At 69.6% G+C, this 47,005-nt stretch carries 47 protein-coding genes, 2 tRNA genes and 2 pseudogenes (1 of these 51 cut by a window edge); 27 read left to right on the top strand and 24 right to left on the bottom strand.

What is annotated here, in order from left to right:
• Positions 1–43 precede the first annotated feature (43 nt).
• Positions 44–604 (top strand): GAD-like domain-containing protein, encoded by a 561-nt coding sequence (locus J1M46_RS11965; RefSeq protein WP_206448004.1) that lies wholly within the window; start codon positions 44–46, stop codon positions 602–604.
• A gap of 30 nt (positions 605–634) precedes the next feature.
• Positions 635–1,651 carry a zinc-binding dehydrogenase gene (locus tag J1M46_RS11960; protein WP_206448003.1) on the top strand — a complete coding sequence of 339 codons (1,017 nt, stop codon included), beginning with the start codon at positions 635–637 and terminating at the stop codon, positions 1,649–1,651.
• A 376-nt stretch (positions 1,652–2,027) separates the two neighbouring features.
• Here J1M46_RS11960 and J1M46_RS11955 read toward each other — a convergent pair whose 3' ends face one another.
• The 6 genes from J1M46_RS11955 to J1M46_RS11930 all read right to left on the bottom strand — a co-directional run bounded on the left by J1M46_RS11955 (position 2,028) and on the right by J1M46_RS11930 (position 6,553).
• Positions 2,028–3,533, bottom strand: a complete 1,506-nt coding sequence (locus J1M46_RS11955) for a catalase (protein ID WP_206448002.1) — start codon at positions 3,531–3,533, stop codon at positions 2,028–2,030.
• A gap of 152 nt (positions 3,534–3,685) precedes the next feature.
• Positions 3,686–4,138, bottom strand: a complete 453-nt coding sequence (locus J1M46_RS11950; protein ID WP_206448001.1) for a Fur family transcriptional regulator — start codon at positions 4,136–4,138, stop codon at positions 3,686–3,688.
• Positions 4,139–4,198: 60 nt separating this feature from the next.
• Positions 4,199–5,038: a sulfurtransferase gene (locus J1M46_RS11945; protein WP_241249108.1), complete on the bottom strand. Its 840-nt coding sequence runs from the start codon at positions 5,036–5,038 to the stop codon at positions 4,199–4,201.
• Positions 5,039–5,073: 35 nt separating this feature from the next.
• Positions 5,074–5,715: a hypothetical protein gene (locus J1M46_RS11940; protein ID WP_206447999.1), complete on the bottom strand. Its 642-nt coding sequence runs from the start codon at positions 5,713–5,715 to the stop codon at positions 5,074–5,076.
• Positions 5,712–5,972, bottom strand: a complete 261-nt coding sequence (locus J1M46_RS11935; protein WP_206447998.1) for an ABC transporter ATP-binding protein — start codon at positions 5,970–5,972, stop codon at positions 5,712–5,714. Before J1M46_RS11935 ends, J1M46_RS11940 begins: the two co-directional genes overlap by 4 nt.
• Positions 5,969–6,553, bottom strand: a complete 585-nt coding sequence (locus J1M46_RS11930) for a hypothetical protein (protein ID WP_206447997.1) — start codon at positions 6,551–6,553, stop codon at positions 5,969–5,971. The genes J1M46_RS11935 and J1M46_RS11930 overlap by 4 nt, the downstream gene beginning before the upstream one ends.
• A 55-nt stretch (positions 6,554–6,608) precedes the next feature.
• On the opposite strand from J1M46_RS11930, the gene J1M46_RS11925 reads away from it, so the two are divergent.
• The 4 genes from J1M46_RS11925 to J1M46_RS11910 all read left to right on the top strand — a co-directional run bounded on the left by J1M46_RS11925 (position 6,609) and on the right by J1M46_RS11910 (position 10,299).
• Positions 6,609–7,829: an amidohydrolase gene (locus tag J1M46_RS11925; protein WP_206447996.1), complete on the top strand. Its 1,221-nt coding sequence runs from the start codon at positions 6,609–6,611 to the stop codon at positions 7,827–7,829.
• Positions 7,830–7,953: 124 nt separating this feature from the next.
• Positions 7,954–8,529 (top strand): NADPH-dependent FMN reductase, encoded by a 576-nt coding sequence (locus tag J1M46_RS11920; RefSeq protein ID WP_206447995.1) that lies wholly within the window; start codon positions 7,954–7,956, stop codon positions 8,527–8,529.
• Between the two features lie 130 nt (positions 8,530–8,659).
• Complete coding sequence (locus J1M46_RS11915) at positions 8,660–8,938, top strand: YciI family protein (RefSeq protein WP_206447994.1); 279 nt, start codon at positions 8,660–8,662, stop codon at positions 8,936–8,938.
• Positions 8,938–10,299 carry a dihydrolipoyl dehydrogenase family protein gene (locus tag J1M46_RS11910; RefSeq protein WP_206447993.1) on the top strand — a complete coding sequence of 454 codons (1,362 nt, stop codon included), beginning with the start codon at positions 8,938–8,940 and terminating at the stop codon, positions 10,297–10,299. The genes J1M46_RS11915 and J1M46_RS11910 overlap by 1 nt, the downstream gene beginning before the upstream one ends.
• On the opposite strand, the gene J1M46_RS11905 is transcribed toward J1M46_RS11910, so the two are convergent.
• Positions 10,300–11,220 (bottom strand): Fpg/Nei family DNA glycosylase, encoded by a 921-nt coding sequence (locus tag J1M46_RS11905; protein ID WP_206447992.1) that lies wholly within the window; start codon positions 11,218–11,220, stop codon positions 10,300–10,302.
• A 159-nt stretch (positions 11,221–11,379) separates the two neighbouring features.
• Here J1M46_RS11905 and J1M46_RS11900 point away from each other — a divergent pair, with 159 nt between their 5' ends.
• The gene (locus tag J1M46_RS11900; protein WP_206447991.1) at positions 11,380–11,754 is read left to right on the top strand and encodes a hypothetical protein; all 375 of its coding nucleotides are present in this window, start codon (positions 11,380–11,382) and stop codon (positions 11,752–11,754) included.
• 72 nt (positions 11,755–11,826) lie between these two features.
• Here the strand turns inward: J1M46_RS11900 and J1M46_RS11895 are convergent, their stop codons facing one another.
• On the bottom strand, positions 11,827–12,900 hold the full coding sequence (locus J1M46_RS11895; RefSeq protein ID WP_206447990.1) for an NYN domain-containing protein: 1,074 nt from the start codon (positions 12,898–12,900) through the stop codon (positions 11,827–11,829).
• A gap of 142 nt (positions 12,901–13,042) precedes the next feature.
• On the opposite strand from J1M46_RS11895, the gene J1M46_RS11890 reads away from it, so the two are divergent.
• A complete protein-coding gene (locus J1M46_RS11890) occupies positions 13,043–13,324 on the top strand; it encodes a Fe-S cluster assembly protein HesB (protein ID WP_206447989.1) in 282 nt (93 codons plus the stop codon).
• A gap of 74 nt (positions 13,325–13,398) precedes the next feature.
• Positions 13,399–13,812, top strand: a complete 414-nt coding sequence (locus J1M46_RS11885) for a DUF2255 family protein (protein ID WP_206447988.1) — start codon at positions 13,399–13,401, stop codon at positions 13,810–13,812.
• A gap of 42 nt (positions 13,813–13,854) precedes the next feature.
• Here the strand turns inward: J1M46_RS11885 and J1M46_RS11880 are convergent, their stop codons facing one another.
• From J1M46_RS11880 to J1M46_RS11845, 8 genes and pseudogenes are all read right to left on the bottom strand, one after another.
• Positions 13,855–14,274, bottom strand: a complete 420-nt coding sequence (locus J1M46_RS11880) for a PIN domain-containing protein (RefSeq protein ID WP_206447987.1) — start codon at positions 14,272–14,274, stop codon at positions 13,855–13,857.
• Positions 14,271–14,498, bottom strand: a complete 228-nt coding sequence (locus J1M46_RS11875) for a FitA-like ribbon-helix-helix domain-containing protein (RefSeq protein ID WP_206447986.1) — start codon at positions 14,496–14,498, stop codon at positions 14,271–14,273. Before J1M46_RS11875 ends, J1M46_RS11880 begins: the two co-directional genes overlap by 4 nt.
• 148 nt (positions 14,499–14,646) lie before the next feature.
• Positions 14,647–15,996 (bottom strand): annotated as a pseudogene (gene dnaB / locus J1M46_RS11870) (replicative DNA helicase); the annotation flags it as partial.
• A 397-nt stretch (positions 15,997–16,393) separates the two neighbouring features.
• Positions 16,394–16,846 carry a 50S ribosomal protein L9 gene (rplI, locus tag J1M46_RS11865; protein WP_206447984.1) on the bottom strand — a complete coding sequence of 151 codons (453 nt, stop codon included), beginning with the start codon at positions 16,844–16,846 and terminating at the stop codon, positions 16,394–16,396.
• A 13-nt stretch (positions 16,847–16,859) separates the two neighbouring features.
• Positions 16,860–17,114, bottom strand: a complete 255-nt coding sequence (rpsR, locus tag J1M46_RS11860) for a 30S ribosomal protein S18 (RefSeq protein ID WP_206447983.1) — start codon at positions 17,112–17,114, stop codon at positions 16,860–16,862.
• A 60-nt stretch (positions 17,115–17,174) separates the two neighbouring features.
• Positions 17,175–17,717, bottom strand: a complete 543-nt coding sequence (locus tag J1M46_RS11855) for a single-stranded DNA-binding protein (protein ID WP_206447982.1) — start codon at positions 17,715–17,717, stop codon at positions 17,175–17,177.
• Between the two features lie 134 nt (positions 17,718–17,851).
• Positions 17,852–18,202: pseudogene (rpsF, locus tag J1M46_RS11850) on the bottom strand (30S ribosomal protein S6); the annotation flags it as partial.
• Positions 18,203–18,337: 135 nt separating this feature from the next.
• Complete coding sequence (locus J1M46_RS11845; RefSeq protein ID WP_446698584.1) at positions 18,338–19,807, bottom strand: CCA tRNA nucleotidyltransferase; 1,470 nt, start codon at positions 19,805–19,807, stop codon at positions 18,338–18,340.
• A 142-nt stretch (positions 19,808–19,949) separates the two neighbouring features.
• On the opposite strand from J1M46_RS11845, the gene J1M46_RS11840 reads away from it, so the two are divergent.
• The 5 genes from J1M46_RS11840 (at position 19,950) to trxA (ending at position 25,534) form a co-directional block, all read left to right on the top strand.
• Complete coding sequence (locus J1M46_RS11840; RefSeq protein ID WP_206447980.1) at positions 19,950–21,977, top strand: DUF6049 family protein; 2,028 nt, start codon at positions 19,950–19,952, stop codon at positions 21,975–21,977.
• Positions 21,974–23,680, top strand: a complete 1,707-nt coding sequence (gene murJ, locus J1M46_RS11835) for a lipid II flippase MurJ (protein ID WP_206447979.1) — start codon at positions 21,974–21,976, stop codon at positions 23,678–23,680. The genes J1M46_RS11840 and murJ overlap by 4 nt, the downstream gene beginning before the upstream one ends.
• Positions 23,681–23,789: 109 nt before the next feature.
• Positions 23,790–24,209: a hypothetical protein gene (locus J1M46_RS11830; RefSeq protein ID WP_206447978.1), complete on the top strand. Its 420-nt coding sequence runs from the start codon at positions 23,790–23,792 to the stop codon at positions 24,207–24,209.
• Between the two features lie 42 nt (positions 24,210–24,251).
• The gene (gene trxB, locus J1M46_RS11825; RefSeq protein WP_206447977.1) at positions 24,252–25,226 is read left to right on the top strand and encodes a thioredoxin-disulfide reductase; all 975 of its coding nucleotides are present in this window, start codon (positions 24,252–24,254) and stop codon (positions 25,224–25,226) included.
• The gene (gene trxA / locus J1M46_RS11820) at positions 25,223–25,534 is read left to right on the top strand and encodes a thioredoxin (protein WP_206447976.1); all 312 of its coding nucleotides are present in this window, start codon (positions 25,223–25,225) and stop codon (positions 25,532–25,534) included. Before trxB ends, trxA begins: the two co-directional genes overlap by 4 nt.
• A 102-nt stretch (positions 25,535–25,636) precedes the next feature.
• On the opposite strand, the gene J1M46_RS11815 is transcribed toward trxA, so the two are convergent.
• The 8 genes from J1M46_RS11815 to rpmH form a co-directional block, all read right to left on the bottom strand.
• Positions 25,637–26,680 carry a ParB/RepB/Spo0J family partition protein gene (locus J1M46_RS11815; protein WP_206447975.1) on the bottom strand — a complete coding sequence of 348 codons (1,044 nt, stop codon included), beginning with the start codon at positions 26,678–26,680 and terminating at the stop codon, positions 25,637–25,639.
• Positions 26,677–27,510, bottom strand: coding sequence for a ParA family protein (locus J1M46_RS11810; protein WP_206448714.1), 834 nt, complete (start codon positions 27,508–27,510; stop codon positions 26,677–26,679). Before J1M46_RS11810 ends, J1M46_RS11815 begins: the two co-directional genes overlap by 4 nt.
• A 1,433-nt stretch (positions 27,511–28,943) precedes the next feature.
• Positions 28,944–29,594: a 16S rRNA (guanine(527)-N(7))-methyltransferase RsmG gene (rsmG, locus tag J1M46_RS11805; protein WP_206447974.1), complete on the bottom strand. Its 651-nt coding sequence runs from the start codon at positions 29,592–29,594 to the stop codon at positions 28,944–28,946.
• A gap of 4 nt (positions 29,595–29,598) precedes the next feature.
• A complete protein-coding gene (locus J1M46_RS11800; protein WP_206447973.1) occupies positions 29,599–30,084 on the bottom strand; it encodes a Jag family protein in 486 nt (161 codons plus the stop codon).
• Positions 30,085–30,089: 5 nt separating this feature from the next.
• Entirely contained in the window at positions 30,090–31,052 is a 963-nt protein-coding gene (gene yidC, locus J1M46_RS11795) for a membrane protein insertase YidC (protein WP_206447972.1), read from the bottom strand.
• A gap of 4 nt (positions 31,053–31,056) precedes the next feature.
• Entirely contained in the window at positions 31,057–31,344 is a 288-nt protein-coding gene (gene yidD / locus J1M46_RS11790) for a membrane protein insertion efficiency factor YidD (protein ID WP_206447971.1), read from the bottom strand.
• Positions 31,341–31,667 (bottom strand): ribonuclease P protein component, encoded by a 327-nt coding sequence (rnpA, locus tag J1M46_RS11785; RefSeq protein WP_206447970.1) that lies wholly within the window; start codon positions 31,665–31,667, stop codon positions 31,341–31,343. The genes yidD and rnpA overlap by 4 nt, the downstream gene beginning before the upstream one ends.
• A gap of 20 nt (positions 31,668–31,687) precedes the next feature.
• Positions 31,688–31,825, bottom strand: a complete 138-nt coding sequence (rpmH, locus tag J1M46_RS11780) for a 50S ribosomal protein L34 (RefSeq protein WP_092917217.1) — start codon at positions 31,823–31,825, stop codon at positions 31,688–31,690.
• Positions 31,826–32,160: 335 nt separating this feature from the next.
• On the opposite strand from rpmH, the gene dnaA reads away from it, so the two are divergent.
• The 13 genes from dnaA to J1M46_RS11715 form a co-directional block, all read left to right on the top strand.
• Entirely contained in the window at positions 32,161–33,564 is a 1,404-nt protein-coding gene (dnaA, locus tag J1M46_RS11775; RefSeq protein WP_206447969.1) for a chromosomal replication initiator protein DnaA, read from the top strand.
• A gap of 473 nt (positions 33,565–34,037) precedes the next feature.
• Positions 34,038–35,180, top strand: a complete 1,143-nt coding sequence (dnaN, locus tag J1M46_RS11770; protein ID WP_206447968.1) for a DNA polymerase III subunit beta — start codon at positions 34,038–34,040, stop codon at positions 35,178–35,180.
• 35 nt (positions 35,181–35,215) lie between these two features.
• Complete coding sequence (gene gnd / locus J1M46_RS11765) at positions 35,216–36,097, top strand: phosphogluconate dehydrogenase (NAD(+)-dependent, decarboxylating) (protein ID WP_206448713.1); 882 nt, start codon at positions 35,216–35,218, stop codon at positions 36,095–36,097.
• Positions 36,098–37,228, top strand: coding sequence for a DNA replication/repair protein RecF (recF, locus tag J1M46_RS11760; protein ID WP_206447967.1), 1,131 nt, complete (start codon positions 36,098–36,100; stop codon positions 37,226–37,228).
• Complete coding sequence (locus J1M46_RS11755) at positions 37,221–37,715, top strand: DUF721 domain-containing protein (protein ID WP_206447966.1); 495 nt, start codon at positions 37,221–37,223, stop codon at positions 37,713–37,715. Before recF ends, J1M46_RS11755 begins: the two co-directional genes overlap by 8 nt.
• Positions 37,716–37,797: 82 nt before the next feature.
• Positions 37,798–38,496, top strand: a complete 699-nt coding sequence (locus J1M46_RS11750; protein WP_206447965.1) for a FadR/GntR family transcriptional regulator — start codon at positions 37,798–37,800, stop codon at positions 38,494–38,496.
• Between the two features lie 271 nt (positions 38,497–38,767).
• On the top strand, positions 38,768–40,828 hold the full coding sequence (gene gyrB / locus J1M46_RS11745; RefSeq protein WP_206448712.1) for a DNA topoisomerase (ATP-hydrolyzing) subunit B: 2,061 nt from the start codon (positions 38,768–38,770) through the stop codon (positions 40,826–40,828).
• Between the two features lie 15 nt (positions 40,829–40,843).
• Positions 40,844–43,486 carry a DNA gyrase subunit A gene (gene gyrA / locus J1M46_RS11740; protein ID WP_206447964.1) on the top strand — a complete coding sequence of 881 codons (2,643 nt, stop codon included), beginning with the start codon at positions 40,844–40,846 and terminating at the stop codon, positions 43,484–43,486.
• On the top strand, positions 43,483–43,890 hold the full coding sequence (locus J1M46_RS11735; RefSeq protein WP_206447963.1) for a DUF3566 domain-containing protein: 408 nt from the start codon (positions 43,483–43,485) through the stop codon (positions 43,888–43,890). Before gyrA ends, J1M46_RS11735 begins: the two co-directional genes overlap by 4 nt.
• Before the next feature lie 60 nt (positions 43,891–43,950).
• Positions 43,951–44,027 (top strand) — tRNA-Ile (locus tag J1M46_RS11730).
• A gap of 30 nt (positions 44,028–44,057) precedes the next feature.
• A tRNA-Ala gene (locus J1M46_RS11725) sits at positions 44,058–44,130 on the top strand.
• On the top strand, positions 44,101–46,683 hold the full coding sequence (gene hsdR / locus J1M46_RS11720; RefSeq protein WP_342384370.1) for an EcoAI/FtnUII family type I restriction enzme subunit R: 2,583 nt from the start codon (positions 44,101–44,103) through the stop codon (positions 46,681–46,683). Before J1M46_RS11725 ends, hsdR begins: the two co-directional genes overlap by 30 nt.
• 67 nt (positions 46,684–46,750) lie before the next feature.
• Positions 46,751–47,005, top strand: the beginning of a protein-coding gene (locus tag J1M46_RS11715; RefSeq protein WP_206447961.1) for a type IV toxin-antitoxin system AbiEi family antitoxin domain-containing protein. 333 nt of this gene lie beyond the right edge of the window; only the first 255 of its 588 coding nucleotides appear in the window; its start codon is at positions 46,751–46,753; the stop codon falls past the right edge of the window.

Genomic DNA, 47,005 nt, shown 5'->3' with positions numbered 1-47,005 from the left:
GGGCGCCTGGCCGTGGGCGGGGGCCGGCGCGTAGGGTCGAGAGGTGCTCGAGATCCTCGACTTCGTGCCGCACGCGCCGGTCGGCGCGGCGACCATCGACGCCTACGAGGGGCTCGTGCCCGAGGAGATCGTCGAGCTCTGGCAGCGCTACGGCTACGGCTCGTTCGGCGAGGGCTTCGTGCGGCTGATCGACCCGCACGCGTACGAGGGGCGCATCGGCAACCTGCTCGGCAAGATGATCGGCGAGGGCTCCGCGGTGCCGATCATGGTCACGGCGCTCGCCGACGTGGTGCTGTGGGAGCCCGACCGCGGGGTCGCCGGGCTGCTGCTGCGGCAGCGGCGCGCCGTGGGCCTCGGCTCGCGGCCGCGCACCCTCGTGCAGCTGACGGCCAAGCACGGGGCGGCGCACCTCGCGCGCGCCTTCGACTGGGCGCCCTACCCGGAGGCGGTGGCGCGCCACGGGGTGCCCGCCTACGATCAGGTGCTCGCGCACCTGCCGCGGCAATCGGACGAGCCGGCGCCGACGCTCGACGCGCTCGAACTGCACCCGGCGCTGACCGCGGTGGAGGCGCTGCTCGACCGCCAGGGACCGATCCTGCACTGACGCACGGCCGAGCAGTGCCAGGCTGGAGCCATGCGAGCCACCATCCTGCACGGGCCCGGCGACATCCGCGTCGAGACCTGGGCCGACCCATCCGTTGAGCGCCCCACCGACGCGATCGTGCGCGTCGTCGCGGGCTGCGTCTGCGGCTCCGACCTGTGGCCCTACCGCGGCGCGAACCCCGCCAGCCCGCCGAAGACCATCGGTCACGAGGCGATCGGCGTCGTGGAGGCCGTCGGCGCCGGCGTCGAGCGCGTGCGCGAGGGCGACTTCGTCATCGTGCCGTTCAACCACTGCTGCGGCCGCTGCGTGCACTGCCTCGCCGGGCAGACGCAGGGCTGCGTCGAGCTGGCGATGACCGCGAGCGGGCAGGCCGAGCTGACGCGCGTCACGAACGCCGACGCCACCTGCTTCGTGCTCGACGAGGCGCCCGACGCCGCGCGGCACGCGGCCGTGCTCGCGCTCAGCGACGTGCTGCCCACCGGCTACCACGCGGCCGTCTCTGCGGGCGTCGCCCCCGGATCGACCGCGGTCGTCGTGGGCGACGGCGCCGTGGGCCTGTGCGGCGTGCTGTCGGCGCAGCGGCTGGGCGCCGAGCGCATCATCGCCCTCAGCCGCAACCCCGAGCGGCAGCGCATCGCGACCGTCTTCGGAGCCACCGACCTGGTACCAGAGCGCGGCGACGACGCCGTCGAGGCCGTGCTCGCGCTCACGAACGGTGTGGGGGCGGATGCGGTGCTCGAGTGCGTGGGCACGGGCGAGTCGATGCAGACGGCGTTCCGCGTCGCCCGCCCGGGCGCGACCGTCGGCTTCGTGGGGGTGCCGCACGGCACGGAGATCCCGTGGCCCGCCGCGTTCCGCAACAACATCGGGCTGCGCGGCGGCATGGCGCCGGTCGTGCGCTACCTGCCCGAGCTGGTGCCGGCGGTGCTCGCGGGCGAGCTCGACGCATCCGCCGTCTTCGATCTCGAGCTGCCGCTCGAGCAGGCGCCGGAGGCCTATGCGGCGATGGACGAGCGGCGCGCGATCAAGGTGCTGCTGCGCCCCTGAGTGCTGCGGCGCCCTGAGTGCTGCCGCGCCCCTGAGTGCTGCCGCGCCCTGAGTGCTGCCGCGCCCCTGAGTGCTGCGGCGCCGAGCGGGCCAATCCGGGAGCGACAGCTCGCACCGGAAACGCCAAGCGGCCCGCATTGCGAGATGCGGGCCGCTCCTGCTGCCGTGGACCGGTTGCGCGCGGTCCCGTTCCGGCACCGAGGACCCGTTAGGGATCTCGGGACCCGTTGCGGATCTCGGGACCCGTTGGAACCAGCCCGCGGTCGGCGATGGACCGCTTGCGGATCGGGGGTCCCGTTCGAACGGGTCCCCCGATCTCGAAGCGGTCCAGCTGCCCCACGAACGCGATGCAGTCTCGGGCGCGAGACCGGCTCCATCACTTCGCGCCGACGGGCTCCGGGGCCGGGTCGCCCGCGAGCGCCGTGCGGGGCTCGTCGATCGGTGCGAGGCCGGCCTCGACGCGCGCGCCCAGGTCGGCGTCGACGCTCTTCCAGTACTGGATCGCCCGCGCGCGGATCTCGGGGATGCGCGTGGCGCCCACGTGGCCGGTCACGTTCGCGATCATGCGCTCGCGCTCGGCGTCGGTGAACACCTCGCGGTAGAGCGTGCCCGGCTGGCCGAAGTCATCGTCCTCCGGGTGCAGGGTGTGGGCGACGCGCACGAGCTCGCCATCGTTCTGCCACCCTGCCTCGTCACCGGCCGCAGCCGCATCCGCCGCCGGTCCGCCGAACGAGTTCGGCGCGTAGACCGGAGCCGAAGCGGAGCGGAAGCCGTACCGCATGCCGCCGTCCTTGTGGTAGCTGTTGACCTCGGCCTGCGAGCGGTTGACGGGCAGCTCGGTGTGGTTGACGCCGATGCGGTAGCGGTGCGCGTCGGCGTAGCTGAAGATGCGGGCCTGCAGCATCTTGTCGGGGCTGGCCGCGATGCCGGGCACGAAGTTGGCCGGCGAGAACGCCGCCTGCTCGATCTCGGCGAAGTAGTTCTCGGGGTTGCGGTTCAGCGTCATCGTGCCCACCGGGATGAGCGGGTAGTCGGCGTGCGGCCACACCTTGGTGAGGTCGAAGGGGTTGAAGCGGTAGGTCTTCGCATCTTCGTAGGGCATGACCTGCACGTGCAGGCTCCACGACGGGTGCTCCTCGCGCTCGATCGCCTCGTAGAGGTCGCGGATGTGGTGGTCGGCGTCCGAGCCCGCGAGCTGGTCGGCCTCCGCCTGCGGCAGGTAGTCGTTGCCCTGGTCGGTCTTGAAGTGGTACTTCACCCAGAAGCGCTCGCCCGCGGCGCTGATCCACTGGTAGGTGTGCGAGCCGAAGCCGTCCATGAAGCGCCACGACTTGGGCAGGCCGCGGTCGCCCATCAGCCACGTCACCTGGTGGGCCGACTCGGGCGAGTTCGTCCAGAAGTCCCACTGCATGTCGTTGTCGCGCAGGTTCGAGCCCGGCAGGCGCTTCTGCGAGTGGATGAAGTCGGGGAACTTGATGCCGTCGCGGATGAAGAAGACGGGCGTGTTGTTGCCGACCAGGTCGTAGTTGCCCTCGCTGGTGTAGAACTTCAGCGCGAAGCCGCGCGGGTCGCGCCAGGTGTCGGGGCTGCCCTGCTCGCCCGCGACGGTCGAGAAGCGCGCGAGCATGTCGGTCTCGGCGCCCTGCTGGAAGAGTGCCGCCTTCGTGTACTGCGACACGTCGTGGGTGGTCACGAAGGTGCCGAAGGCGCCGCCGCCCTTGGCGTGCACCACGCGCTCGGGCACGCGCTCGCGGTTGAAGTGGGCGAGCTTCTCGACCAGGTAGTGGTCGGTCAGCGCGATGGCGCCGTCCGGGCCGACGGTCTGCGAGTGGGCGTCGCTCGCGATCGGTGCGCCGACGGCGTTGGTGGTGGGAGTCGTCATGAACCTCGTCCTCTTCGTCTCATGTGCTTGCTCGTGTGGTCAGTGGCTCTGGGCGCGGCGGGGCCGCGCGTGCCCCGGTGGCGGGGCGGATGGGCTTCGTCGCCCTGGGTCTGCTGGGTGCGGTCGTGCGGGTTGCCCGCACGCGCCGCGGGTCAGGCGGTCGCGGTGGTGGCGGCGGCGGTGGTCGCGTCCGCTGCGACGCAGTCGCCGCAGAGCCCGACGAACGTGACGTTCGCCGCCTGGATGGTGAAGCCGGCCGGCGCCTGCGCGTGCAGGCACGGCGCCTCGCCCACGACGCAGTCGACGTCCTCGACGCGGCCGCAGCTGCTGCAGACCGCGTGGTGGTGGTTGTCGTCGATGCGCCGCTCGTAGCGGGCTGCGGAGCGCTCGGGCTCGAAGCGGCGCACGATGCCCGCGCTGGTCAGGTCGGCCAGCACGTTGTGCACGGACTGCACGCTGGTGTCATGGCCGCGCTCGACGAGCGCCGCGTGCACGTGCTCGGCATCGGCGTGCGGCAACTGCTCGAGCAGCTCGAGCACCGCGAGGCGGCCCTGCGTCACACGCAGGCTCCGTTCGCGCAGCAGCTCGACATCGGCCTCGGTCATGCTTCGACCGTAGCAGTTATCGTGAACAAGTCAAAACAATCGCACGAGTCGTCGGCGCACTCAGCCCTCCGCGACGACCGGCCGCCCGGAGCCCTCGTGCCCCCACTCCGACCACGAGCCGTCGTAGACAGTCGCCTCGCGGCCGGCGATCGTCGCGGCGAGCGCGACCACCGCGGCGGTCACGCCCGAGCCGCAGCTGGCGATGATCGGCCGCTCCCCCGCCGCCTCTCGCAGCCGCTGCGCCAGCGCGTTCGTCGGCAGCATGCGGCCCTCGGGTGCGAGCGCTCCGTAGTGCAGCGAGATCGCGCCGGGCATGTGGCCGGCGCGCACGCCCTCGCGCGGATCAGCCTCCTCGCCGCTGAAGCGGCTCGGCGAGCGGGCGTCGAGCACGTCGGCCTCGCCCGAGGCGAGCGCCGCGGCCGTGACGTGCGCGTCGACGAACGCCGACGCATCCCACCGCACGGTCACATCGCCGGGCGCACCGGTTGAGGCTGCCACTGGCGCGAGCGGATGCCCTGCCTCGGCCCAGGCGGGCAGGCCGCCGTCGAGCACGGCGGCGTCGATGCCCGCGGCGCGCAGCATCCACCAGGCGCGGGCGCTCGAGTAGATGCCGGCCGCGTCGTAGGCCACCACCCGGTCGCCGGCGCGGATGCCGATCTCGCGCAGCCGCTGCTCGAACCGCGCCGGCGGGAGCATCTCGTGCACGCCCACCGGACCGAGCCCATCCGCCGCATCCTGCCGCGAGAAGTCGCCGTCGATGTCGAAGCGCACGGCGCCGGGGATGCCCGCCTCCGGCAGCGGGTCGTCCGTGCCGGGCGGTGCCATGGACGCATCGATGACCACCAGGCCGTCCTCCCCGAGGTGCTCGGCCAGCCAGTCGACGGTGACGAGATCGCGCATGCCACCCATCGTGCCAGCCCGCCCGGGCGGTGCCGTCAGCGCTGCTCGTCGGGGAACGAGGTGATGATCTGCCCGCTGCCGAGCCCGACGCCGACCGTCACCATCCACGAGCGCTGTGCCTCGCCGCCGTCGACGTACTCGACCAGCACGTCGTAGTTGACGATGTCGTCGCGGTACGACTCCACGCGCGTGGGCTGCTCGAGCGCGCGGTCGATGGCGAAGACCGCCACGTCCTCCCACTCGGCGTCGACGAGCTGCGCGAGCTCGCCGAAGTCGCCCGTGTGGCCGTCGGCGATGTGGCGCCAGCCGGCGCCGGATGCGTTGCCGCAGGTCAGGGTGGCGTCGCCGGCGGTGACGTCGAGGGCCGGCCAGGCGGCCCGGTCGAAGACCTCGTAGGCGGTGCGGCCGGCCTCGCCTTCGCAGTCGGCGCCCGGGTCGACGTCGTCGGCGGCCGGATCGAACACGCGGCCCTCGGCGGTCAGGTGCGGGCCGCTCGGTGCAGGCTGCCCGGGCGCCTGCTGCCCGGTCGCCTGCCCGTCGTCGCCGGGCTCGCTCTGCGACGTGCCGGCAGCGGTCGCGCCAGGCTGCGTCGTCGCGGCCGGCGTCAGCGAGCCGCAGCCGGTCAGCAGCGCGACCGGCATCAGCAGCGCAGCCGCCAGCAGCGGCGCGCGCCTCACGGCTCGAAGCCCTCGCGCTTGTGGAGGTCGGCCGATGAGCGGCCCTTGGGCTTGATGGTGAGCATGAGGGTGGCGATCAGCAGCAGCGCGGCGATGAACCCGATGCCGCCGAAGATGAGCGCGAGCACCACCTCGCGCACCGTCATCAGCACGATGAGGCCGATGAAGATGCCGACGCCCGCGGCGAAGACGATGTACTCGAAGGGCTTCAGCTTCTGGCGCCGGGTCGGGTCGCCGGATGGGTTCTGGTTGCTCATGCATCGCTCCGCTCGATCGTGGGGGTGCGTGCCGGGCGAGCAGAGAGGGCCGCGACCGCATGGAAGACGCCGACGATGACGGCGTAGGCGCCGAGGAATCCGACCAGGCTGACGGGATCGCGCAGGAACGCGAAGACCAGGCCCAGCAGGATCGTGAAGCCGCCGACCGCGAGCCAGTCGCGCGCCAGCTGGCGCGTGCGCGGCTCGGTAACCGACCGCATCCGCACCCATCCCTGCAGCTCGACGATGCCGGTGGGGATCGCCCAGAGCGCGACCGTGAGGCCGAGCACGGCAGCGGTGGGGGCAATGATCGCGAGCGCGGCGGCGACCACGGCCACGACGCCGCTCCAGATCGCGACCACCAGCGGCCAGCGGCCCGCGCCATCCGGCACCCGTCGGCGGCTGATCCACAGCGCGGCGGCGGTGCCTGCCAGCAGCACCGCGAGCGCGATCAGGCCGACGACCGGGGTGTGCAGCTGGATGAACGGCAGCGGCAGCCCCACCGCGAGCGCGGGGACGGCTCGCATCGCAGGGAGGCGCCAGTGCAGCTGCCCCTGCGAGGTGCTCGGCGTGGCGGTCACGGGTCTCCTCACGGTTGCCTCCATCGTACCGGCGCGCGCGGCGTAGCCTGGCGGCATGACGCTCGAGACGCACCGCCCGTTCATCGAAGACCTCTACCGCGAGCTGCACGCGAACCCCGAGCTCTCCAACCGAGAGCACCGCACGGCCGCGCGCATGGCCGAGCTGCTGCGCGAGCGCGGCTTCGAGACCCACGAGCAGGTCGGCGAGGCCACCGGCGTGGTCGGCGTCCTGCGCCGCGGCGAGGGGCCGACGGTGCTGCTGCGCGCCGACATGGATGCGCTGCCGGTCACCGAGGCAGCGCGCGTGCCCTACCGATCGACCGCCACCGACGACTTCGAGGGGCAGGCGACCGGCGTCATGCACGCCTGCGGCCACGACACCCACATGGCCGGCCTGCAGGGGGCGCTGGCGATCCTGGCCGAGCAGGACGACTGGTCGGGCACCATCGTCGCCGTCTTCCAGCCCGCCGAGGAGGTCATGCAGGGCGCGGCCGGCATGCAGCGGGCGCTGCGCGAGCTGCTGCCCGGCGGCATCGACGTCGCCCTCGGGCAGCACGTCATGCCCGGCGCCGCGGGCGAGGTGCAGACCACCGCGGGACCGATCATGGCCGCGAGCGACCACTTCATCGTCACCGTGCGCGGCCGCGGCGGCCACGGCTCGCAGCCCGAGAAGACCATCGACCCGATCGTGCTCGCCGCCAGCATGGTCGTGCGGTTGCAGACGATCGTCTCCCGCGAGGTGGCGCCGGCCGACCGCGCCGTGCTCACCATCGGCACCTTCCACGCCGGCATCAAGCAGAACATCATCCCCGACTCTGCGCGCTTCGAGATCAACATCCGCACCTTCGAGCCGCGCGTGCGCGAGCGGATGATCGCCGCGATCGAGCGCATCGTGCAGGGCGAGTGCCAGGTGGCGGGCGCGCCGCCGGCGACCATCGAGACCGGCGACGTCGCGCCGCTGACGGTCAACGACGCGGATGCGGCTGCGACCGTGGGCGCGGCGTTCGACGCCGCGTTCGGCGCGGCCCACGTGCCCTCGCCGCAGTACCTGGGCTCTGAGGACTTCAGCTACCTGCCGGCGGTCTGGGGCGCGCCGTACGTGTTCTGGATGTACGGCGGCTTCGACCCAGAGCTGGTCGCGCAGGCCCGCGAGCGCGGCACCTTCGACGTCGAGATCCCCTCGAACCACGCCCCCGACTTCATCCCGGTCATCCAGCCAACGCTCGACACGGCGACCACCGCGATGGTGGCGGCCGCGCGCGCCTTCCTCGCCTGACCCGGCAGCGGCATCCGTCGCGTTCGTTCGAATCCGGAATGCCCGGGCGCCCAGACTCGTTGTCTGATCTCTGGTGCCCGATGACGCGTGCCGTGACCCACCCATCGACACGTCAGGAGACCTCATGTCCGCACGCCCCCAGATCGGCATCATCGTCGGCAGCACCCGCCCCGTGCGCGTCGGCCGCACCGTTGCCGACGAGGTCGTCACCCTCGTCGAGGCCGCCGGGGCCGACGCCGTCATGCTCGACCTGCGCGAGATCGGCCTGCCGCTGCTCGACGAGGCGATGACGCCGGCCACCGGCGTGCGCTCGAACCCGCACACCATCGCCTGGGCCGAGCAGATCGTCGCCCTCGACGGCGTCGTGTTCGTCACCCCCGACTACAACGCCGGCTACCCCGCGGCGCTGAAGAACGCCATCGACTACCTGAAGGCCGAGTGGGTCGGCAAGCAGGCCGTCGTCGTCTCCTACGGCTGGGCCGGCGGCCGCTCCGCCGCCGCGCAGCTGCACGCGGTGCTCGACCACATCGGCCTCGTGCGCTCGGGCGACGGCGTGCGCATGCCGTTCGAGGGCGCCGACTTCGACGAGTCGCAGCGCCTGCTCGACGGCCGGGCATTCGTCGGCCGCTCGATCGACGAGTTGCGCGAGAGCGTCGCCGGGCTGGTCGCCGCATCGGCGAGGGAGCTCGTCGCGGCCTGAGCCGCGCCATACAAGATGTGCACGCCGCGGCGTCGCCTCGCGCACCACCCCCCCGGGAACACGGGCTGCCGCGATCGCTCGCGTGCACATCTCAGCAGCGGCCCACCGCACGCATGCATAGGCTGAGGCCATGATCGCTGTCATCCTCGCCTTCTCCGACGACCCCGCCCGCCTCGAGCTGCGCCCCGGCCACCGCGAGCGCGCGGCCAGCCTGCACGAGCAGGGGGTGCTGCTGGCCGGAGGGCCGTTCGAGGACCAGACCGGCGCGCTGCTGCTGTTCTCCACCGACGACATGGCGGTCGTCGAGGCCGCACTCGAGGACGACCCGTACTACTCGGCCCCGGGCGTCGAGGTGCGCACGGTGCAGCCGTGGACGATCGCCACCGGCGGGATCCCGGGACGGGACTGATGACCGAGCGCCTCACGACCGACCTGCTGGTCGTCGGCTGGGGCAAGGGCGGCAAGACGCTCGCCCGCGCGCTCGGCAGCGCCGGCCGCCGCGTCGTGCTGGTCGAGCGCGATGACGCCATGGTCGGCGGCACCTGCATCAACATCGCCTGCGTGCCGACCAAGGCGCTCGTGCACCAGGCCGAGCAGCGCCGGCCCGAGGACGACCCCGAGACCTACCTGGCGCAGGCGATCGCGGTGCGCGACGGTGTCGTCGGCCGGCTGCGGGAGGCCAACCGGCAGCTGCTCGCGACCGTCGATGCCGTGACTCTCGTGCGCGGCGAGGCCGCGTTCACGGGCGAGCGCACCGTGCGCGTGACCGGCGGCGACGAGGAGCTCGAGATCGTCGCCGAGCACGTCGTGATCAACACCGGCACCGAGCCGCGCCTGCCCGGCATCCCGGGCGAGGACGGCCCGCGCGTGCACGACTCCACGTCGATCCAGCATCTGGGCTCCGTGCCCGAGCGGCTCGCGATCGTCGGCGCCGGCACGATCGCGCTCGAGTTCGCGAGCATGTTCGCGCGCTTCGGCAGCGCCGTGACGATCATCGCCCGCGGCGCCGGCATCCTGCCCGAGGAGGACGACGACGTGCGCGGCTCCATGGAGGAGGCACTGACGGATGCGGGCGTCACGGTGATGACGGATGCCGAGACCCGCCGCATCGACGACGACGGCAGCGTCGCGACGGTGGTCACGAGCGCCGGTGAGGTGCAGGCGGAGGCGGTGCTGCTCGCCACCGGGCGCACGCCGGCGACGACCGAGCTCGACCTCACCGCCGGGGGCATCGAGACCGACGAGCGCGGCTTCGTCACGGTCGACGACCGGCTGCGCACCAGCGCCGACCGCGTCTGGGCGGTGGGCGACGTGAACGGCGGGCAGCAGCTCACGCCCATCTCGCTCGACGACTTCCGCATCGTCAAGTCGCAGCTGACCGGCGACGCCGGTCGCAGCCGAGCCGATCGGGTCGCGGTGCCGACCACGATCTTCACCACGCCACCGCTCGGCAGGGTCGGCCTGACCGAGCGCGAGGCGCGCGAGCAGGGCCGCTCGGTGCTCGTCGGCGCCAAGCCGGTCGTGAAGATCGCCGCCATGCCGCGCCCCAAGGCGGTGCAGGAGACCCACGGCATCATCAAGCTGGTGGTCGACGCCGACAGCGATCTGGTGCTCGGCGCCGCCCTCCACACCGTCGACGCGCAGGAGGTCATCAACCTCGTCGCACTGGCGATGCGCGCCGGCGTGACCGCCGCCGAGCTGCGCGACGGCATCTGGACGCATCCGTCGTCGACCGAGGCGCTCAACGAGGTGCTGGGCGAGCTGGCGTAGTCAGCGCCGCACGCCGAGCCGCGACAACACCCGGTCGGCGAGCGGCTTGCCGCCGGTCTGGCAGGTGGCGCAGTACTCGAAGGTCGAGTCGGCGTAGATCACCTGCCGCACGGTGTCGCCGCACACCGGGCACGCCTCGCCTTTGCGGCCGTGCACGCGCAGGCCCTGCCGCTTCTCGGCCTTCAGCGACGCGGCCGTGACGCCCATCGCGCGCTCGACCGCCTCGCCGAGCACCTGCCGCAGCGCCGCGTAGAGCCGGACGACATCATCGGACGGCATGGAGGCCGGGTGGAACGGCGACATCCTCGCCGCGTGCAGGATCTCGTCGGAGTAGGCGTTGCCGATGCCCGCGACGCGCCGCTGGTCGCGCAGCACGCCCTTGATCTGCGCGCGCCCGGCGTGGGCGAGCACGGCAGCGAAGCGCTCCTCGGTGAAGGCATCGTCGAGCGGCTCGGGCCCGAGCGTCGCGATCGACATGACCTGGTCGGGGTGCCGCACCACGTGGATCGCGAGCCGCTTGTGCGTCGCCTGCTCGGTGATGTCGAAGCCGTCGCCGCCCAGCTCGGCACCGGGCTGCCGGTCACCGGGCTGCCCGGACGCCCCAGGAGGCTCGAGCATCACCCTGGCTGCCAGTGGACCCCTGCCGCGGCCGGCCGTCGGCCGCGGCGATGCCTCGCGCCAGCGGATCCAGCCGGAGCGGGCGAGCTGGATGACCACGTGCAGGCCGCTGTCGACCGACAGCAGCAGATGCTTGCCGCGCCGGCCGGTGCCGGTGACGGTCGTGCCGCGCAGGGCGTCGACGGATGGGTCGTAGGTCTTGAGCGCGGCGATCTCCGTCACGTCGACCCGGCGGATCGCACGGCCCCGCAGCCGCTCGCCCAGATCGGCGGCGAGCGCCTCCACCTCGGGAAGCTCAGGCATGGGAACAGTGTGCACTCGGCCACCGACGTCCGAAACGCCAGATCCTGTGTGAGAGGGCTCTCACATTCCCCTCCTCGGCGCCTCACGGGCGGTCGGCAGAGTGAGTGTCAACGCAGCCAGCCCGGGAGCAACCAGGACCCAAGCATGAGGAGGAACCCCGTGAAGAACAAGTGGATCGCAGTCGGCAGTCTCAGCGTGCTCGGCCTCGGCGCCATCGCCACCAGCGCGGCGGGCGTCGCGAACGCCGTCGAGCTGCGCGACGCCGAGGGCAGCGTCGTCGAGGCCAGCCAGGTGCGCGGCGACCTGCTCGAGCGCGGCACCGTGGCCATCACGGCCACCGACGACCACGCCTCGGTCATCTCGGCCCAGTCCGCGCAGTCGGCGCAGTCCGTCCAGTCGGCGCAGTCCGTCCAGTCAGCCCCCAGCGCGACCTCCGCCCAGTCGCCGGTCTCGGCGCCCTCGGCCCAGTCGCCCGTCTCGGTGCCCTCCGCGAATTCCCCGGCGTCGGCGCAGTCCGCGGGCTCCGTCGACTGACGCGAACCGCCGCACGCGAAGAGGTGCCCCGCCGATCGGCGGGGCACCTCTTCGCGTGCGGCAGGGCTCGGCTCAGGCGTCCTTGAGCTGCAGCAAGCGCGCCTGCCCCTCTTCGCGCATGTCGACCAGGCTGTCGCGGGCGGTGATGAAGTCGGTGAACGACTTGTGGCCCAGCGACTTCTCGTTGAAGACCGGGTCCATGCGCTTCATCTGCTCCTTCACGACGTTGGCGTGCAGCCACTCGTCGTCGGTCTTCTGGTGCAGGATGCGCAGGGCACGCTCGAGCAGGCCGGTGGCTGCGTCGCCGCGCTGGTCGGGCGTCATCGCCACCTCGTCCTGCTCGGAGGCGACCGACGCGCTGGTGGCGCGGCGGCTGCGACGTGCCGGGGCCGGGGCGGCCGGCTCGTCGGTGGAAGCCTCTGCCGCTGCTGCCTCCGCTGCCGCCTCGGTCGGCGACGCTGCTGCGTCGGTCTCCGACTGCTTCGAGCCCTTGCCGCGGCCCCGTCGGCTGCCCTTCGCGGCGGTGGGCGCTGCTGCTGCCGGCTGGGGGTCGGGCTCGGGCTCCTCGAGCTGCACCGGCTCGATGCCCGGCAGGGCGTCGTAGTCGGCGAACTCGTCGCAGGCGGCGGCGAGCGACTTCGAGGTGCTGCCGGCCACGCCGATGCCGACGACGTAGCTGCCGAGGCGCTTCGCGCGCTGGGCGAGTGCGATGTAGTCGCTGTCGCCGGCGACGATCACGACGTGCGTGATGGCCTCGAGGCGGAAGAGGTCCTCGACCACGTCGATCGCGAGGCGGATATCGGCGCCGTTCTTCAGCGATCGGGTGGTGGGGAACATCTGCACCAGGTCGACGGCGCGGGCGAGCAGCTGGTCGCGGTAGGCGGCGTGCGCCGGCACCGACCAGTCGGCGTAGGCGCGGCTGAGCACGATCGAGCCGAAGCTCGAGGCGTAGTCGATGATGGCACCGAGGTCGACGGTCGCCTGCTGGAAGCGGGTGCGCACCTTGGAGTCGCGGCCGTCGGCGGGCAGCGTGCGCACCTTGTCGGCGTGGAAGGCGCCGCGGCCGTGGATCTGGTCGTAGCGCGAGATGAGGATGTTGTCGAAGTCGATGTAGACGGCGACACGCGCCTCTTGGTCAATGGGCATGCGGCCAGTCTGTCAGGGTGCGGCCGCGATTCCCTCCGGCACGACACGCGCGGACCCCGCGGCAACGCCGACGGCGAACGGAGGTTGCGGGGACCCGCGCAGGCACGGCATCGTGGCGGACTCACCGACCGGAAGGAGCGCCATGCTCACCTTGACCGAGAACGCCCAGACCGTGATCACCGGCATCGTCGATGGCGCGCAGGCGCCGCAGACCGGCGGCATCCGGATCTCCCAGGACATCGAGGGCTCCGGCCTCAACGTCGCCGTCGCCAATCAGCCGGAGGGCGAGGACCAGGTCGTCGAGTCAGCCGGCGCGAAGGTCTTCCTCGACCCGCAGGCCGCGATCGCGCTCGACGACAAGGTGCTCGACGCATCCGCCCAGCCCGATGGGCGAGTCGACTTCGCCATCGGCCAGCAGGAGTAGTCCCGAATCGCGGTGCCCCCGGTCAGGCGACCGGGGGCATTGCTGTGCGTCGCTCGAGCGGTAGCGTCGGGGGCATGAGCTTCGATGACGTGGTGCAGGTGCTGGATGAGACGCATGTCGTCGCCGTCGTGACGACGAGGGCCGACGGCGAGCCGACCGCCACGCCGATCTGGTCGATGGTCGTGGATGGCGTGCCCTATGTGCGATCGGTCAACGGACCAGAGGCCTGGTGGTATCGCCACGTGCGAGCGGGCCGGCCGGTCGCGTTCGCGCTCGCCGACGGATCGATCGCGGAGCGCGACCGCGACGCCGCGCTGGAGCTGCCGCGGGAGACGGTCGCGACCGAATACGTGCCCGTCGACGACGAGATCCAGCAGCAGATCGACGACGAGCTGCGCCGCAAGTACTCGTACAGCCCCGAGTCCGTCGACGCCATGCTGAGCGACGCTGCCCGCACGTGCACGCTGCGAGTCGTCGCCACCGCCTGACCCCTGCGGACCCGCGCAGGGCGGCATCGATCAGTACCGCTCTCAGCCGCGCGGCTGCCACGGGTCGTGCAGCGTGATGCCGAGTCCGTCGAAGTCCGCACGATTGCGCGTCGCGAGGTCGTGCCCACCGGCGAGGCAGATGGCGGCGATCATCCCGTCCTCGACGCTCATGGGCCGACCGAGCCGCTCGCGCTCGGCGCGCAGCGAACCCCAACGACGAGCCGCGGCGCGATCGAAGCTCAGCAGACGGTCGGCCGCGGCCTCCTCCATCCGATCGATCGCGGCCTGCAGCGCATCGCGTCGTCGTCCAGCGGCCAGTCGCTGCACACCGAACTGGAGCTCCGCGAGGGTGATCGCTGTGATCGCAGCACGGTCGGCGTGCTCACCCAGCCACTCGATGACGCCAGGATCGGGCCTCGGCCGCAACGGCTCGGAGAGCACGTTCGTGTCAACGACGATCACGGGAAGTCCACAGGGCGCGGAAGCGCACGCTCAGGAGGCGTGAACTCGAGCTGGAGCTGATCGACGTCGCCGAGCCAACCCTGGATGAAATCGACCCGCACGCCGACCGCATCGTCGAGGATCTCGCGCACCTCGGCCTCCATCGACCGATCATGCTCTGCGGCGCGAGCCTTGAGTGCACGCCGCGTCTGCTCAGACAGGTTTCGGATCGTCAAGGTCGCCATCGTCGCACCTCCTGCTAGCAATGCTAGCAGGATCGCCTCATCCCTCGACGGGCGGTGGCGGGCCGTAAGGTGCGCCGCCGAAGGGCGTGCCGCCGGGCGGCATCGCGGGTGCGCCGGGCATGCCGCCGCCGTCGCTCGGGCCCATGCCGGGAGCGATGTCGGCGAAGCGCGCGAGGTGCCCGTGGAAGGCGACCGGGATGGTCTTCGTGGGCCCACCGCGGTGCTTGGCGACGATGATGTCGGCCTCGCCTGGGCGGATGTCGCGGTCGTAGGCGTCCTCGCGGTGCAGCAGCATCACGATGTCGGCGTCCTGCTCGATCGAGCCGGACTCGCGGAGGTCGCTGATGGCGGGCTTCTTGTCGCCGCGCTGCTCGGGACCACGGTTCAGCTGCGACAGGGCGATGACCGGCACCTGCAGCTCCTTGGCCAGCAGCTTGAGCGAGCGGGAGAACTCCGAGACCTCCTGCTGGCGCGACTCGACCTTCTTGCCGCTCGTCATGAGCTGCAGGTAGTCGACGACCACCATCTTGAGGCCCGCCTGCTGCTTGAGCCTGCGGCACTTGGCGCGGATCTCGACGAGCGTCAGGTTGGGGCTGTCGTCGATGTAGAGCGGTGCGTCGTTGATGCGGCCGCGCACCTGCGCGAGCGTCGTCCAGTCGCGGCCCTCGATGGCGCCCTTGCGCAGCTTCTGCAGCAGGATGTTCGACTCGGCCGAGAGCAGCTTCATGGCGATCTCGGTGCGACCCATCTCGAGCGAGAAGAAGGCCGACGGCATGTCGTGCTTGATCGACGCCGAGCGCACGAGGTCCATAGCGAGCGTCGACTTGCCGAGGCCCGGGCGGGCGGCGACGACGATCAGCTGGCCGGGGTGCAGGCCATTGGTCAGCTCGTCGAGCTCGCGGAAGCCGGTCGGCACGCCGGTCATGACGCCGTCGAGACCCTTGGCCGCTTCGATCTCCTCGATGGCCATCTCGACCGCGATGCTCAGCGGCACGTAGTCCTCGGACTGGTCCTCGCCCATCACCGAGTAGATCTCGGCCTGCGCATTGTTGACGAGGTCGGTGACCTCGCCCTCCGAGGCGTAGCCCATCTGCACGATGCGGGTGCCTGCCTCGACGAGGCGCCGCAGCACGGCCTTCTCGGCCACGATCTCGGCGTAGAAGCCGGCGTTCGCCGCCGTCGGCACCATCGAGGTGAGCGAGTGCAGGTACTCGACGCCGCCGGCGCGCGAGAGCATCGCCGTCTTCGTCAGCTCGTCGGAGACGGTGATCACGTCGGTGGGCTCGCCGCGCGAGTACAGCGAGAGGATCGCCTCGTAGATGATCTCGTGCTTGGGCTGGTAGAAGTCGGGGCCGCGCACGGTCTCGAGGCAGTCGGCCACCGCGTCCTTCGACAGCAGCATGCCGCCGATCGCCGACTGCTCGGCGAGCATGTCGAACGGAGGCGTGCGCTCGCTGTAGCGGCCCTGGTCGAGGCCGATCTCTGCAAGATCCGTCATCGCTGCTCCCTTCGACTCGACGATGCCGCACTCCACCCACAGCGATCGAGCATGGCGATCGAGAGAGGGAGCCTCGCACAGGCTAGGAGTCGCTGAGGCGCGCGTCGAATCGCCCTGTGGAGAACGCTGTGGAGGACTGTGGACAACGCCGTGCGAACCGGGCTCCGACGCGCCGAAGGCCTGTGCATAGACCTGTGGGATCGCGATCAGGAAAGGGCCGTAAAGCCACTCTGACCGGGCATTCTCGATTCCACAGGCGGTGGGGAAACAGAAGACTGAACTGCACGTTGAAGGTTGTCGTCCCCCATGAGGGTTTGACACGCATCCGCCCTCGTGCAGAACGAGCAGAGGGCCCGCATCCATGACGGATGCGGGCCCTCGACTCGTTCGTCGCGAACTACTTCGCGGCGACCACCTTGAGGGTGATCGTGGCGACGATCTCGTCGCGCAGGCGAGCGACAGCCGTGTGGTCGCCCACCGAGCGGATCGGCGTCGGGATCTCGATGACGCGCTTGTCGAGGCTGCCGTGACCGGCGGCCTCGACGGCCTCAGCGATGTCCTTCGTCTGGATCGAGCCGAAGAGGCGGCCCTCGGCGCCGGCCTTGGCCGGCAGCGTCACGGGGTTCGCCTCGAGGCGGGCGCGCAGATCCTGCGCCTCCTCGATCGTGGCGTGCTCGCGAGCCGCACGGCCGGCCTTGATGGCGTCGACCTGCTTCTCGCCGCCGCGCGTCCAGCCGACGGCGAGGCCCTGGGGCACGAGGTAGTTGCGTGCGAAGCCGTTCTTGACCTCGACGACGTCACCAGCGGAGCCGAGGCCGGAGACCTCGTTCGTCAGAATGACCTTTGCCATTGCGTCAGCCCCCTCAGCGTCCGGCGCCCGAGTAGGGCAGGAGCGCCATCTCACGTGCGTTCTTGATCGCCTTCGCGATCAGACGCTGCTCCTGCACCGACACGCCGGTGATGCGACGGGCGCGGATCTTGCCGCGCTCCGAGATGAACTTCTTGAGCGTCGCGACGTCTTTCCAGTCGATGACGCCAACCCTGATCGCCTTCGCCGGAGCGAGGGGCTTTCCGCCCTTCGGGGCCCGCGGCTTGCGGTTCTGCGGCTTGCCAGCCATGTGTCCTTCTTTCTTGCTCGGGACTGCCGTCCCGGGAAACTGTGATGTGAGCGAGAAGCCTTAGAAGGGCGTCTCGTCGTTGTACGAGGTGCCGGGAGCGCCCCACACGTCGCCGCCCTGCTGGGGCTGCGACTGCGGCTGACCCCAGGGCTCGCCGGCAACCTGCTGCGGCTGGCCGAAGCCGCCGCCGCCCTGGGTGCCGCCCTGGCCGCCACCGGAGCTGCGGCCTGCGCCGCCGCCCGTCGTGCGGGTGACCTGTGCCGTGGCGTAGCGGAGCGAGGGGCCGATCTCGTCGACCTCGAGCTCGATGACCGTGCGCTTCTCGCCCTGCTGCGTCTCGAACGAGCGCTGCTTCAGGCGGCCCTGCGCGATGACGCGGCTGCCCTTCTGCAGGCTCTGCGAGACGTGCTCGGCGAACTCGCGCCACACCGACGCGCGGAGGAACAGCGCTTCGCCGTCCTTCCACTCGTTGGCCTGGCGGTCGAACGTGCGGGGCGTCGAGGCGATCGTGAAGTTCGCGACCGCGAGCCCGTTCTGCGTGTAGCGCAGCTCGGGGTCGGCAGTCAGGTTGCCGACCACCGTGATGATCGTCTCGCCGGCCATTGCTACTTGGCCTCTGCCTCGGTCGACGTCGCCTCTGCCTCGGGGGCAGCGGTCTCGGTCTCGGCCGGAGCGGCCTTCGCCTCGGCCGGAGCCGGCTTCGCGTCGGTGACGGGCTTCGCCGTCTCCGCCACGGGCGCCTCAGCAGCCTTGGCAGCCTTTGCCTCGGCGATGCGACGCGAGTCGCTCGTCTGCGACACGGCGACCTCGGCACGCAGCACCTTGGTGCGCATGACGGCCTCGGAGAGACCCAGCTGGCGGTCGAGCTCGTCGGTGGTCTTCGAGTCGGCCGTGAAGTTCACGACGGCGTAGATGCCCTCGGTCTTCTTGTCGATCTCGTAGGCCAGGCGACGACGGCCCCAGATGTCGGTCTTCTCGATCGTGCCACCATCGTTGCGGATCACGTTGAGGAACTTGTCGAGCGACGGAGCGACAGTGCGCTCGTCGATCTCTGGGTCGAGAATCACCATCAGTTCGTATTCCTGCATGCTTCACCCACCTCCTTCGGACTAGAACGGCTGCAGACGGTCTGCAGCAGGAGGGTATGCATGGTGCGCGGGCATGGCCCAGCGCAACCTGTCAACTGTAGCGCAAGCGCCTCGCCGCGCTCAAGCACCGGCGCATCAGCCGCGCGCGGCCCACCACTGGCGCAGCACGCGCTCGGCCTCCTCGGGCTCGGCCGGCCCGTGCTCGAGGCGGTGCTCGAGCAGCATCCGGTACGCCTCGCCCACCTCGCGGCCGGGCGCGATGCCGAGCAGCGCCATGATCTGCTCGCCGTCGAGGTCGGGACGCACCGCGTCCATCTCCTCCTGCTCGCGCAGCTCGGCGATGCGCTGCTCGAGGTCGTCGTAGGCGAAGTCGAGCCGCTCGGCCTTGCGCCGGTTGCGGGTGGTGACATCCGAGCGGGTGAGGATGTGCAGGCGCTCGAGCAGCGGGCCCGCGTCGCGCACATAGCGCCGCACCGCCGAGTCGGTCCACGCCTGCTCGCCGTAGCCGTAGAAGCGCAGGTGCAGCTCGACCAGCCGGGCGACCGATTTCACCGTGTCGTTGTCGAACCGCAACGCCTTCAGGCGCTGCTTCGCCAGCCGCGCGCCCACCAGGTCGTGCTGGTGGAAGGTGACGGTGCGGCCCTCGATGCGCCGCGTGGCGGGCTTGCCGATGTCGTGCAGCAGGCCGGCGAGCCGCGAGACCAGGTCTGGCACCGCATCCGGATTCCTGGACGCCTCGAGGTCGATGCCCTGCTGCAGCACCGTCAGCGAATGCTCGTACACGTCCTTGTGGTGGGCGTGCTCGTCGGCCTCGAGGCGCAGCGCCGGCACCTCCGGCAGCACCCGGTCGAGGATGCCGGTGTCGGTCAGCAGACGGATGCCCGGCACGGGCCCGCTGGTGAGCAGCAGCTTGGTGAGCTCATCGCGCACCCGCTCGGCGGAGATGTCACGGATGCGGTCGGCCAGCTCGGTCATCGCCGTCACCACCCGCGGTGCCACCTCGAAGCCCAGCTGGGCGGAGAAGCGTGCCGCGCGCATCATGCGCAGCGGGTCGTCGTCGAAGGACTGCTCGGCAGCCTGGGGCGTGTCGAGGACGCCCGACAGCAGGTGCTCGATGCCGCCGCCGACGTCGACGAGCTGCGGCGACGCATCCGTCACCGCCTGCGTGCTGCGGTGCTCGGCGCGCAGCGGCGTGAGCCGCAGCGCCATCGCGTTGACGGTGAAGTCGCGGCGCACCAGGTCGCCCTCGAGGGTGTCGCCGAAGGCCACCTGCGGCTTGCGGGAGACGCCGTCGTAGGTGTCGGCGCGGTACGTCGTGATCTCGACCTGCTCGTCGCCGATGCGCGCGGCGATGGTGCCGAACTCGCGCCCGACGTCCCAGGTGGCGTCGGCGAGCGGCTCGACGACGGCGAGGATCTCGTCGGGAGTGGCGCTGGAGGCGAAGTCGAGATCGGTCACCGGACGGTCGAGCAGCGCATCGCGCACGGGGCCGCCGACGAGCGCGAGCTCGTGGCCCGCCGCCGCGAACGCCTCGGCGAGCTGCCGTGTGGGCGCAGCGGCGACCAGCGCGTGCAATCGCGCGGTCGCTGCAGCCATGTCGGTCACGACCGATCATTCTGGCACCTCAGCCACTGGATGCAGGGTCAGCCGTGCCGAGGCCCGAGACGGGCCTCGGCGCTGGGGGCGCGGCGTCGGCCAGAAATGGCCGCCGCCCTCGAGCGCCACCGCGCCGCCTACACTTGCCACCATGCTGTCGGCAGGTCGCCTCGCGCGACGGCGCGCGACCGCGTGCGCCGTCGTCGCGCTCGCGACCGCCCTTCTGACAGCGCCGCTGCTTGACGCTCCGGCCGCCGGCGCCACCGGCGCGCCGGAGGATCTGACCGCCGAGGCGCCGCAGTTGATCATCGCGCCCGTCGACCCGCTGCTGCAGGACGGCGAGAGCCTCGAGCTCGAGCTCACGATCGACAACCAGACGGACGATCCGACCGCCTCCACGACCGTCGAGGTGCTGCTCACCTCGCAGCCGATCGGCACCCGCTACAGCCTCAGCCGCTGGATCGACGGCGAGGCGTTCATGGCCAGCTCGAGGATCGCCGAGGTCGACCTCCCTGCGGTCGCCGCGCTCGATCGAGTGACCGTGCGCACGACCATCGACGCCGAGACGCTCGGCCTGGACGAGCGTTCGTGGGGACCGTACGGCGTGGCCGCATCCGGTGCCGAGTTCGAAGGCGTGACGACCATGATCGTGCGCGACGAACCCGGCGAGGCCAGCCCCACGACGCTCGCGCTCGCCGCGCCGATCGATTCCCGCATCGACGAGAGCGGGCTGCTCGATGCCGAGCAGCTCGAGACGGCCACTGCGCTGGGCGGCGCTCCGCGCACGGCGCTGGACGCGGCGATGGGTGCGAACGCCACGATCGGCGTCGACCCGGCCTTCGGCGCCAGCGCCGAGGTGCTCGGCGACGAGGCGCCGGAGCTCGCGACCGCCTGGATCGACCGCGCGGACCGCCCGGGCACCTACCCGCTGCTCTACGGCAACGCCGATCCCATCGCGCAGCTGCGAGCCGGGGTGTACCCGCTCGAGCCGCTCGGCATCCCGCGCGCCGACGACGATCCACTGCCTGCCAGCACCGGCTCGCTCGGCAGACGGGCACCCGTGATCGACGCGACCGAGGCGATCGTGCAGCAGGGCGAGCTCGAGGCGCTCGCCGGCGCCGGCACCGTGGTGCTGTCGACCGCCATGATCGACGAGCAGCTCGGCGGAGCGACGCCCAGCGCGCATGCGCGCATCGACGGCGTCGCCGTGCTCGCTGCGGACGCCCAGCTGCAGGAGCTCATCCACGCTGCCGCCGGGGCCGACGCCGAGACCGCCGCCGACCTGCGGGCAGAAGTCGTGGCGCTGCTGGCGGCCATCACGCGCGAGCGCCCGAGCGACCCACGCACGCTGGCGGCGGTGCTGCCGGCATCCAGCCTCGGCGACTCCGCGGCGCTGCTCGCCGATCTCGCCGAGGCGCAGTTCGTCGAGACCACCGGCATCGACGCGGCGCTCGAGGTGCCCGCGCGCGACGCGACGCTCAGGCAGATCGACGACGCGCAGCGCAATGCCGGCGCAGACCTCGTCACCGCCGCGCTCGAGCAGGAGGCCGAGGCGGCGCGCCTCGCCTCGATCGTCGACGATCCGGCCAACCTGCTGGCAGAGCTGCGGCTGGCCGTGCTGGCGGCCCTGCCCGACGCCGGCAGCGACGTCACCGAGCTCGACCGGCTCGCGATCGAAGCGCTCGGCAGCTCGATGAGCGAGGTGCGCAACGCCGTGCAGCTCGTCGCCGGCAGCGACATCCATGCGGTCGGCGAGAGCGTGCCGCTGCCGATCACGATCACGAACGAGCTGGATGTGCCGGCCAACGTCGTGCTGTCGGTGCGGGCCACGAACGCCCTCGTGAGCATCCCGGAGTCGCGCATCGAGGTGGCGGTCGCCCCCACCAGCCAGCAGCGGGTGCAGGTGCCGATCGACGTGGTCGGCACCGGATCGCTGCTGATCGTCGCCCAGCTGCACACGCCGGACGGCGTGCCGCTCGGCCAGATCCAGTACCTGAACGTCACCGCACAGCCCACCATCGAGGTCGCCGTCGCCTGGACGCTCGGCATCGCCGTGGTGCTGCTGCTGGGCTTCGGCATCCTGCGTTCGGTGCTGAAGCGTCGCCGTGGGCAGGCGCGCGGGGACATCGACGACCTGGCCAGGGATCAGCCCGCCACATCCACGGAGGAGACCGCGTGAACGCTGGCAGGGCGAGCGCGATCATCGCGTCCGGGACGATGGTCTCGCGCATCCTCGGGTTCGTGAAGATGGCGATGCTCGCCATGGCGATCGGCCAGGGTGCCTCCGAAGCCGCTGAGGCCTTCGGCCTCGCCAATCAGCTGCCGAACAACGTCTACGCGCTCGTCGCGGGCGGCGTCATGAGCGCGGTGCTCGTGCCGCAGATTGTCAAGGCGTCGAAGGCCGCCGACGGCGGCGAGTCCTACGTCTCCAAGATCCTCACGCTCGGCGGCACGGTCTTCCTGCTGCTGGCCATCATCGCGACCATCGCGGCACCATTCCTGGTCAGGGTGTACGCGGTCAGCGCTGGCGAGAACGGCGCGGGGTTCTCGGACCCGCAGCTGGCGCTCGCGACCGCGCTCGCCTACTGGTGCATGCCGCAGATCCTCTTCTACGCGATCTATACGCTGCTGGGTGAGATCTACAACGCCCGCGGCCAGTTCGGTCCCTACACCTGGGCTCCCGTCGTCAACAACATCGTCTCGATCGCGGGCCTCGGCGCCTTCATGCTGCTGTTCGGCGGCGAGGCGGTCAACACCGACATCGCCGTCTGGAACGCCGATCGCATCACGCTGCTCGGCGCTGTCACCACCGCGGGCGTCTCGGTGCAGGCGCTCGTGCTCGTGCTCTTCTTCCGCAAGACGGGTCTGAAGTTCCGGCTCGACTTCGGATGGCGAGGCGTCGGTCTCAGGGCGACCGGTACCGCCGCGATGTGGCTCTTCGGCATCGTCATCATCGGCCAGATCAAGGGCATCGTGCAGTCGCGCGTCGCATCGATGGGCGAGGTCGCCAACATCGCCACGATGCAGAACTCCTGGTACGTCTTCTCGCTCCCGCACTCGGTCATCGCCGTATCCATCGCGATCGCGTACTTCACGAGCATGTCGCGCCATGCGAGCGTCAAGAACATCGCCGGCATCCGGCAGGATCTCTCGGCTGCGCTGCGCGGCGTCGGCATGCTCACCACGATCTCCGCGTTCGTGCTCGCCGTCATCGCGGTGCCGTTCGCGCGCATCCTCGAGCCCAGCTTCGACCTGATGCTCTCGATGGCCTGGGTCATCTGGGCGTTCCTGATCTGCCTGGTCGCGTTCAGCGCCGAGTACGTCATCCAGCGTGTGTTCTTCTCGCTCGGCGACACCCGCACGCCGTTCATCTATGCCTGCTTCGGCATGTTCGTGACCTTCGCGCTGCTCTGGGGTGCGTCGACCCTGCCTCCCGTGTGGATCATCGCCGGCACGGCCGCCGCGGTCTCGGCCGCCAACCTCATCTCCTGCGCGGTGTGGCTCATCCTGGTGCGCCGCAAGATCGGCCCCTTCGGCTTCACGCTCATCGGCCTGCGGCACGTGCAGTACCTGGCATATGCCATCCCGGCTGGTGCGGCGGGCGCCGCCACGGTCTGGGCGCTCGGCGGCTACCGGGCGGGCGGGTTCGGCACCACCAACGTGCTCGGCGCCGTCGCCACCTGCCTCGCGGCCGGCGTCGTGATGGCGCTCATCTACTTCGGCCTCCTCTACCTCACCCGCAACCCCGACTTCCGCGCCACCGTCGACATCGTGGTCGCCAAGTTCCGAGGCGGCCGCGGCAACGGCGGGCAGGGCGCCGGTCCCGACGCCGACCCGAACCTCCCGGGCCCGAACGCACCCACCGGCACCGATCCCGTCTGAGCCGCACCGCGCATCCGCTGCATGACCGCCGCACAACTGCGGCGTCTACGATGGCGCCGACGGGGGTGGATGCGTCCCCGCACCACGTCGGCACCGTCAGGAGGCAGAGATGGCGAGTCCGCTCATCCGCATCGCCGCACCGCTGCTCGTCGGCGCGCTCGCCGGTGTCGGCGCCATCGTCGCGAGCACCCTGACGCGCGAGCGCAAGCAGCACGCGCTCAGCCCCGCTCCCCGGCCGCTCGCGGTGCAGGGCTGGTGGTCGTCGGAGGCCTCCTCGTCGCTCGCGCACGCGCACCCGGAGGTGCTGATCGTCGACGCCGACACCGCGCGGCTGGTCGACTCCTGGGATCGGCGCGCCCGCGACCGCGTGCACCGCCCCGTCGTGCGCCGCACGCCCGAATGGCCGGCAGCGGGCCTGATCGTCGTCGACGCCGCGACCGGCGATCTGCTGACGATCGTCAGCGACGGCGCTCCCGCCAGCGCGCCCGCGGCCAGCGCGCCCACGGACCGGGGAATGCCCACGACCTAGACTCGGTTGTTCCAGAAGCACCCCCACGATCCAGGAGGCCTCGTGCACGACGTCATCATCATCGGCTCCGGCCCGGCCGGCTACACGGCCGCGATCTACGCCGCGCGGGCCAACCTGCAGCCGATCGTGCTGGCCTCCAGCGTCGAGATGGGCGGCGACCTCATGACCACCACCGACGTCGAGAACTTCCCCGGCTTCCCCGACGGCGTGCAGGGCCCCGACCTGATGTTCGCCATGCAGCAGCAGGCCGAGAGGTTCGGTGCAGACGTGCGCATGCAGGATGCCACCGAGCTCGAGCTCGACGGCGAGATCAAGCGCGTGCACGTCGGCGACGAGGTGCTCGAGGCCCGCACGGTCATCTTCGCGACCGGCTCCGCCTACCGGAAGCTCGGCATCGCCGGCGAGGAGCCGCTGTCGGGCCATGGCGTCTCGTGGTGCGCCACCTGCGACGGCTTCTTCTTCAAGCAGAAGCAGCTGGTCGTCGTCGGCGGCGGCGACTCGGCCATGGAGGAGGCGACCTTCCTGACGAAGTTCGCCGACAAGGTCACCATCGTGCACCGCTCCGAGCACTTCCGCGCGAGCGAGGTCATGCTCGAGCGCGCCCGCGAGAACGAGAAGATCGAGTTCCTGCCGAACACGGTGATCGAGCAGATCAACGGCACCGAGGTGAACGGCACCAACCAGGTCTCCGGCGTCACCCTGCGCGACACGGTCTCCGGCAGCACCTGGGAGATGCCGATCGACGGTGTCTTCGTCGCCATCGGCTCCGACCCGCGCACGCACCTCGTGCACGGCAAGCTCGAGCTCACCAGCGAGGGCACGATCGCGGTCGACGGCCGCTCGTCGCGCACCTCGGTGCCGGGGGTCTTCGCCGCGGGCGATGTCATCGACCCCACCTATCGTCAGGCCATCACGGCCGCCGGGTCCGGCACGGTCGCCGCACTCGACGCGCAGCACCACCTGGCCGCGCACCCCGCGCCGGCCCTCGTCACCACACCTACGGAGGCAGCACTGTGAAGGAAGTCACCACCGCATCGTTCGAGCAGGACGTCCTGAAGGCCGACAAGCCGGTCGTCGTCGACTTCTGGGCAGCCTGGTGCGGACCCTGCCGCGCCGTCAGCCCGATCCTCGAGCAGATCGACAGCGAGACCGACAAGCTCGACGTGGTCAAGGTGAACGTCGACCAGGAGCCCGACCTGGCCATGCGCTACAACATCACCTCGATCCCCGCCATGAAGGTCTTCCAGAACGGCGAGGTCGTGCACGAGCTCATCGGCGCCCGGCCGAGGCCGGCGATCGAGCAGGAGCTCGCCGCCTACCTCTGATCCCCCACGCTCGTCGAGCAGACCGCGCAGCGGTCGTCGCGAGACCGAGTTGATGAAGGCCCGACCGGATGCGTCCAGTCGGGCCTTCGTCGTCGTCCTGCGTCAGTCGGTGCTCGACTGGGCGCCGCCGCTGAAGCCCTGCTCCCCCAGCTCACCGAGGATGCGGTTGAGGTCGGCGACGGTGGCGAAGTCGATCGTGAGCTGCCCCTTCGAGCGTCCGAGCGAGACGCGCACGCGCGTGTCGAGGCGGTCCTCCAGGCGCGTGGCGATCTCGTCCAGCCCGTGCTGCACGGCGCCCTTCGTGGGGGCCTTGCGGGGCGTGCGCGTCTGGATCAGCCCGGCAGCGGCCTCCGCCGCGCGTACTGAGAGATCCTCGTTGATGATCTTCGTGGCGAGCTGCTCCTGCGCATCGGTGCTGCTGAGCGAGAGGATCGCGCGGGCGTGACCGGCGGAGAGCACGCCGCTCGCCACGCGCGTCTGCACCGTCTGCGGCAGCTTCAGCAGCCGGATCGTGTTCGAGATCTGCGGGCGACTGCGTCCGATGCGCTTCGAGAGCTCGTCCTGCGTGATGGCGAAGTCCTCCATCAGCTGCTGGTACGCAGAGGCCTCTTCCAGGGGGTTCAGCTGCGCCCGATGCAGGTTCTCGAGCAGCGCATCGCGCAGCATCGCGTCGTCTGGGGTGTCCTTGACGATCGCGGGAATGGTCTCGAGCCCGGCGCGCTGGCTCGCGCGCCAGCGCCGCTCCCCCATGATCAGCTCGTACTGCGTGCCGTCGTCGCCGACTGCGGCGGGGCGCACGACGATCGGCTGCAGCACACCGAACTGGCGGATGGAGTGCTCGAGCTCGCTCAGGTCATCCTCGTCGAAGACCGTTCTGGGCTGGCTGGCGTTCGGTCGGATCGCGCCGGGTGCGACCGCGACCAGCGTCGCTCCCGGGACCTCGAGCAGCTCGTGGCTGTCGTCCTCGCCGGAGAAGAACACATCGACCGGACGAGTGCCGGGCTTCGCCGGGCGGCGCCGTCGCGCCGGTGCAGCGGTCTCCCCGGCCGCCTCGCTGGGTGCGTCGGGTGCGGCTTCCGCCGTCGGTGCCGGTCCTGTGGGGATCAGTGCGCCGATGCCGCGCCCGAGTCCTGCCTTCTTGCTCATGCCGTTCCTCTGCGTGCGATCTCCGCGGCGGCCTCTCGGTATGAGAGCGCTCCCGGGGAATTGGGGTCGTAGGCGATCACCGTCTGGCCGTAGCCGGGTGCTTCAGAGACGCGGACGGAGCGCGGGATGACCGCCTCCAGCGTCTGGTCCGGGAAATGCGCGCGCACCTCGTCGACGACCTGACGCGAGAGCAGCGTGCGGCCGTCGAACATCGTCAGCAGCACCGTGCTGACGATCAGCTTCGGATTCAGGTGCGCCTGGATGCGGCTGATGGTGTCGAGCAGCTGCGAGACGCCCTCGAGGGCGTAGTACTCGCACTGGATGGGCAGCAGCACTTCGGTCGCGGCGGTGAACGCGTTGATGGTGAGCAGCCCGAGCGACGGCGGGCAGTCGATGAAGACATAGTGCGGGGGCTCGTCGAGCGACGAGAGGTGCGCGTCGAGCGCCTCCCGCAACCGGTGCTCACGGCGCTCCATGCCGGCGAGCTCGAGATCGGCGCCGGCCAGATGGATGGTCGACGGGACGACCTGGAGCAGCTTGTTCTGGGGGCTGATCGCGATCGCGGTGGACAGCGGTTCGCCGTCGATGAGCACGTCGTACGTGCTGATCACGTCAGCGTGGTGGTCGATGCCCAGTGCGGTGGATGCGTTGCCCTGGGGATCGAGGTCGAGCACCAGCACTCGTGCGCCACCCTGGGCGAGCGCGGCAGCGAGGTTCACGGCGCTGGTGGTCTTCCCCACGCCGCCCTTCTGATTCACCACCGTGAGGATCCGCGTGCGCGCCGGCAGAGGCAGTTCCTGTGCAGACAGTGCGTGGCGCCGGCGGGCCATCGCCGCCAGCTCGCGTGCGATCGGAGTCGTGTCGAACTTTCCCGTGGTCACGCGTGCCCTTCTCGTCGATGTTTCACGTGGAACATCGATGCGCGCGCAGTCAGGACGTCCAGTGAAGGTGATGATCTCCTAGTCTGGCCCGCCGCGGGCCAATCGCAAAGTCCACGCGGCAACCGATCTGCTCCAACACGAGCAATGCACAATGTCGAGAGTTCTCCACAGGCCTGTGGAGAACGGTGTTATGCGTCCCCGTAGTTCAACTCGAGCCTGACTGTCGCACGATCATCGAATTGCCCGCGTGTTTCCGCGGAAGTTCAGCGCACCGCACCGGCAGCGCATGCCACACGAGCGCAGTGCATTGCGACAGTTATCCACAGTTGTCCACAGGGCCGGGACGAGCCCGTATGCGCCGCAACGCTTCTCAAACGCGAGCTAGCGGTCGACCGTTGCAGTCGATCGCGTGCAACTCGAGCAAAGCGCGACGAATGGAGCTGGCCTCGGAGCATTCCCCTCAAGCTGCGAGCGCGACGCGCCCGTTGCCCGCACACCCGTGACGGCGCAATCGAATGGCGACATGTTTCACGTGAAACGCCACGCACCGGGTGTGGGCCCGCTGCTGTCGTCCGCGACGGTTCAGGTACGAGGCGCCCGCGCCCTGGATGGAGACTGCAGGCTGCGCTGTGTCGACGAACAGATGTGATCAGAGGGCGGGCCGATCGTTGCGTCATGCGCGGAGTAGCTGAGTTGCTGCCGCGGGGTGCAGGGGAATCCAGGCACGGCGCGAGCCAGCAGGAGGCCAGCGCGCGCGTGACCGGCCACTGCCCGTTGTCGCGCTGAGATGTTTCACGTGAAACACTACCGGCTGCCATACGAACCACCGGGGACGTTCGACGCCGCCACACAGCGTGCAGGTGGTGCAGAGTCGATCCGAACTCCCGCGTGCATCGCGTACGACGAACAGCGCACACACTGGTGCGCAGACTTGTCGAGTACGAGTCCACCATCTGCGAGGTACTGCTGAAGAACCGTGTCGCAGCCAAGGACCAGATCTGCGGCGCGAGAGTAGTTGTGCGGCGCGCCGGGCTCAATCCCCGACCGAGACAGACTGGGACTGGCTAGAGGCAGGCGCCGTAGAGGGCAGTTTCGCGGGCTGTGGTCCCGCGATACTGCTGTGGTCCAGCGGGCAGCACGACGTTGCATGCACTGTTTCACGTGAAACGTCACCGGAACAGACGCGGAGCAGACGCTCTAGCCTCCGCTCGACCAGGCGGCACGGCAGATCGCAACGTACACGCGGACAACCTAGGGCTGGGCACGGAACGAAGCAGATAGCGCGACCTGTGCCGCGGATGTTCCACGTGAAACACCACCATCGACGCAACAGTCGCCGAGGCCGAGCTCGCAGCTCACAACGCAGTCATGCCGCCGGCGATCTACGGGTCGACGACTGCCCTGACGACGCGAGTCGTCTCGACGCCGTGCTCCGCGCCGAGCTCCAGGACTTCAACGTCCTGCAGGCGATGCTTGCGGATCACCTTCTGCGCGGCAGCCAGCTCATCCTCGGCGCGCGCACCCTTCATGAGCACCAACTGTCCACCGCTGCGCACCAGGGGAGCGGTCAGCGGGATGAGTGTGCGAAGCGCGGAGACCGCACGCGCGGTGACCTGATCGAGCGGGCGCAACGCACCCGAGCCGGGCAGATCCTCGGCGCGCGCGCGCAGGACGGCGACGTTCGCCAGCCCCATGCGGTCCACCTCCGACTGCAACCACTGCGTGCGTCGCTCCATCGGCTCGATCAGCGTGAACTCCACGTCGGGCCGGGCGATCGCCAGGACAAGACCGGGCAGGCCTGCCCCGGATCCGACGTCACCGACACGACCAGCGAGCAGGGGAGCGAGCAACACAGAATTGAGAATGTGTCGACTCCACAGTTGCGGCCACTCTCGCGGGCCGATGAGCCCCAGTGTCTCACCGTGCTCGGCGAGCGAGGCGACGAACGAGCGCGCGAGCTCGATCCGCTGGCCGAACAGCTCGACAGCCGCCGGAGGCTCGATCTCGAGTGCCGGGGGAGCGGGATCCGTCATCGAATCAAGCCGGCAGCACGACGATGTGGCGGTCCTTCGCCTCACCCTCGGATTCACTGCTCAGACCACGCTCGCGGATCAGATCGTGCACCAACTTGCGCTCGTACGACGACATCGGCTCGAGGGGGACGCTCGCGGCCCCGGATCCGATCGACTCGGCGGCGCGGTCGACGATCGCCTGCAGCTCCTCCGCGCGCGCGTCGCGCGAGCCTGCGACATCCAGCACCAGACGGGAGAACTCGCCGGTCTGCTGCTGCACGGCAAGACGCGCGAGCTCCTGCAGCGCAGCGACCACCTGAGGCTCCGAGAGCCCACCGAGGTCATCTCCGGCCTCGCCGACCACGATCGTGGTGCGCGCATCCGTCTGCTCGATCTCGATGTCGCCATCCAGGTCGGCGATGTCGAGGAGCCCCTCGATGTAGTCAGCGGCGATGTCGCCGTCATCGGCGCCTGACTGCTCATCCTGCACGGGCGCTGTCTGCTCGGTCATGCTGCTCACTCTCGCTCAGACTTGGGCTTCTTGGACCGCGGCTGCTGCCGCTGGGTCTTGGTCTCGATCTCCGCTTGCGTCGCAGCCTCGTCGTCGGCACCCTCGACGGCCGGCAGCCCCATGCGCTGCCGCTTGCGGGCCATGCGTGCCTCGCGAGCCAAGGCGGCCTCGGAGCCAGGCGTAGGGAGGCTGTTGATGATGATGAGCTGCTGCACAGCGGTGAAGATGTTCGAGACCAGCCAGTAGAACATGGTGCCGAGTGGGAAGAGCCAGGCGGAGACGAGCAGGAACACCGGGATGATGTAGAGCAGGATGCGCTGCTGCTTGTACATCGGCGATTCCTTCATCGCCGGCGTCTGGTTCTTCGACATGATCTGCAGCTGCGTGTAGAACTGCGTGGCGACCATGATGAGCGTCAGCACGATCGCGGTGATGATGACCGGGATGCTGCCCTGCTCGAAGCCGGCCTGCATCGTCATGTGCAGCGGCACGACGCCGAAGAGCGTCGACTCGCTGAAGAGCGTCGCCAGCTCGAGCGTCAGCAGGCCTACGCCCGGCTTCTGCTGGTTGGCGTCGGTGAGCACCTGCACCAGCCCGAGGAAGATCGGCATCTGCACCAGCAAGGGCAGGCAGGACGCAAAGGGGTTCGTGCCCGCCTTCTTGTACGCCTCCATCGTCTCGCGCTGCATCGCCTCGCGCGAGAACTGATCCTTCTTGCCCTTGTACTTCTTCTGGATGCGCTGGATCTCGGGCTGCACCTCGAGGGACTTGCGCGACGACAGGATCTGGCGCACGGTCAGGGGGATCATCGCGCTGCGGATGACCAGCACGAGCCCGACGATCGACAGCACCCAGGTCAAGCCGGAGCCGTCACTGAAGCCGATCGCGGTCCACAGCGTGTGGAATCCGACGAGGATCGCCTCGATGACCCACTTGATGGGCCACATCAGCAGGGCGAAGATGTCCAAGCTGTCACTGCTCCTTGCGGGCGAGCACGAACCCCGCCCGAGTTGTCTCGAACCGCTGTCGCGGCTCTGGGATGTCGTCCACTCCGCCGGCTGCCCACGGGTGGCAGCGGAGGATGCGCCTGGTTCCGAACCAGATGCCGCGCACCACTCCGTGCTGCTGGATCGCCTCCATGGCGTACCGGGAGCAGCTGGGGTAGTAGCGGCAGACGTCGCCATAGAGCGGTGAGATCACTGCTCGGTAGGCGACCAGGATCGCGACGCAGATGTTGCGCGGAATCAGCATGAGCTTCATGACCGACGCACCATCAGCGGCACGATGCCAGCCTTGAGTGTAGCGAAATCAGCAGTGGCCGCCGCAGGCAGCGCCCGGACCACGATGTCGGCGGTGTCGATCGCGCCGAGCTCCGCCCGGACGATCTCGCTGAGCCGCCGACGAACCCGGTTGCGGATCACCGCGTTGCCCACCTGTTTGGACACGATGAACCCGAAGCGGGCCACTGCCGCTTCGGGTTCCGCGCGGTGCACGATCGCGAGCTCGCCGCCCGCGCGCCGACCGGAGCGCACGATGCGACGGAAGTCAGCGCCGCGCACGATCCGGTTCGCCTTCGCGAGCACTCGTGGCTGAGCCGGTCAGCTCAAGCCGAGAGCTCGCTGCGGCCCTTGCGGCGGCGTGCCGCGAGGATCGAGCGACCGGCACGCGTGCGCATGCGGAGGCGGAAGCCGTGCTTCTTGCTGCGACGGCGGTTGTTCGGCTGGAACGTGCGCTTGCTCATGGTGTCTCTCCCGTGGTCCGGCGCTGGTCCGCGCCGCAAGTCATGGTGGCGAGCCGACGGGCTCGACGATGTGCCGCACTGCGGGCGCGGCAACCTGACAACCATACGCGAACCGGCCGCGAGGGTCAACGGCAGCGGGCTGTGATTCGCGCCACGCCGAGTGGGTGCAGCAGGGACTTGCACCGGATGCACTATGCGTGCAGACTCTATGAATCCGCGCCGCGACAGGTGCAAGGGCGCACCCTCGAGGGCGGACCTCTCTTCCATAGAACCTGTGGATAATGGTGTGGACATCACCCCGTCAAACGACTGTCGCGGAGAGGAAACCGCATCCGATGGCCCCGGACGAACGCACCGGACAGCTCTGGTCCAACGTCCTGGCGACCCTCGAGCAGGACAGCCGAATTCCCCCGTCGTTGCGCGGTTTTCTCGACCTCGTCGAGCCGCAGGGCGTGATGGGATCGGTGCTCTACCTCGACGTGCCCAACGATCTGACCCGGGACATGCTCGAGCAGCGCCTGCGACTCCCGGTCACGGAAGCGCTTGTGGAGAACGCTGTGGAGATCGGGCAGTTCAAGATCGTCGTGAACCTTGATCTCGAGCGCGAGGAGCCGCTGCCGGACCTCATCGACGATCCTGCTTCGGAGCCGGTGGTGGCCCCGGTCGTCAGCTACGAGCGAGACGCGGGCGAGACCAGCCAGCGGCGTGTCGACTCGCGGCTCAACCCCAAGTACACGTTCGACAACTTCGTCATCGGCGGCTCGAACCGCTTCGCGCACGCGGCGGCGCTCGCCGTCGCCGAGACGCCGGCCAAGGCATACAACCCGCTGTTCATCTACGGCGACTCGGGCCTCGGCAAGACGCACCTGCTGCACGCGATCGGTCACTACGCCGAGGGCATGTACCCGGGCATCCGCGTGCGCTACGTCTCGAGCGAAGAGTTCACGAACGACTTCATCAACTCGATCGCCAACAATCTGAACCAGTCGTTCCAGCAGCGCTACCGCGAGGTGGACGTGCTGCTCATCGACGACATCCAGTTCCTGCGCGGCAAGGAGTCGACGCAGGAGGCGTTCTTCCACACCTTCAACACGCTCCACGACCACAACAAGCAGGTGGTGATCACCTCCGACGTGGCCCCGAAGCACCTGCAGGGCTTCGAGCAGCGGATGGTGAGCCGCTTCGAGTGGGGACTGATCACCGACGTGACGGTGCCCGACGTCGAGACCCGCATCGCCATCCTTCGGAAGAAGGCGGAGGCGGAGCGCATCCAGATCCCCGCCGAGGTGCTCTCGGTCATCGCCGACAAGGTGCAGTCGAACATTCGCGAGCTCGAGGGCACGCTGATCCGCGTCACTGCATTCGCCAGCCTCAACCGGCTGCCGGTCACGATGGAGCTGGCGCAGACGGTGCTGAAGGACCTCTTCTCCTTCGATGAGGAGGCACCGGTCTCGCCGAGCGACATCATCAGCCACACCGCGAACTACTTCAAGCTCACGGTCGACGACCTGCACGGCTCGTCCCGGTCGCAGACGATCGCGCTGGCACGCCAGATCGCCATGTACCTGTGCCGCGAGATGACGAGCATGTCGCTGCCGAAGATCGGCCAGCTGTTCGGCAACCGCGACCACACCACCGTGATGTACGCGAACAAGAAGATCGAGAAGCTCATGCAGGAGCGCCGCTCGGTCTACACGCAGGTCACCGAGCTCACCGCTCGCATCCGCTCACGGGCCTGAGCCTGCTTCCGTGCACGGTCCCAGCGACCGTGCACCTTCGGCGCGCCAGAGATCGACCGACCTGACGACAGAAGTCTCAACGTGCAGTTCATGTGGTTCGACCTGTGGAGAAGCGAGCGGACCTGTGGAGAACGCATCGGGACCTGTGAGCGGCACCGTAGGACGCATCCGTCGTCGTCCACGGACCCGGCGAGATCGTCAACAGCGGCTCAACATCTTCCACCGTTGTAGTTCCCATGACCCGACCCGCGACCAGCTGCGTCGTCCACAGGTTGCACAGCGGTTATGAATGACAGGTTTCGTGAGCAGAGGATTCGGCGAGTCACCAACCATGTGGCTCGGCCGGTGGACGGGACCCCGGGCGGCGAACGGCGAGGCTGTGCCAGAATCGACACCGCCGTGCACGCTGTTCGGCGCGGCACCGTCCTGCGACGCCACGAGCGGCGAAGGATCTGCTTGAACGAGGGAGCCCCGTGAAGTTCGTCATCAACCGCGATGTCTTCAGCGATGCTGTGTCGTTCGCCGTCAAGCTGCTGCCGCAACGGCCCACGATGCCCATCCTCAGCGGTGTGCGCATCGAGGCCACCCCCGACGGCGTGGTGTTCTCGTCCTTCGACTTCGAGTCGTCGGCGCGCACCTCGGTGCAGGCCGATGTCGGTGCCGAGGGCGTCGTGCTGGTCTCAGGAAAGATGATGAGCGACATCGCGGCGAAGCTGCCGCAGCGCGAGGTGCGGGTCGAGGACGACGGCACGAAGGTGTCGATCCGCTGCGGCAATGCGAACTTCTCGCTCGCGAAGATGCCGCTCGAGGAGTACCCGACGGTGCCGACCGTCGAGGGCCGCACCGGCGTCGTCGAGGGCAAGGCCTTCGCCGAGGCGATCGGGCAGGTCGCCATCGCGGCATCGCGCGAGGATGTCACGCCCGTCATCACCGGCGTGCAGCTCGAGGCCTCCGACACGACGCTCACGCTCATCGCCACCGACCGCTACCGGGTGTCGGTGCGCAGCGTGCAGTGGGACGCCGGCGAGCACACCGACGCGGTCACCTCGCTGGTGCCGGCGCGCACGCTGATGGAGGTCGGTCGCACCTTCGGCGGCTCCGAGCGCATCGAGATCACGATGAGTGAGGCGGGGGAGCGGCAGCAGATCGCCTTCTCCACCGCCGATCGCACGGTCACGAGCCTGCTCATCAAGGGCAACTACCCGCCGGTGCGCCGGCTCTTCCCCGAGTCGAGCGAGCACCACGCGGTCGTGAACACCGCCGAGCTCGTCGACGCCACCCGCCGCGTGCAGCTGGTGCTCGACGCAGAGGCCGCCATCCGCTACACCTTCAGCGAGGGCCAGGCGCAGCTCGAGGCGATCGGCTCCGAGCAGGCGCAGGCGAGCGAGATCATCGACGCGGTGCTCGAGGGTGACGACATCGTGCTCTCGATCAAGCCGCAGCTGCTCATCGACGGCATCCAGGCGACGCACTCGGAGTTCGTGCGCGTCTCGTTCACGCACTCGGAGAACACGAACAAGCCCGGCCCCATGCTCATCCGCGGGCAGACCTCGCGCGACGATGCGGAGGCCACCGACTTCAAGTACCTGCTGCAGCCCAACCTGCTGCTGCGCTGATCCACTCAGCTGCGAGACGAGGGAGCACCATGACGATGCACATCGGATTGATCGGGCTCGGCCGGATGGGCGGCAACATGCGCACTCGGCTCGAGAACGCAGGGCTCACCGTCACCGGCTACGACACCAACCCCGAGGTCTCCGACGTCGCGACCGTCGACGAGCTGATCGCGGCGCTGCCGACCCCGCGCGTGGTGTGGGCGATGGTGCCGGCGGGCGAGATCACGGATGCGGTGGTCACCGAGCTCGGCGACAAGCTCTCCGAGGGCGATCTGGTCATCGACGGCGGCAACTCGCGCTTCACCGAGGACGAGCGGCACGCCGCCGACCTCGCCGAGCGCGGCATCCGCTTCGTCGACGCCGGCGTCTCCGGCGGCATCTGGGGCCTCGACAACGGCTACGGCCTGATGGTCGGCGGCGACACGGCCGACATCGCCGAGCTGATGCCGGTCTTCGACGCGCTGCGGCCCGAGGGACCTCGCGAGGAGGGCTTCGTGCACGCCGGCCCCGTCGGCGCCGGCCACTACGTGAAGATGGTGCACAACGGCATCGAGTACGGCCTCATGCAGGCCTACGCCGAGGGCTTCGAGCTGCTCGAGAAGAAGGACCTCGTGCACGATGTCGCGGGCAGCTTCAAGGCCTGGCAGCGCGGCACCGTCGTGCGGTCCTGGCTCCTCGACCTGATGGTGCGCGCGCTCGACGAGGACGACGACCTGTCAGAGATCGAGGGATACGTCGACGACTCGGGCGAGGGCCGCTGGACGGTGGAGGAGGCGATCGCGAACGCGGTGCCGATGCCCGCCATCTCAGCCTCGCTCTTCGCTCGCTTCGAGTCGCGTCAGGACGACAGCAGCGCCATGAAGGCGGTCGCCGCGCTGCGCAACCAGTTCGGCGGTCACTCGGTCAAGAAGGCATAGGTGCGCGTCAGTCGGCTGACGCTGACCGACTTCCGCAACTATCGCAGCGCGGATGTCGAGTTCGCGCCCGGCGCCAACCTGCTCGTCGGGCGCAACGGCCAGGGCAAGACCAACATGGTCGAGTCGCTTGTCTGGATCGCCACCGGCTCGAGCCATCGGGTGCCGACGGATGTCGCGCTCATCCGGGCGGGTGAGGCACGTGCGATCGTGCGGGCCACCGTCACGAACGACGAGCGCTCGTTCCAGCTCGACGTGGAGCTGAACCTGCGGGGCGCGAACCGCGCGCAGGCGAACGGCCAGAACGTGCGCATCCGCGATCTGCCCCGCTACCTGCAGGCGGTGCTCTTCAGCCCCGAGGACCTGCAGCTGGTGCGTGCCGAGCCTGGCGGCCGGCGGCGCTTCCTGGACGAGCTCGCGGTCATGCGCGCGCCGCGGCTCGCCGGGGTGCATAGCGATCTCGACCGGGTGCTGAAGCAGCGCAACTCGCTGCTGAAGAGCGCCCGCGCCGCGCGCATGCGCCCCGACGACATGACGACGCTCGAGGTCTGGGACGGCCGCCTGATCGAGCTCGGGCTCGAGGTGCTGCGCACCCGCAGGGCGCTGGTCGCCGAGCTGATGCCGCACGTCGACGCCGCCTACCGGCTGGTCGCCGGCGACGAGCACGAGGCGCGCATCGAGCTGGTCACGAACGTGCCGGACACGGCCGAGGAGTTCAGCGCGCTGCTGGCGCAGCGGCGGCGGGACGAGCTCGACCGCGGCGTCAGCCTCGTCGGCCCGCACCGCGACGATCTCGAGCTGCACCTCAACGACCTGCTCGCGCGCCACTACGCCAGCCACGGCGAGTCGTGGTCGTTCGCGCTCGCGCTGCGGCTCGCCTCCGCCGAGCTGCTGCGCGACGGCTCCGGCGGCGACCCGGTGATGATCCTGGACGACGTGTTCGCCGAGCTCGACGCGGGCCGCCGGCAGCGACTTGCTGAGGCGGCAGGCAGCTTCGAGCAGGTGCTCATCACCGCGGCGGTCGAGGGCGATGTGCCCGAGGTGCTGCGCGACCATCGCATCCGCATCGACGCCGGGCAGGTCGTCAATGCTGGGGAGGTCGTCAATGATGGGCAGGTGGTGGAGGATGCGTGAACTGGCACCCACCGAGCCCGAGCGCGTCTGGCTGCGGCTGAAGGCCAAGATGGGCAATCCCGAGATGGTCACGCGCGACGGGCGCCGACGATCGCGCCGGGACCCGGACGCATCCGTGCCCTTCGGCAAGGGGCGCGACCCCCACTCGCTCGGCGACGTGCTCGGCACCTTCGCCGAGGACCGCGGCTGGGTGACGACGCTCGCGCGCGCCGACGTGATGGGCCACTGGCCGGAGCTGGTGGGGGAGGAGAACGCCGACCGCACCGAGCCGGTCTCCTTCGAGGACGGCGTGCTCACGGTGCGCTGCGCATCGACCGCCTGGACGCAGCAGATGCGCATCCTGCGCGCCGAGACCACCACCCGCATCCTCGCGCGCTTCCCGGAGTGCGGACTCACCTCGGTGCGCTTCATCGGGCCCGACCTGCCGAGCTTCAGCCGCGGCCGTCGCTCGGTGCCGGGCCGCGGACCGCGCGACACCTGGGGCTGAGCGCAGCAATCCTCAGGACCGCCTGAGCGGCGATGCCCCCGTGCTTGGATACGCTGTCTGACAACTGCCTCGAGGAGGAGACATGCCAAGGCCATCGCGCACCCAGGACGCCGTCGACCAGCTGCTCGACGCGATCATCGCCGGCGCGCTGACCGCCGGCGAGCAGCTGCCGCCCGAGGGGCAGCTCGCGATCGAGTTCGGCGTCTCGCGCCTCACCATGCGTGAGGCGGTGCGCCTGCTGCAGGCGCAGGGCGTCATCGTGCAGGTGCCCGGCAGCCGCCACCGCATCGCGCCGGTCGCGGCGTGGACGGGCATGGATGCGGTGGTGCGGCACGCACGGAGCGCCGGCCAGCGGCAGCGATCCTCGCTCGAGCTGCTCGAGGTGCGCATGATGATCGAGACCGGCGCCGCCCGACTGGCCGCCGAGCGGCGCACGGACGAGGACCTCGAGGTGCTGGAGGATGCGCTGCAGCGCATGGCCGTGCACGATGAGGCGAGCGATGTGGAGGCGTTCGTCGGCGCTGACCTCGAGTTCCACGACGCGATCATCCGCGCCGCCGACAACCGCATCCTGGTCGCCGCGATCCTGCCGCTCACCACGATGATGGAGGAGACGCGCGGCGAGACCAGTGCGGTCCCCGAGATCCGCCAGCACGCGCTGACCGAGCACCGCCGGGTGTTCGACGCCATCCGCTCCGGCGTCGGTGCCGACGCGCGCGACGCGATGGCGCACCACATGCGGCAGACCCGCGACGACCTCGTCTCCCTCGTGCACAGGTGAGGCCCGCGGAGCGCTGATCCTGACGGAGGCCGTCACCGCTTCCGCCGCGATGCGGGTTCCGCCAGGGGATCCTCACCGAATCTGAAGCGCCCCGCACAGGCCTGTGGAGGCATCCTGCGCCCGAGAACGTCGCTGTGGCAGGGTTTCCTGCCGTCGGGATGCCGGATCGGCCCGCAGAGGCGCGTGGAGACCGACTTTCCGGGCGAAACAGGGTAGAATCGGAGGGTTGCGCCGTCCCCGCGGACAGCGCGGAAGGCGGATGCGGAGAACCATGGTGAACGAGCACGACGCACAGCCCGGAGACCCGGCAGCAGAGCCTGTCGTCGCGGCGCAGCCGAAGCAGGCCGCGACGCCCACGCAGGGCGACTACGGGGCCGACCAGATCCAGATCCTCGAGGGCCTCGAGGCGGTGCGCAAGCGCCCGGGCATGTACATCGGCTCCACCGGTCCACGCGGCCTCCACCACCTCGTCTACGAGATCGTCGACAACGCCGTCGACGAGTCACTCGCCGGCTACTGCGACAACATCGAGATCACGGTGCTGGCCGACGGCGGCGTCCGCGTCGAGGACAACGGCCGCGGCATCCCGGTCAGCCCGCACTCCTCCGACCCGAGCAAGTCGACCCTCGAGGTCGTGCTCACGGTCCTGCACGCCGGCGGCAAGTTCGGCGGTGGCGGCTACGCCGTCTCCGGCGGCCTGCACGGCGTCGGCAGCTCGGTCGTGAACGCGCTCTCGTCGCGCATGGACGTCGAGATCCGCCGCGAAGGCCACGTGCACCGGCAGTCGTTCGTGGTCGGCGAGCCCGAGGCGCCGCTCGTGACGGGCGATGCGACGGATGAGACCGGCACCATCATCACCTTCTGGCCCAGCGCCGACATCTTCGAGACCGTCGAGTTCGACTACGAGACGCTTGCCAAGCGCTTCCAGCAGATGGCGTTCCTCAACAAGGGGCTGCGCATCGCCATCGAGGATCTGCGACCGGAGGCGCTGCTCGAGCCGCAGGGCGACGACACCTCCGCGGCGCAGCAGCGCTCCGACGAGTACCTCTACGAGAACGGCCTGAAGGACTACGTCGCCTACCTCAACGAGTCGAAGAAGACGGAGCCGGTGCACCCGGAGATCATCGACTTCGAGTCGGAGGACACCGAGCGCCGCATCTCGGTCGAGATCGCCATGCAGTGGACGAGCTCCTACCAGGAGGCGGTCTACACCTACGCGAACACGATCAACACGCACGAGGGCGGCACGCACGAGGAGGGCTTCCGGGCGGCGCTGACCACGCTCGTGAACCGCTACGCGCGCACCACGAACCTGCTGAAGGAGAAGGACGAGAACCTCTCCGGCGACGACGTGCGCGAGGGCCTCACCGCGATCGTCTCGGTGAAGCTGGGCGAGCCGCAGTTCGAGGGCCAGACGAAGACGAAGCTCGGCAACACCGAGGCGAAGTCGTTCGTGCAGAAGGTCACCGGCGAGGAGCTCGGCCACTGGTTCGAGTCGAACCCGGTGATGGCGAAGGAGATCGTGCGCAAGGCGATCGGCGCCGCGACCGCCCGCATCGCCGCCCGCAAGGCGCGCGAGCAGACCCGCCGCAAGGGCCTGCTCGAGTCGGCCGGCATGCCCGGCAAGCTCAAGGACAACCAGTCGAAGGATCCGACCATCTCGGAGATCTTCATCGTGGAGGGCAACTCGGCCGGCGGCTCGGCCGTGCAGGGCCGCAACCCCTACACGCAGGCGATCCTGCCGCTGCGCGGCAAGGTGCTGAACGTCGAGAAGGCGCGCCTCGACCGCGCGCTCGGCAACGCCGAGATCCAGTCGATGATCACCGCCTTCGGCGCCGGCCTGGGGGAGGACTTCGACCCCGAGAAGGCCAGGTACCACAAGATCGTGCTGATGGCCGATGCCGATGTCGACGGCCAGCACATCACGACCCTGCTGCTGACGCTGCTGTTCCGCTACATGCGGCCGCTGATCGACATGGGCTACGTCTATCTCGCCGCGCCGCCGCTCTACAAGCTCAAGTGGACGAACGCCGAGCACGAGTACGCCTACAGCGACCGGGAGCGCGACGAGATGCTCGCCGCGGGCCAGGCCGCCGGCCGCCGCATCCCCAAGGACAACGGCGTGCAGCGCTACAAGGGTCTGGGCGAGATGAACTACTCGGAGCTGTGGGAGACCACCATGGACCCCGCCACCCGCACGCTCAAGCAGGTGACCCTGGACGACGCCGCCGTGGCCGACGCGATCTTCGCGACCCTGATGGGCGAGGACGTCGAGGCCCGCCGCACCTTCATCCAGAAGAACGCCCGCGACGTCCGCTTCCTGGACATCTGAGGCTGAGAGAGACCGATGACTGACGAGACGACTCCCGCCGCCGAGCCCTTCGACCGCGACGCCCCCAACCACGGCGCCATCGAGCAGGTCGACCTGCAGCTCGAGATGCAGCGCTCCTACCTCGACTACGCGATGAGCGTGATCGTGGGCCGCGCGCTGCCCGAGGTGCGCGACGGGCTCAAGCCCGTGCACCGCCGCGTGCTCTACGCGATGTACGACGGCGGCTACCGCCCCGACAAGGCCTACTCGAAGTGCTCGCGCGTGGTCGGCGACGTGATGGGCCAGTTCCACCCGCACGGCGACTCGGCCATCTACGACGCGCTCGTGCGCCTCGTGCAGCCGTGGAGCCTGCGCTACCCGCTCGCGCTCGGCCAGGGCAACTTCGGCTCCGCCGGCGACGACGAGGCCGCCGCACCGCGATACACCGAGACGAAGATGGCGCCCCTCTCGATGGAGATGGTGCGCGACATCGACGAGGACACCGTCGACTTCCAGGACAACTACGACGGGCGCACGCAGGAGCCCTCGGTGCTCCCGGCGCGCTTCCCGAACCTGCTCGTCAACGGCTCGGTCGGCATCGCCGTCGGCATGGCCACGAACATCCCGCCCCACAACCTGCGCGAGGTCGCCGCCGGCGCGATCTGGCACCTCGAGCACCCGGATGCGTCGAGGGAGGATCTGCAGGAGGCGCTCATGGAGCGCATCAAGGGTCCCGACTTCCCCACCGGTGCGCAGATCCTGGGCACCAAGGGCATCCAGGAGGCCTACCGCACGGGCCGCGGCTCGATCACGATGCGCGCGGTCGTCACGGTCGAAGAGGTGAACAACCGCACGGCGCTCGTGATCACCGAGCTGCCGTACCAGGTGAACCCCGACAACCTGGCGCGCAAGATCGCCGACCTCGTGAAGGACGGCCGGCTCGCGGGCATCGCCGACATCGAGGATCAGACCTCGGGCCGAACCGGCCAGCGCCTCGTCATCACGCTCAAGCGGGATGCGGTGGCGAAGGTGGTGCTGAACAACCTGTACAAGCACACGCAGCTGCAGGAGAACTTCGGCGCCAACATGCTCGCGATCGTCGACGGCGTGCCGCGCACGCTGCCGATCGACGGCTTCATCACGCACTGGGCCGACCACCAGGTCGAGGTGATCGTGCGCCGCACGCAGCACCGCCTCGCCAAGGCACAGGAGCGGATGCACCTCCTCACCGGCTACCTCAAGGCGCTCGACGCGCTCGACGAGGTGATCGCGCTCATCCGCCGCTCGTCGACCACGGAGGCCGCGCGCGAGGGCCTGATGGAGCTGCTCGACATCGACAAGCTGCAGTCCGAGGCCATCCTCGAGATGCAGCTGCGGCGCCTGGCGGCGCTCGAGCGCCAGAAGATCCAGGACGAGGCAACCGAGCTCGAGGCGAAGATCCTCGACTACCAGAGCATCATCGCGAGCCCCGAGCGCCAGCGCACGATCATCATCGAGGAGCTCACCGAGCTGGTCGCGAAGTTCGGCGACGACCGCCGCACCGAGATCATGTACGGCTACGGCGGCGACGTCTCGATCGAGGACCTCATCCCCGAGGAGCAGGTGGTCGTCAGCCTCACCACCGGCGGCTACATCAAGCGCACCCGCATCGACCAGTACCGCGCGCAGCACCGCGGCGGCAAGGGCGTGAAGGGCGCGCAGCTGCGCAGCGATGACGTCGTCGAGCACTTCAGCGTCAACTCCACGCACGACTGGATGCTGTTCTTCACGAACTTCGGCCGCGTGTACCGCATGAAGGGCTACGAGATCGTCGAGGCCGGCCGCGACGCGAAGGGCCAGCACGTCGCCAACCTGCTGGCGTTCCAGCCGGACGAGCAGGTGCAGACGGTGCTCACGCTGCGCAGCTACGACCAGGCCGAGTACCTGGTGCTGGCCACGCAGCAGGGCCAGGTGAAGAAGTCGAGGCTCGAGCTGTTCGACACCAACCGCACCGGCGGCATCATCGCCATCAACCTGTCGGAGGGCGACCGCGTCATCTCGGCCATGCTGGCGAACTCCGACGACGAGATCCTGGTGATCTCGAAGCAGGGCAGGGCTGCGCGCTTCCAGGCGACTGATGAGGCGCTGCGCCCGATGGGTCGTGCCACCGGCGGCGTGCGCGGCATCCGCCTGAAGGACGACGACGAGATGCTCGGCGCCATGGTGATCGGCGACCAGGGCTACGTGTTCGTCGTCACCGAGCAGGGCTTCGGCAAGAAGACCGCCGTCGCCGACTACCCGACCAAGGGCCGCGGCACGCAGGGCGTGCTGACGTTCTCCTCCGGCGGGCACGACCGCGGCTCGCTGGTGGGCGCGACGATCGTGCAGGACGGCGACGAGCTGCTGCTGATCCGCACCTCCGGCAAGGTCATCCGCTCGAACGTCGACGAGGTGCGCGCGACCGGTCGCACGACGATGGGTGTGCAGTTCGCCGAGCGCAGCGACAAGGATCTCGTGATCCAGATCGCCCGCAACGTGGAGGAGGAGGTCGTGGAGGCCGCGGCCGAGGCCGACGCGCCCGCGGCACCCGACGCATCCGCCACCACTGCCGATGCCGATGCTGAGGTCGATGGCGCTATCGTGGACGCCACGGACGAGACGGATGCCTCGGCCGACCCCACCGAGGAGAACGACGAATGAGCATTGCCGAGAAGCTGCAGAGCAAGTCGCCTCGGCGCAGCGGCTCGAGCAAGCAGGTGCGCCTGCGGCTGGTGCACGTCGACTTCTGGTCGGCGATGAAGGTCTCGGCGATCCTGGGACTGGTGCTCGGCATCATCCAGATCGTCGTCGTCTTCGTGATGTGGACGCTGCTGCAGGTCGTCGGCCTGTTCGACAAGATCGACGAGGTGCTGCGCGACATCCTGGCCGATCCCGAGTTCGCGATCGCCTCGATCCTCTCGCTGCCGCAGGTGATGATGTTCACGCTGCTGGTCGCGGTGCTGAACTTCGTCGTGATCACCGTGATGGGCGCGGTCATCGCCGTGCTCTACAACCTCTCCGTGCGCGTCACGGGCGGGCTGCAGGTGGGCTTCGCCAACCAGTGACCCAGCTCGGCCCGTGTTCCGACACGGGTGTCCGGCGTGGTAGAGTCGATGCTTGTGCTCGGGGCTATAGCTCAGGCGGTTAGAGCGCTTCGCTGATAACGAAGAGGTCCCTGGTTCGAGTCCAGGTAGCCCCACCAAGTACACTTCCCACGACGCGCAAGCGTCAAGGGGCCTTAGCTCAGTTGGTAGAGCGCCTGCTTTGCAAGCAGGATGTCGGGAGTTCGATTCTCCCAGGCTCCACTTCACAGCCCTCGCCCTCGCGGCGGGGGCTTCGTCGTGCCCGGTCGGACCGCGACCGGCCTCGGGGCGATGCCGGGGTCGGTTAGTCTCTCGAACATGAGGGGAGGGCCGACCGAATCTGACACGTGCAGGGATCTGATCCTGCCGGCGCTCCAGGCGGTCGGTTGGTCGCTCGAGCAGATCGTGGAGCAGTACGGCCTCCAGAATCCAGACTCGGAGCACGCCGTCAGGCAGTCCAAGGGCCGTCTGCGGATCGCAGATTTCGTGCTCGAGGTGGATGGCGTCCCGCTCGCCGTCATCGAGGCGAAGCGGCAGTACCGATCTGCAGCGGACGGCATGGGCCAGGCGATCGACTACGCGCGACGTCTCGACGTACCCTTCGCGTTCGCATCCAACGGGCGCGAGATCCTGCTGCACGATCGCAACACGGGGCTCGAGAGCACCGTGTCCGAGTTCCTCGGGCCCGACGCGGTCTGGGAGGCCTTCGCATCTGCACGAGGACTCAGCGATCGGGCTGCCGCAACGTCGCGAATCGGCTACCAGCGCTCACTTCGCACGCATGGCGGCCGCGACGTGAAGGAGCCGCGCTACTACCAGCGAGTCGCGATCCAGCGAGTGATCGAGGCGATCGACGCTGGCCAGTCGCGTGCACTCCTGCTCATGGCTACCGGAACGGGGAAGACGTTCACCGCGCTGCAGCTCGTGCACAAGCTGCGGCAGGCGAGCCGGCGCCTTGACGGCGGCCAGACCTACCGAGTCCTCTATCTCGCCGATCGTGACATCCTGGTGACCGATCCGATGAAGGACTTCGTGGAGGCGTTCGGCAACGATGCCGTCACTCGGCTCTCCAAACGCTCCGCGAGTACGCGCCGCGACCTCTACTTCGCCACCTATCAGGGCATCGACGGTGAGGCTGCGCTCGAGGGATCGGCCGAGACGACGCCGCCGAGTGTCTTCGAGACGCTGCCGCGGGACTTCTTCTCTCTGGTGATCGTCGACGAGTGCCATCGAGGCAGTGCTGCCGCCGCATCGCGATGGCGCGGCATCCTCGAGCACTTCGACGCGGCGGTGCAGGTCGGACTCACTGCGACGCCGAAGCGCGACACCAACATCGACACCTATGACTACTTCGGTGAGCCGGTGTTCGAGTATTCGCTGCGGCAGGGGATCGAGGACGGGTTCCTCGCGCCATTCCGGGTGCGTCGCGTGGTGCTCGACATCGATGCGTTCGGTTGGCACGCGGTCGACGGACAACGGGACGCGCACGGCATGCCGGTACCGGAGGGGCACTACACGACGAAAGACTTCGAGCGACGCATCTCGTTGCCAGACCGCACGACGGCGATGGCTGCGCACCTGGTCGGTCTCTTGCGCGAGCATCCGCGCGCCCGTGCCGCTGTCTTCTGCGTGAGCGGTCAGCACGCCTACGACATGAAGCAGGCGCTGCTCAACGCCGACCCCGACAAGACTCGCAGCGATCCTGAGTGGGCGGTACGGATCGTCGGCACCGAACCCGATCGTGATCGGTTCTTGGAAGCGATGACGGAGCCGACGCGCGACTCACCGCAGGTCGCCACCACCATGCGGCTGCTCAGCACAGGCGTCGACATGGAGGACCTCGAGTTCGTCGTCCTCTGCCGCCCGGTGGGATCAATGGTCGAGTTCAAGCAGATCATCGGCCGCGGCACACGGCTCTACCCGCCGAAGGGCAAGCAGTACTTCGAGGTCGTCGACTATGTCGGAGCGACTGTGAAGTTCTCTGACCCTGCATTCGATGGTCCGCCGCTGTCGCCGCGACAGGAGCGAGTGGGTCCAGACGGCACTGTGATGGTCGAGCACGAGGGCGACGATCATGTCGGCACCATCGATGGACCCGATGCGATGCTCACAGTCGAGGAGCCGCCGCCGCCGTTCAGCATGGGGAGCGGTGGAAGCCTGCACGGCGACGACCCCCCGCCGATCAGGATCCTCCTCATCGAGGGCCAGCAGGTCGAGCTCATCGGTGAGCGGCTCCAGATCATCGATCCGCAGACGGGCCGACTGACGACCACCGAGTACCGTGCCTATGCGCGTGACCACGTGCTCGCGCTCTTCCCGACAGCGTCGGCACTTCGGGAAGCGTGGGCTGACGCGTCCGAGCGAGCGAAGCTGCTCGAGCGCCTGGAGTTCGCGGGCCTCGACCTCGAAGTCCTCGCCACGCATGTGCATCTGCAGGACGCCGATCCATTCGACGTCCTTGTGGCAATCGCCTGGGATCTTGAGCCGCGCACCCGCAAGGAGCGGGCCGATCGCGTCCGCGAGGCTCACGGCGAGCGCATCGCGATCATGAGCGAAGCCGCACGAGCCGTCATCGACGTACTGCTTGATCGATATGCCGAGCGCGGGGTGGGCGAGATCACCCTGGCCGCGCTCCGCGTGCCGCCGCTGTCCCGACGCGGCACGCCGATCGAGCTCGCGGAGGCCTTCGGGGGTCCTGCGTCGATGAGAAGCTGGCTCGAGGAACTGCAGCGATGGCTCTACGACGATTCCACAGACGATTCCAAACTCGTTTGATGTTCGTGATGATCGGACGCACGAACATCAAGGAAACTTTGATGACAAGAGTTGCTACCATCGCTGTGTGACCCTCCGCAAAGACGCTCTGCAGCGGCTCCAAGCGCTCGCGTACCGTCAGGCGGGGTACTTCACCGCCGCGCAGGCGCGCACCGAGGGATTCAGCTACCAGGCGCAGCAGTACCACGTCGACACCGGCGCTTGGCAGCGAGTGGAGCGGGGCATCTTCCGGCTCCGCGACTGGCCCGCCGAGGTCGAGGACGCGTTCGTGCTGTGGACACTGTGGAGTCGCGGTCGGGGTGTCATCTCGCACGCGAGTGCG

Source organism: Agrococcus sp. KRD186 (assembly GCF_017168255.1).
Lineage (GTDB): Bacteria > Actinomycetota > Actinomycetes > Actinomycetales > Microbacteriaceae > Agrococcus.
Note: the sequence above shows the minus strand (reverse complement) of the source record. Positions and strands in the feature narration are given on the sequence as shown.

Bases quoted from the DNA above. Each gene is read 5' to 3' on its own strand.
- J1M46_RS11960 (WP_206448003.1), top strand. From the start codon at position 635: ATGCGAGCCACCATCCTGCACGGGCCCGGCGACATCCGCGTCGAGACC.
- J1M46_RS11955 (WP_206448002.1), bottom strand. From the start codon at position 3,533: ATGACGACTCCCACCACCAACGCCGTCGGCGCACCGATCGCGAGCGAC.
- J1M46_RS11950 (WP_206448001.1), bottom strand. From the start codon at position 4,138: ATGACCGAGGCCGATGTCGAGCTGCTGCGCGAACGGAGCCTGCGTGTG.
- J1M46_RS11945 (WP_241249108.1), bottom strand. From the start codon at position 5,038: ATGCGCGATCTCGTCACCGTCGACTGGCTGGCCGAGCACCTCGGGGAG.
- J1M46_RS11935 (WP_206447998.1), bottom strand. From the start codon at position 5,972: ATGAGCAACCAGAACCCATCCGGCGACCCGACCCGGCGCCAGAAGCTG.
- J1M46_RS11925 (WP_206447996.1), top strand. From the start codon at position 6,609: ATGACGCTCGAGACGCACCGCCCGTTCATCGAAGACCTCTACCGCGAG.
- J1M46_RS11920 (WP_206447995.1), top strand. From the start codon at position 7,954: ATGTCCGCACGCCCCCAGATCGGCATCATCGTCGGCAGCACCCGCCCC.
- J1M46_RS11915 (WP_206447994.1), top strand. From the start codon at position 8,660: ATGATCGCTGTCATCCTCGCCTTCTCCGACGACCCCGCCCGCCTCGAG.
- J1M46_RS11910 (WP_206447993.1), top strand. From the start codon at position 8,938: ATGACCGAGCGCCTCACGACCGACCTGCTGGTCGTCGGCTGGGGCAAG.
- J1M46_RS11905 (WP_206447992.1), bottom strand. From the start codon at position 11,220: ATGCCTGAGCTTCCCGAGGTGGAGGCGCTCGCCGCCGATCTGGGCGAG.
- J1M46_RS11895 (WP_206447990.1), bottom strand. From the start codon at position 12,900: ATGCCCATTGACCAAGAGGCGCGTGTCGCCGTCTACATCGACTTCGAC.
- J1M46_RS11890 (WP_206447989.1), top strand. From the start codon at position 13,043: ATGCTCACCTTGACCGAGAACGCCCAGACCGTGATCACCGGCATCGTC.
- J1M46_RS11885 (WP_206447988.1), top strand. From the start codon at position 13,399: ATGAGCTTCGATGACGTGGTGCAGGTGCTGGATGAGACGCATGTCGTC.
- J1M46_RS11875 (WP_206447986.1), bottom strand. From the start codon at position 14,498: ATGGCGACCTTGACGATCCGAAACCTGTCTGAGCAGACGCGGCGTGCA.
- rplI (WP_206447984.1), bottom strand. From the start codon at position 16,846: ATGGCAAAGGTCATTCTGACGAACGAGGTCTCCGGCCTCGGCTCCGCT.
- rpsR (WP_206447983.1), bottom strand. From the start codon at position 17,114: ATGGCTGGCAAGCCGCAGAACCGCAAGCCGCGGGCCCCGAAGGGCGGA.
- J1M46_RS11855 (WP_206447982.1), bottom strand. From the start codon at position 17,717: ATGGCCGGCGAGACGATCATCACGGTGGTCGGCAACCTGACTGCCGAC.
- J1M46_RS11840 (WP_206447980.1), top strand. From the start codon at position 19,950: ATGCTGTCGGCAGGTCGCCTCGCGCGACGGCGCGCGACCGCGTGCGCC.
- J1M46_RS11830 (WP_206447978.1), top strand. From the start codon at position 23,790: ATGGCGAGTCCGCTCATCCGCATCGCCGCACCGCTGCTCGTCGGCGCG.
- J1M46_RS11815 (WP_206447975.1), bottom strand. From the start codon at position 26,680: ATGAGCAAGAAGGCAGGACTCGGGCGCGGCATCGGCGCACTGATCCCC.
- J1M46_RS11810 (WP_206448714.1), bottom strand. From the start codon at position 27,510: ATGGCCCGCCGGCGCCACGCACTGTCTGCACAGGAACTGCCTCTGCCG.
- rsmG (WP_206447974.1), bottom strand. From the start codon at position 29,594: ATGACGGATCCCGCTCCCCCGGCACTCGAGATCGAGCCTCCGGCGGCT.
- J1M46_RS11800 (WP_206447973.1), bottom strand. From the start codon at position 30,084: ATGACCGAGCAGACAGCGCCCGTGCAGGATGAGCAGTCAGGCGCCGAT.
- yidD (WP_206447971.1), bottom strand. From the start codon at position 31,344: ATGAAGCTCATGCTGATTCCGCGCAACATCTGCGTCGCGATCCTGGTC.
- rpmH (WP_092917217.1), bottom strand. From the start codon at position 31,825: ATGAGCAAGCGCACGTTCCAGCCGAACAACCGCCGTCGCAGCAAGAAG.
- dnaA (WP_206447969.1), top strand. From the start codon at position 32,161: ATGGCCCCGGACGAACGCACCGGACAGCTCTGGTCCAACGTCCTGGCG.
- gnd (WP_206448713.1), top strand. From the start codon at position 35,216: ATGCACATCGGATTGATCGGGCTCGGCCGGATGGGCGGCAACATGCGC.
- J1M46_RS11755 (WP_206447966.1), top strand. From the start codon at position 37,221: ATGCGTGAACTGGCACCCACCGAGCCCGAGCGCGTCTGGCTGCGGCTG.
- J1M46_RS11750 (WP_206447965.1), top strand. From the start codon at position 37,798: ATGCCAAGGCCATCGCGCACCCAGGACGCCGTCGACCAGCTGCTCGAC.
- gyrB (WP_206448712.1), top strand. From the start codon at position 38,768: ATGGTGAACGAGCACGACGCACAGCCCGGAGACCCGGCAGCAGAGCCT.
- gyrA (WP_206447964.1), top strand. From the start codon at position 40,844: ATGACTGACGAGACGACTCCCGCCGCCGAGCCCTTCGACCGCGACGCC.
- J1M46_RS11735 (WP_206447963.1), top strand. From the start codon at position 43,483: ATGAGCATTGCCGAGAAGCTGCAGAGCAAGTCGCCTCGGCGCAGCGGC.
- hsdR (WP_342384370.1), top strand. From the start codon at position 44,101: ATGTCGGGAGTTCGATTCTCCCAGGCTCCACTTCACAGCCCTCGCCCT.